The sequence below is a fragment of the Embleya sp. NPDC055664 genome (assembly GCF_053618075.1).
In genome coordinates this window covers 1-56,166 of the sequence record NZ_JBSHGZ010000047.1, presented here as the reverse complement: position 1 = coordinate 56,166, position 56,166 = coordinate 1, and the positions used below count along the sequence as shown (strand labels likewise).

Genomic DNA, 56,166 nt, shown 5'->3' with positions numbered 1-56,166 from the left:
GTGCACGGCGAGTCCGCGTGCCTCGAAGTGTCGGATCAGGATGTCGAAGGGCGCCCGTGCGTGCTCCGGCATCTCGCCGGTGGCCGGGTCCAAGAGTTGGATGAACGGCCCGGCCAGGAACAGCGAACTCACGTCGAGGCCGCACAGTCGGTCGGTCGAGGGGGCGATGGTCATGCGGCTGCCTCCGGAATGAGATCGTGGGAACGGAACGGCGTGGTCAGGTCTTGCGGAAACACTGGATGTACGCCTGACCGCTGGTGCCGTACGTGTACTCGGTGCCCTCGTACGCCTGGTACGGATGCGACTCGACCCGGATGCTGCGGAAGTGCGGCAGGTATTGCCACCGCAGTTCCGGCCGGGTACTGAAGAAGGGGATGAACACCCCGCCGGGGCGCAGCGCTCGAACGACCTCGGGCATGGTCCTCGCCCACAGCGCCTCGTCCTTCCACACCTCCATGTCCAGGGCGGGGTCGAAGAACATGCCGTCGATGCTCTCCGACGGCAGTTCGAAGACACGTTGAAAGAAGTCGCCGCGCTCGATGGCGAGGTTGTCGGGCAGCGTCGGGTGCTTGCTTCGGAACAACTCCTCGACCTCGTCGAAGAGTTCAAGCACGGTGTGGCTGCGGGTGGCCGGATTGCCGGCGATCCGCAGCGCGGACAGCCCCAGACCGAGGCCGACTTCGTAGAAGTCCCGGCCGTATTCGCACAACATGTCGGCACTGGCCCACATCAGGTCGCGCTCCCAGGCCTGCATGGCCTGTTCGCCGCCGATGCTCAGGGTCAGCTCGCCGTTCTGCTCGACGAGTTCGATCTCGGGCTTGTCTCGGGTTTCCATGGCATCCGTCCTTTGTGATGACGTGGGAATGGGGGTTCGGGGCGGATCCTCAGGTCCGGCGCGGCACGATCCCGAAATGGCGGCGTGCCGTCGAGACGGCGAGGTCCTGCACGGCGAAGACCGTGAAGTAGTAGGCCTGCGGCGCGGTTTCGGCGGCGAACCGGACCCGGAAGGCGACGTCCTGGGGGCGGTCGTCCACGGCCCGGATCCGGACGGTGGCCGGTACCACGGTCGTGTCCTCACGCAGGTACGTGGGCACGAACAGGCCCAGTCGCACCGGTCCCGGCCGGGCGGCCGTGAGCACCGCACGCACCTCCAACTCCCCACCCTGCGCCACCTCGTCGGCCGCGTACGCCAGCAGGGACGGCGCCTCGGGCACCCGGAAGGTGACGTCGCCGCACCGCATGCAGACCGCGCAGATCGTGTCCGAGACGTGCGGGAGCAATCCGCGCCGGGTGAACTCCTGGGCGGGGCGCCCGCAGTGGCAGGTCACCTCGCGCACCTGCGGATCGAGCGAGCTGCGGTCGCCGAAGTGCGCCGGGTAGCTCATGATCTCGTTCTCGGGGTTCGCCACGACCTGTTCGGTGATCACGTGGTCGAGCGACTGGAGGTCGGCCGTGAGCGAGGAGCGGATCTCCTCGGGCGACTGGTCGGCGAGATGCGTCGGCCGGGCGAGCCACAGGTCCACCTTGCGCGCGAGCTTGACCAGCCTCGGGCGCAACGCGTGGTTGTGCGGGAGCAGTTCCGAGGTGAGCAGGGTGGTCAGGCGCCGTCCGGCGGTGAGCACGAGCGGGTCGGGGCGGTGCTCGGAAGGGGTCGGCGCGGGCATGTCCCGGGGGGTACGGGGCAGCCCGAAACGCATGAACGCCGGGTAGGGGTGTGAGCCGGCGAGGCCGGCGTTCAGGGTGTCCACGGAGTCCGCGCCGGCCAGGGCCGCGCGCATCCACGCGACGTTCTCCGGCCGATCGGAGTCGTGCACGGAGACGGCGGAGACGATCGTGCGGGCCGGTCCGTCGAGGGCGTTGAGCAGCAGCTGATACCGGGGGTCGTACAGCGCGAGGTCGGCCAGCGGGCCGCTGTTGCAGGCGCTGAGCACCACCTCGGCCGCCTCCACGCGGTTGAGCGGGACCAGCTTGTCCTCGGGCTTGTAGCAGGGCAGCCCGTACGCGCAGCGCGGCCCGAGCAGGCCGGCCCGGGGCGGGACGGCCGCGTTCAGGCCGCAGATCGTGAACTCGCCGAGGTTGACGCTGTCGTCCTTGCCGTGTCCCTGGAACGCCACCCGATGCCAGCGCGTGCCCAGGATCTCGGCCTGAATGTCGACGCGTTCGAAGTCGCGGTCGTCGAACACCCGGACCCCGGAGGGGTGCGGCGGGCGGTCGGTGTCGGTGAACAGGCCGATCGCGTCGACCCCGGCGGCCGGTGTCGAGGTGTACTGCTTGGCCACGTTCCAGGCCACCGAGGCCGCGTCGCGTCCGCTCAGCAGGGTGAGGCCGGGCTCGCGGCCGCGATAGGTGGTCAGCAGCAGGCCGCGGATCGGGTCCAGGTTGAGCCGGTCGTAGCAGCCGACGAGCAGCAGCGTTCCGGGGTGTCGACGCCGGAACGCCGCGGCCGTGCCGCAGAGTTCGTGCTCGGTCACCCAGGTGCGGGCGAGCGGGCGGGCGAGCGCGGGCAGACCGTCGGGCAGGTCCTCCGCCCCGAGCAGGATGCCCACGTCGAGGGGTTCGGGGAGGGCGATCCCGGCGTACAGGCGCGAGGCCAGTTCGACGGCGTGCGCCAGGTCCGGGCGTTCGGCGCACGCCACGGGTACGGGGGTTTGCGCGGGCGCGGCCAGGAACTCGACCACCGCCTGCGGCAGTCGGTCGAAGTCGACCACGGTGAACAGCGCGCCGGCGGGCGTCGGATCCGGGCGGTCGGGTGCTGCGGCGACAACGGGAGCGTTCATGACGGGTGACCTCGTGTGTGATGTGGATTGGCCCGGTCGGGCACGGGGCGAACCGGGTGGGGCGGACGGGACTTCGCCGGCGGTCGGCGGCCATCGCGGGGCCGGAGCGGTCGAAGGAGGCGGTCAAGTCGCGCACTGCGCCGGGGGCGCGGCCTCGGGGACGAGCACCCTGCGTCCCGCGAAAGCCAGTCCCGCGCCCACCAGGGCCACGCCGAACGCGACCGTGAACACACCGCGTGGGCCGATCGGGTCCATCAGCAGACCACCGACCTGTTGACCCATCGCGTCCCCCAGGACCGTTGCCAGCGACGCCCACGTGAACGCCTGTGCCAGCAGCCGCGGGTCCGCGAGGGCGCCGACGAGGGTCATCTCGCCGGCCGACACCAGGGCCATCGGCATGCTCCCGACGACCAGGGCGATGCCCAGGGTCACCGGGGAGGTGGTGGGCACGGTCAGCCCGGTACCGATCGCGTACGCGAGCACCAGCCGGGGGAAGCGCACATGCATCGCGACCCGCGACGGGGCGCGCCCCAGCCACAGCGCGCCCAGTGCGCTGCCGACCCCCCAGCAGGCGTACACGACTCCCGTGCCGTCGCTCGATCCGTGCGCGGACACCGAGGCCGGAATGGCCAGCGTCATCAGGCCGATCGGGACGGCACTCGCCGCCATCACGCCCATCAGCACGAGCATCGGCGGATCGCGCAGGGGGTGGCGCGGCGCGGCGCGGGCGTCGGCCCCCTCCGAGCCGGGATCGGCCACCGCTTCCGGGTTGGTGGGCACGCGCACGCAGGCCAGGCCGAGGGCGCCCGCGCCGCCGACGACGGCGACCACGGTCAGCGCCGCTCCGGCGGAGCCGCACACCATCAGGGCCGCGAGCATCAACGGTGCACCGATGACCAGGATCTCGGTGAGCAGGGCCTCCCACAGGTAGGCGGTCTCCCGTTGCGCGTCGTCGAGCGGCATGCGCGCCCACAGCGCCCGCATGCACGCGTTCGTCGGCGGCAGCGCGATGCCCGAGGCGACGGCCAGGACGGGCTGCGCCCAGGAGCCGGGTCGGGTGGCCCACACCAGCGCGGCGAGCGTGGCCGGATAGGCGAGGCCGGTCACGATCAGCACGCCTCGGCGGCCGTCGCGGTCGAGCAGGCGGGCGATCAGCGGACTGCCGAGGGCCATGCCGACCGTGTACAGCGCGGCGATCAGCCCGGCCTGCGGGTAACTCCCGCCCTGCTCGCGGATCGTCAGTACCATGGCCAGCGACATCAGGTAGACGGGCAGCCGGGCGACGACACTCCACCAGGCCACGCCGGCGACGCCGGGGCGGGTGAGCAGGGCACGGAAGCGGGTGAACAGCCCGCCGCCGGGCTCGGAGGCCGCCGCCGGCGCCGAGTTCGCGGCGGCCGGGCCCGGGTCGACCACGGATCCGGCGTCGGTCCCGGTCTCGGTGTCGGTGTCCTCCCGACGCGGAGCGGCGGTCATCCGGACACCGGATCAGGTTCGCGGACCGGGGCAACCTCGATCGTGAAGGCGTCCAGGACCGCCCGCATACGCCGTTCGACCTGCCCGATCGACTCGCCCACGACGTGGACGTGTCCCGAGGCGTTGTGCGACGCGCGGCGGGCCGTCACCGTGTCGCCGACCCCGGCCCGCACGACCGCGTCGACCACGCCGGGCAGGCGCAGGAGTTCGTCCGCCGAGGTGACCCGGCGTACCGTTCCCGATCCGGGCAGCGGCAGCAGCAGATCGCCGGCGCACCGGCGTTCGCGGTAGTCCAGGCGGGGGCGGCGGCCAAGGTACACGTCCAGCGTGGCCGCGAAGACGTCGAATCCGTAGGCGTGTCCGTGGTTGGCGGGGATCTCGCAGCCGGCCAACCGGATCCCGATCTCGCCGGCGTAGACCTGCCCGTCGACCACGAAGAACTCCATGTGGGCGTATCCGTGGTCGATGCCCATGCCGGTGACGATGCGCTGGAGCAGGGCGGGCAGGTCCACGGCCGGGCCCTCGTCCGTACCGACGCTGATGTTGGCGTTCATCGCGCCGTCGACGATGGCCAGCGGGCGGTAGGGCATCGCGCTGGGCCAGGCGCTCAGTACCTCGCCCTCGTGGATGAGCGCGCACACCTCCCATTCGGTGCCGCCGAGGTACTGCTCGACCATGAAGTCGCGGGCGGTGAGGTCGATGTCGCGCACCGCGTCCCGGTCGCGCAGCAGGTGGGTGTCGACGCACGCGAACGAGTCCACCGGCTTGAGCACGAGCGGCCATCCGTGTTCCGCGGCGAACCGCTCCACGTCCGCCGCCGACCGCACGTGGCCGAAGGCGGCGGTGCGCAGGCCGAGTTCGCGGAACCGCCGCTTCATCGCGGCCTTGTCACGCACCCAGGCCACCTGGTGTTCGCCGAGGTGGGGCAGTCCGGCCAGGGCGGCGAAGCGCTGCGCGACGTGCTGGCGCGGCTCGGAGGGGTTGCAGAAGCGGGTGGGCGGTGTGGGCAGTTCGGCGGCCCACTCCCGGTAGCGCCGGGCCTCCTCCGCCAGGGGCACACCTTCGCGAACCCAGAACGCCGGCAGGTGCGCGGTCTCGCTCAGGTAGTCCTCGCGCAGATCGCCACGCAACTCGGCGAACCGCAGCAGGACCAGGCCTTCGGGCAACGCCCGTGCCGCGTAGCGGGTGAACGACGAGGCACGATCGTCCACCATCAGCAACACGGGCGCCCGCCCCGCGCTCACACCGCCTCCAGGACGCGCCGGATCGCCTTGACCGCGGCGACCTGTTCCGCCTCCGGCAATTCCGGCGCCAGCGGTACGCACAGCGTGCGGTCCAATCGATCGCGGGTACGCGCGAATCCGTCGTGGCTGAGCATGAGCGAGCCCTCGGGGGCGTGGTTCCACGGGAAGCCGTCGGCGTAGAGCGAGCGGCGGCCGGTGAGTACCGGGTGCTCCGGCAACAGGTACTTGTTCAGCGTCCAGTTGGCGATGCCCTCGGCGGTCAGCGCGGCCACGGCGGCGTCGCGCAGCGCGCGGTCGCGGCAGCGAAAGCGCAGGCTGACCTTCGCGTCGCCCGCCGCGCGCGGCCGTACCTCCAGGTCCGCCCGGTCCGGCAGGTCCCCCATCGCGATGGCGTACATGCGCTCCAGCCCCTCGAGGAGTTCGTCGAGATGACGGAACTGCTGGCACTGGACCGCGGCGACCTGCTCGCCGGTGACGAAGTTCTCCCCGTAGTAGGCGTCTTCGTTCCAGGTGGGATAACGCCCGGGCACCCGCGCCGAGCCGTGGTCGTGGTAGCAGCGCATCGCCGCCCACGCCTGCTCGTCGTTGCTGATCACCAACCCGCCCTCGCCCGAGGTGAGCACCTTGTTGTGGTGGAAGCTGAAGGTCCCCGCGTAGCCCGCGGTCCCCACCGAACGGCCGTCCGGGAAGCGGGCGCCGAGGGACTGGGCACAGTCCTCGATCAGATACGGCACCCCCTCGGGCAGCGTGGCCACCGCGCCCTCCATGTGGGCCACGATCACCCGTTCGGCGTCGGACGGCAGCAGCGTGGGGTCCAGCGACAACGAGTCGTCGGCGTCGACCAGTACCGGGATCAGCCCGCAGGACAACACGGCGCCGGCCACCGCCACGAACGTGACGGCCGGCATGTACACCCGGTCGCCGATGCGCGGGCGGGTGGCGATCAGCGCGAGTCGCAGCGCCTCGGTGCAGTTGTGTACGGCCAACGTGTGAGCCACGCCCAGGCGTTCGCAGGTGACCCGCTCCAACCGCGAGGCCATGCTCTCGGTTTCGGTCTGGTAACGGAACAACACCTGGTGGTCGATCACCTCCCGCAGTTCCGTCATGTCGGACCAGTCGAGCCAGTTCGCGCCGTAGGGCAGGAAACGTTGTCCCAGTCGCTTGTCCAGGGTCATCGCGTGTCCGCCTCCGTGATCGGGTACACCGCGTTGTCGACGAGCATTTCCTCGCCCTTGTGGTTGCGCAGGCGCAGGCCGTCGGGGGTGACGGTGAAGTAGGGCCGCGCGATGGGGATCTTGCCGAGGCGGGTGGTCAGCACGTACTGCGGCACCCCGAAGCCGGTGATGTGGCCCTGGAGGCCCTCCATGATCTCCCAGCCCTTGGCCACGGAGGTCATGAAGTGCGAGACGCCGGTGACGTTGTCGCAGTGGTACAGGTAGTACGGGCGGACCCGGATACGCAGCAGTTCCGTCATCAGCGTGCGCATGGTCGCGACGTCGTCGTTGATCCCGCGCAGCAGCACGGTCTGGTTCCCCACCGGGATGCCGTGGCGCAACATGCGGTCCACCGCCGCGCTCGCCTCCGGGGTGATCTCCTTGGGGTGGTTGAAGTGGGTGTTGACCCATACCGGGTGATACCGGGCCAGCATCTCGCACAGTTCGTCGGTGATGCGCTGCGGCAACAACACGGGGAATCGACTGCCGATCCGGATGATCTCCACGCTCGGGATCGCCCGCAGTCCCGCGATGATCTCCTCGAGTTTGCCGTCCCGATAGGACAGCGGATCCCCGCCGGTCAGCAACACGTCCCGGATCTGCGGGTGTTCGGCGATGTAGCGCAGATCCTCGTCGAAGGACTCGCCCTCGTCGTCGCGGAAGTAGGTGCCGTTGACGTCGGTGGTGTGGAACTTGCGCGTGCAGTGCCGGCAGTACACCGGGCATGCCTCGGTGACCAGCAGGATGACCCGGTCCGGATACTTGTGCACGACACGATTGGTCTTGCGGTAGAACGTGTCGCCGACGGGGTCGACCTCCGCGCCGGAGAACTCGACCAGTTCGCCGCCGGCGGGCACGGCCTGTTGCCGTACGGGACAGAGCGGGTCGTCGGGATCCATCAGCGAGGCGTAGTAGGGCGTGATGCTCCAGCGATATCGCCCCGCCACCCCGGCGATCGCCTGCTCCTCCTCGGGAGTGAGGTTGATCCACTGCCGGGCCTTGTCGACGTTGGTGATGCGTCGACGCATGTGCCAGTGCCAGTCGTTCCAGTCCGAGTCGGGGACATCGGGGCGCACGATCGTGGCGGCGGCCTGGGTGTCGGTGTCGAGGGGGATGGCGGACATGGCGGCTCCAGGGTTGACGGACCTTCGGCGACGCGAGGCGTGCGGTCGGGTGCGCGGGGCGGGGCCCGGCCGGTGGTGGTGACCCGGGCGCTCAGCGGGGGCGGTGCGGCCGGGTGGAGACCCGGCGGAAAACCCGGTCGGGTACCGGGCTGCTCACAATGGTGCGAGCGCGAGTTGGCGGAGTGTGCGGGCGACGCGTTGCGCGCCGCGCAGATCGTCCGGTTCGGGGTCGAGTAGGTCCCAAGGCACGGCGCCGTCGGACGATTCCCATACGGAGTCGTGCTCGGGATCCTCGACGAGCGGAATGGGGAGCAACCGCCGCATCCGCGTGGCCAGATCGCGCTGGGCCTCGCCCAGGGCGGGTAGGAACGCGAGCGGCGCACGCCGGGCCCGGGCCAGGGCGACGGCGCCCAACGTCGGTGCGGCCAGGAAGACTTCGGCCTCGGCGTGCAACGCGTCCACGTCCACGTCGACCGCGCGGCTCACCCGCACCCGCCGGTCGTCGCCGAGACCGGCCAGCGCAGCGCGGATCGGCTTCAGCCGCGTATCGCAGACCACGTCGCATCGACCGGTCCGGCGCAGCGCCGCCCGAACCAGCGCGGGCACCGTCTCGGCGGCGAAGGTGTCCGCCTCGGCGGCCGGCACCTCCCACGCCGACAACAGCAGCAGGGTTCCGCCGCGTTGCCGCCCGCGCGCCGACCGGGCGGGCGCGAGCAGGCCGGTGGGTCGGGCCTCGCCGGCGCCGGGCGCGGGGTCGGGCAACCATCCGGGCCGATGGACCCGATGCAGCACTCCGTCGACGCGCGCGGGTGGGTCGCCCGGGGGCCGGTGACCCGACGTCAGGTGTACGACCGGCACGCCGGACGCGCGGAGTCGGCCCGTGGCGTCCTCGTCGTCGCAGACCAACACCACGTCCGGCCGCGGCTCGTCGGGGGCCTCCCGTACCGGCCGCAGGTCCCCGAGATGGGCGGCGATCCGGCGCCGGGCGAGCAGCGAGTCCAGGTGCTCGTCGCGGGAGACCAGCAGGATCCGCCGCGCGGACTCGGCGGACGGTGCCGCGGAGCCCGGCCCCTCGCCGGCCGTTCGTCGCGCGTCGGCTCCTTCCCGGGGAGTCAGTACTGCCATGCCGTCACCGACCCCAGCCGGGCGACGTCGTCGCTGTAGCCGGCCGCCGTGGTGGAACATCCGTTGCACACCAGGGGCCCGCGTTCGCGGTAGAAGTCGGCGTGCGCACGGAACGCCGGGGTGTCCAGGTCGATCACACCCGCTTCGCGCAGCGGCGCGCCGCCCGGGCCGTCGTCCCCTTCGCGGTGCGGGATGCAGCTGCACGCGTACATCCGCCCGTACTTGCCGTCGATGTAGATGACGTCGTCGGCGACGTGGCACTGCGGCAGCGACGCGCGCGGGGTGACGGATTCGGCGAAGTAGCGTTCCTGTTCCGCAGGTTCGTCACCGTAGAAACGTTTGCCCATCGGCACGAGCAGCACGTTCGGGTCCGCGTCGTAGACGCGGTCGCAGACGCGGCGCACGTCGTCGGGGTCGGGATAGGTGATGCTGCGGTCCAGTTTCAGCGCGGACAACTCCCACTGTCGCACTCCGGCTCGCGTCAACACCTCCTGGAGCAGCGGCATTTCGTGGTAGTTGTGTGGTCCGACCACGGTGTTGACCCGGGGCAGGACGCCGAGGTCGGCGGCGGCGCGCAGTCCGCGCAGCCCGCTGTCGAACATGCCTGGCGATCGGCGGTAGACGTCGTGCGTCGCGGCGGACGCCCCGTCGAGGCTGACGATCACCTGGGCCAGGCCCGCCTCGGCCAGCCGCTCGGCCATCCTGGGCAACATCGAGCCGTTGGTGATCAGGGACATCTTCATACCGGCCGCCGCGCCGGAGCGCACCAGGTCCACCACGTCCGGGTGCATGAGGGGTTCGCCGCCGGTGAAGCGCACATAAGCCACGCCGGCCGCGCGGGCTTTCGGCAACAGGTCGGCGAAGTCCTCGCGCGAAAAGCGGAATGTGTCGCGCGACAACGCGAAGTCGCACATGAAACAGTCGGCGTTGCAGGCTTCCAGAATCCGGATGAACAGATAACGATGACGCTCACGCACAGGGGACCCCTTCGGGCCGGTCGGAGGCGGGGCGGGCATGGGTGTGGCGGGGCGGGACGACATGAGGGTGTGCGGCGGTCAGGCGGCGCGGGGTACGCCCGGCAGGAGCGCGAGCAGGGCGTCGGCCACGTCCGCGGCCCCGTCGACACCGACGGTCGCAGTCAGCGCGCCCCAGTCGTCGGCCCCGGCGGCGGCGCCGCGCAGCGCGGTCAGGATGGCGTCGCGCAACACGACGGTCGTGCTCCGGACCGCCGTGTCCGCGGCCGCCGCGGCGATTCCGGCATAGATTCGCTCCAGGGCGTGGTCCTCGCCGCGAGTACGCAGCGACAGCGCCTCCTCTTCGGCGAACACCGCCTTGGGCCAGGTGATTCGGGTCTTCGTACCGATCGCGCGGCTGTGGAAACGGCCGTTGAAGATCTGGCTGAGGTTCTGTGGCGGCAGGCACAGCGTGGGGACGCGCAGCCGGCCGGCTTCGAGGAGGGTGGTCAGGCCCGGGGAGGTCAGCAGCACGTCGCAGCCGGCGAGCCGATCCAGGAACTCGCCGTGTGCGAGCGCGCCCGTGCTCACGTGTGGCGGGGTGATCGACGCGTCCACGAGGCGTCCGGCGAGGTCGGCCGGCAGGTTGCCGGCGAGGTGTACCTCGTGCACCCCGTGGGCGGCGAGCGCTTCCAGGACGGCGGGAACGACGATGCGCGGATAGGCGGTCCAGTCGGCGAGCCGAGGTGCGCGCAGGCCGCCGAGACTGACCAGGGCGGTGCGGTGGGGACCGGCGGCGGAGGCCGCCCGCTCGGCGCGGGGCGGGGTGCCGACGACGGCGCCCACCCAGCGCAGCGCTCGCACGGATGCCAGCACGTCCCGGCATTCGGCGGGCAGTTCGACGCACCTCTGCGCGCAGTAGACCGTCGCCTCCAGGGGCAGCGCCACCCGGTCCCCCTCGCCCCACATGAACGGCAGGCTGTCCACGAACACGGTCGGTACGCCGGCCGCCTCCGTCGCCTTGGCGACGGCACCGTCCAGGACGACGACCGCGGCCACCGCCGCTTCCGCGCCGGTGACGGCGGTGACGGCTTCGGGTACGTCCTCGGCGTCGTCCGGCAGGTCGTACCAGCGCTCGATGGCGTGTTCGGACAACACGGGCCGGCCGAGCCCGGAGGCCAGGCCGACGAATCGCAGCGGCACCGCCGTGCGTTCGCGCAAGGCCGCGAGGATCGCGCCGAGTTTCCCCGAGCTGCCCCAGCCGAATTCTGCTCCGGAGACGATTACGGTTCGTGTACTGGAATCAGTGCGCAATTGAATCCGTCTCGACTTCCCGGTCGGCGGGTTGGCGACATCAATGTAGGTCGCCGCCCCGGAGCCATGCAACCAGTTAGTCGAGATTCGCCCGTATGCAGGAATGATATTTCCATCGGGAATTCAACATTCCGAGAATACGGATCGCTTATATGAGAATCGGCATCGTTCGATTCGACAACGGCTCGCCCACGGGCCGACTCCTGCGAACCCCGCCGGTTCGCCCGTCACGCCCCGGCCGCCTGTCACCTGCCGCCCGGCCTTGTTGGCAAGGTGGTCAACAGCTTATTATCCATCTTGCCAATAGGAGGGTCATGACCGGACGACGCAGGCGCACGCCCGAGCAGGCGCGGGAGGAGATCCTGGAAGCCGCCACCGAACTCATCGCGCAACACGGCCCGGACGGTGTGGGGTTGCGCCGGATCGCGGAGGCGGTCGGCGTGACGCACGGACTGGTGACGCACTACTTCGGCACCTACCGGGCGCTGGTACGAGCCGTCCTGCAACGCGAGAACGAGCGCAAACGCGAACTGGTCCGCGAACGTATGCGCGCCGACGGGGGCGTGCCCTTCGCGGGCGGCATGACGCGGGTCCTGTTCGACATCGTCGCGGACGAGCGCTACGTACGGCTGTGGGCCTGGTCCCAACTGCACGACTGGGACGTCGAGACGCCCGGGGCGAACCTCTCCAAACTGGTCGACGCCGTGGAGGAGGGGGTACGCAGCGTGCTCCCCCCGCCCCGGGGACCGGATCGGGCCCGGGTCGAGATGGTCGTCTTCCTGGCCCTGTCCGGCTCCTACGGCTATGCGATGGGCCGACGGTATTGGCTCACCGACCTCGGCCGTGATCCCGACGACCCGGGCCACGACGAGGCCTTCCGCGCCGCCCTGTCCGCAGTCCTCGCCACCCACCTCGAAGGATGACGCCATGACCGCCGACCCCGGACACCCCGACCCCCAACGGCACCTTGCGACCGACCCGAAGCAGGTGGTCCTCGCCGACGACGTCGATCGATACCGGGCCGAGGAACGCCTGCGCAGCGCCGTCGAGAACGGCCGGCTCGCCGTGGACCGACTGGGGCCCCGGCTCGACGAGGTACACGCGGCGCGCACCCGCGCCGAACTGGAGGCCGCCTGCCGCGGCCTCCCCGAACCGGGCCCCCGGGACACACTCGTGGTGGACCGCGCGCCGACCTCCGGCCGCTTCGTATCCGGGATTTTCAGCGGCTTCGAACGCAAGGGCGAGTGGGTCGTCCCGTCGCGCCTGACCGTCTGGTCGATGTGGGGCGGCGGTCGACTGGATCTGTCCGAGGCCCGCTTCGGCAGCCGGGACACCGAGATCCGGGCCGTCTCGCTCTGGGGCGGCACCAGGATCCTGGTGCCGGACGACATCGAGGTCGAGGTCAGGGGGTTCGGCCTGTTCGGCGTCGTGGACAAACGAGTTGCCCGCAAGCTCGACAAGCCCGGCACACCACGCGTCGTGATCAGGGGCTTCGCCCTCTTCGGCGCCGTCGTGACCCGGAACAAGCAGACCCCCGGATCGTCCCCGAAGAGCTGATCCGGCGAACCCTTCGTCCCCCTGCGCTCGGACCCAACCACCGTTCCCCGAGCGGGAGTTCACCATCGCGTGGCTGCATCGAAAGGCGAATGGCGGGGGTGGCTAGGCGACCCGGGTGGATGTGTGGTCGTCGTCGGGCAGGTGGATGTCGTCGACGGCCACGTTCACCTCGACCACTTCCAGGCCGGTCATGCGCTCGACCGTGGCGATGACGTTCCCGCGCACCGCCTGACCCAGTTCGGCGATCGGGACGCCGTACTCCACCACCAGGTTCAGGTCGAGGGCGCATTGGCGCTCGCCGACCTCCACGCTCACCCCGTGCGCCACGTTCGGCCGACCGCCCGGCACCCGCCGGCGTACCGCGTCCAGCGCTCGCGCCACCGAGCCGCCCAGGGCGTGCACACCCTCGATCTCCCGGGCGGCCACACCGGTGATCTTCGCGATCACGCCGTCGGCGATCGCGGTGCGACCGCGCGTGCCCGCGGCCGTCGGCTCCACCGTTTGCGGCAAGCGGTCCGGCCCGCCCGGCACGAGTCGCGCGCCGTCGGCGACCTCGGGCGCCACCGCCACCGTATCCGTCACGTTCTTCGACTCAGGCATCACACGCGACCCTTCTTCGGCTACGGCCAGGGCTACGGCTGCGGTTTCGGGCCTCGGTTCGTGCCCACTGCCCACAACCTCCGTGACCGGCCGTCTGCCCGCGCCGGGCACACTCATTCCTGCCGGCGCGCCCGGCCTACATGGCGACCCACGGAACGCTGCCCGTGTTCCCCGTACGGCCGTTCTCGGTGCAGTGTGCGGGCGGCGTGGCGCCGTACACGTACTGGATGAAGTCGCGCAGGTCGTTGCGCCAGTAGTCCCAGCCGTGTTCACCGGGACCGGTGCAGTAGCGCGGCGTGAACGACGTACCGATGACCGCGCGCAGTTGGTCGTTCCACGTCTTGATGTCCGACTCCCCCTGCCCGCTGGGCAACCCCTGGCCGTTCGCGCCACCGGAGTACATCGCGAACTTGCCCGAACTGCCCGCGTAGTCCGCGTACTTGCCCGCCGCGGCCAGGCCCACCGGGGTGATCGCCGACCAGTTCGCCTGGGGCCCGTAGACGGCCTCGGCGCGCTCCAACGGGGTGCCGAACACACGGTAGTTCGCATCGATCAGCCCGTTCCAGGAGGTCGCCGCGCCATATCCGAGCATCGAGTCGGCCACCCGGTTCAACGCCCGGTCGTCGGCGAGCGTGGTGCCGCCCGAGAAGGCCCCTACCGCCGAGAACCGGTCCCGCAGATCGGCGGCATAGCGCAGCGCGCCGAGTCCGCCCATCGACACACCCGCGATCGCGCGTCCCGAACGGTTGTCGATCGTGTTGAAGTTCGCGTCGATCCAGGGCACCAACTGCCGCATGTGGAACGTCTCCCACATCGGCGCGAAGTTGCCCTGGGTGTGTCCGGCCCAGTCGGTGTACCAACCGGCCTTGCCGCCCTCGGGCATGACCACGATGCCCTTGAAGGTTCGCCGGTCGATCGTGTTCAGCACGTCGCCCGCGTCCGACTCGGACCACTGCTCGAAGTCGCCGAACCCGCCGTGCAGCAGGTACAACACCGGATACCTGTTGGCGGGATCGGTCGCGTAGTCGTCCGGCAGCCAGATCCGCACCTTGACCGGCACGGTGACCGGGTCGATCGACGGCGTACCGCCGCGCGCCTGCATGATCGCCGAGGTGGTCATCGTGGCGTCGTACATTTTGCGGTCGCTGAGCAGGTTCGAGTTCGTCCACTGGGTGAGCGTGATGCCGTGCGAGTTCGCCGCCGGCAGCGGCGGTGCGGGCGGCGGCGGGAACGCCTGCGCCTGGGTGGGCACGCCCACCACGGCCGCGATCAACGCCGCCGCGACCGCGCACACCATCGCCGCGCGGCGCACGCGACGGCGAGTGCGCCCCGGTGCGTGCGTTCCGTTCGTTCCGTCCTTGTCGTTTGTGCCGTCCACGAACACCCCCGATGGCTCTTCGCCATATCGATGTGCCCCCACGCGGGCCCGACCTGGCGCAACCCTGGCCGACCCGGGACCGCCTGTCCTCCCGCACACGGTGGACATCGCGGGTAAACCTGCGCGGTAGCGCTCGACCCGACCTGCACCGACCGCGGTATGACCTCGCCACCCACGCCGCCCGACCCGGATGAAAGAATCCGGTACATGACGCACCAGGATCGGACGGATTCCATACCCAATCTCGACCCGAACGGTCCGCTGATCGTCGTCGCGGCGGCCATCGTGCACGCGGGGCATCTCATGGTGGTCAGCAAGAAGGCGGCGCCGGACCTGTTCTATCTGCCCGGCGGCAAGCCCGACCCGGGCGAGAACCCGCTACAGACGCTGCGCCGCGAACTGGACGAGGAACTGGGCGCGCGGCTCGTGGCACCGCGCTTCCTCGCCGACTTCGACTCCGTCGCCGCCCTGGAGGGTGTGCCCATGCGACTCACCGTCTTCGAGACCCGCCTGGACCGCGACCCCGTGCCCGCCGCCGAACTCGCCGACCTGCGCTGGACGTCCGGCCGAGACGACCACCTGCGCCTCGCCCCCGCGGTCACCGATCACATCCTCCCGCTGCTGCGCCGCACCGGCGCCCTCGCCGCCTGAGGCAATCGCCCGCCGTCGCGGTGCTCGTCCCCAAATTCGGTCGCGTCGCCCCCGTACCGCGTGCCACGGTGGCGAATCGACACGAGGGAGGTCCGATGGCATCGGTCATCATCTGCGGCGCCGGCGTGGTGGGTCTGACCACGGCCCTGTTACTCGCCCGTGACGGGCACGAGGTGACCGTGTACGAGGGCGACCCATCCCTCCCGCCCGAGGACCCCGCGCAGGCGTGGACCGCGTGGCAGCGTCCGGGCGTGGCGCAGTTTCGCCAGCCGCACAACCTGCTGCCCCGGTTTCGGGGCGTACTCGCCGAGGAACTGCCCGATGTGATCGAGCGGCTCGTGGCGGCCGGCTGTTTCGAGGGCAGCGCGCTGCATCCGCTGCCGCCGAGCATCACCGATTACGTGCCCCGGCCCGAGGACGACCGTTTCCGCTTCCTCACCGGCCGACGCCCCGTCGTCGAGGCGGTGTTCGCGGCGGCGGCGGTCGCGGCCGGCATCCGCGTGCATCGCGGCGTCGGGATCGCCGGCCTGCTCACCGGCGCACCGGTGCTCGCGGACACCACCCATGTGACCGGCGTCCGCACCGCCGACGGCGCCGAGGCCCACGCCGACCTGGTGATCGACGCCACGGGCCGCCGTACACGCTCGGCGCGTTGGCTCGCCGACATCGGCGCACCGGAGCCGGCCGTCGATGCCGAGGATGGCGGATTCGCCTACTACACGCGCTACTTCACCGGCCCGCGGCAGCCGGCGCGACGCGGCGCGCCCTACACCGAGTACGACACGTTCGCCCTGCTGACCATTCCGGGCGACAACGACACCTGGTCCGTCACCGTCGTCACCACGTCGGGCGACGCGCCGCTCAAGGCGCTCCGCGATCCCGAGATCTTCACCCGGGTGGTCGCGGCCTGCCCGGCCCAGGCCCACTGGCTCGCCGGTACGCCCCTGACCGACATCGTGGCGATGGCCGGAATCCTCGACTGCCGCCGCCGGTTCGTGGTGGACGGGCGCCCGGTCGTCACCGGCTTCGCGGCCGTCGGCGACGCGTGGGCGTGCACCAACCCCACCGCCGCACGCGGCCTCAGCGTCGGCCTGGTCCAGGCCCAACTGCTGCGCGACGTACTCCGCGAACACGCCGACGCCCCGGCCGAGTTCCCCCTGGCATGGGACGAGGCCACCGAACGCGTCGTCACCCCGTACCACCAGGACCAACTCGTCGCCGACCGCGCCCGCGCCGCCGCGATGAACCCGGACCGCAGCACCGAACCACCCCCCACCCCAAGCCCGTTCGGCGCGGCCGCGTTCCACGACGCCGACCTCTTCCGCGCCCTCCTGGAAACGGCCACGTGCCTGGCCCTTCCCGCGGACGTCCTCACCCGCCCAACCATCCAAGCCAAACTCCGAACCCCCCAGCCCCGAGCCACCCCACCCAACCCCGGTCCCGGTCCCGGCCCTCAGGGCCCCACCCGCACCCACCTGCTTCAACTGCTCGCCGACTGACGCCGCCGGCCCCGCGTGTCGCCGACGGGCCGGTTCTCACCTGCTGCCGGAGGGCGACGCCACCGTGTCGCGGGCGGTTTCCACGTTGCCGTGGAGGTCGTGTGCGGCGTCGGCGACGCCGAGTGAGGTGATGGTGACGCAGCCGGCCAGCAGTATCGCCGCCGCCCGGGCCGTGGGGTTGCGCCGTTGCGGGGTGGGTGCCAGGAGCGCGGCGACGCGTCGGGGCATGGGTCCGCTGACCACGGACAGGGCGAGGCGCGAGCGTCGCGGGCCCGTATGTGCGGCGAGTGCCGCACGGGCCAGGGCGCGGGCCGCCAGCCGGCGGTCCGCGACAGCCGCGGCGGCGGTTTCGTCCGCCCATCGCTCCAAGCCGTAGGCGACCACCGTGCGAAACGGGCGCAGGGCTGGGTTGACGGCCACCGCGAGTTCGACCGCCGCGAGAAAGAAGTGGTGTCCGCCGGCGAGGTGGGCGCGCTCATGGGCGAACAGGACCTCGCGCTCGTCCACGTCCAGCGCGCGCAGCATCGCCGTACTGACCACGACACGGGAGGGCCGGCCCGGCAGGGCGTAGGCGATCGCCGACTCGTCCACCACCACGGCCAGTTCGGTACCCCCCGGCGAGACCGGGCCGAGTCGGCGGGCGTCGACCAGGTCGCGCCACAGCACCCACCCCGTGCGTGCCAGGGACAACAGGGCCGCGGTCAACACCACCGCCGCCAGGACGCCGATCATCGGCCGGTCGGCGAGGGCTCCCTCGCGCACCGCGGCGGGCGTGTAGTCGCCCAGGACCGCCACCACCGGGAGTTGCACCAGCCCGCCGCCGACAAGCAGCGCCAATGCGGCGACCGTCGTACCGCCCAGGACGACGGCCGTCACCGTGAACAGCCAGACCGCCCGGTGTGGGGACATCCCGTCGGCGAGGACCTCCCACCGCGCCATACTCGCCACCGCCGGGAGCAGGAGCGGCAGAAGCAGGGGGATCCATACGGCGTACGTCACGTCGACCCCCCTTCCGTGCGGTGTCGGGATGCGCCCGGTTCGGATTCGACGGGGGGATCGGCCGCGGCGAGATCCAGAAGTTCGCGCAGTTGGCGTTCCTCGGCGCGGTCCAGGCGCGAGACGAAGCGGGCCAGGACCGTTCGTCGGTCGGGTTCGCGGTCGAGTTCGGCGTGCATGCGGTCGGCGGCCATGCTCGGCAGGTCCGCCACCGGCGCGTACGCAAACGCCCGACCCGCAGGCGTCCGCGTCACCACGCCCTTGTCGAGCAGTCGGGTCAGGATCGTCACCACGGTCGTGCGCGCCAGTGTGTCCCCCAGCGCGGCGCGGACCTCGCCGGGAGTCAACGGCCCCTCGGCCGCGCCGAGCACGCCGAGTATCGAACTCTCCAATTCGCCCGCCGCCCGGCGGCCACTACCGGTGGTCACGACACCACCCTCTCGCATCGTCTACAGTTCCTGACGTCTACAGCCTGTAGACATCGAGGCGAAGTCTACGCGACCAGGCCCCGGCGCGCCCGCGCGCATCGGCGCGCACCGTCGACCGGAACACGTGGACGAACCCCGATCGGTTCCCCACGCCCGGCGGTGGATCCATACCGGCACCCACCCTTCGAAGACCCGACATGCCCGGAAGGGGCCCTCATCCCGTGACCACACCCATGTACGACCAAGCCATGGACGGGGCTCGGATCGACGGCGGCTGGTACACCGCAGTCACCGACTTCGCCCATGACACCCCCTGGCTCAACGCGCCCGCCCTCGCCTGGACAACCTATGGCGCGGCCCTGTTCGTGCTACTCCTCTGCGTCGGCTGGTGGCGGGCCAGACGCGCCGACGCCGCGACCATGACCGCCGCCCTGGCCGCCATCGCCGCCACGGCAATCGCCTACCTCGTCAACTCCGGCATCAAGGAGGCCCTCGTCGAACCGCGCCCGTGCCGGGCACTTCCCCACGCCTTCCTCGTGGAGGCATGCCCCGCGGCCAACGACTACGCCTTCCCGAGCAACCACGCCACCGTCGCCTTCGCCGCGGCCGTCGGCCTCCTCCTGGTCGATCGCAGACTCGGCGTCCTCGCCCTGATCGCCGCCGTCCTCATGGGCGCCTCACGCGTGTACGTCGGGGCGCACTATCCCCACGACATCGCCGCCGCGGCCCTGGTCGGCGGCAGCGTCGCCCTGATCACCGTGCTCCCGGCCCGCAGGCTCGCCACCTCGACCGTGGCACGCCTGCGCACCGGCCCACTGCGCCCGATCCTGCTCCACACCCAAGCCCTGCCCGGTTGAAGAAATATGTAGACCGGTCTAGTCTCACACTCCATGGGACGGAAGGGCGCCGACACGCGCGACCGACTGCTGGACGCGACCCGTGATCTGGTCGAGGCCGGCGGCTACTTCGGCGCGGGCCTCAATCAGGTGATCGCGGCCAGTGGCGCGCCGCGCGGGTCGCTCTACTTCCACTTCCCCGGCGGCAAGGACCAGATGGTCGGCGAGTCCGTCCGCCGAGCCGGTCGGTCGATCGGCGACGCGATGGGAGGATTGGCCGAATCCGACGCGTCCGCCGCCGAGTTCGTCGAGACCGTGCTGCGCCTGCTGGGCGACCGCCTGGAGGCGTCGGACTGGCTCAAGGGATGCCCCGTGGCCACCGTCGCACTGGAGACGGCCGCCACCAACGACGCGCTGCAGCAAGCCTGTTCGGAGGTCTACACCTCCTGGGAGGCGATCCTGCGCGCCCGACTGGCCGGCCATCCGGACGCCGACGACCTCGCCGTCACGATCCTGGCCCTCGTCGAGGGCGCCCTCCTCCTGGCCAGGGCGCACCGCAGCCGCGACCCGCTCGACCGAGTCGCCCGCCGCATCACGACCCTCCTGAGCTGAACGCACGCCGGATCCACTCCGGTCCACGCCTGTCCGCAAAATATGTAGATCGGTCTACTGATCACACATCACCCAAGGAGCCCCATGGACGCCATCGTCTTCGGTGCGACCGGCTTCATCGGCCGTGCCCTCGTCGCCGAGTTGCTGGGTCGAGGCCAACGCGTGGCCGCCGCCGTCCGCAGCGACACCCTCACCCCCTGGCTCGCCGCCCGAGGCGTCGACACCGGCGGCCTGAGCATCGTCCGGGCCGACATCACCCGTCCGCTCACCGCGCTGCCCGAGGTGTCCGACGTCTACAACACGGCCGGGCGCTACGCTTTCGGCCTGAGCGCGGCCGAGGCGCGCGCCGTCAACGTCACCGGTGCGCTCAACGTGCTCGAATGGGCCGCCTCCCTACCCGGGCTGCGCCGCCTGGTCCACGTCAGCGGATACCGGGTCAGCGCCCCCGACGGCACACCCGACTACGCCGGATCGGGCGCGTACGAGGCGTCGAAGCTGGAGGCGGATCTCGCGATACGCGCCCGCGCCCACGAATCGGGCATCCCGCTGAGCATCGCCAATCCCGGCGTCGTCATCGGACCGGGCCAGTACATCGGCCTCGCGACCCTGGTCCACGACCTGTGGCACGGCCGACTGCCCGCGTTGCCCGGCGGGCCCGACACCTTCGTGCCGATCGTCACCCTCGACCACCTCGTCCGCTTCCTGGCCGAGGTCTCGGCAGCGCCGGCGGGCGAACACCACTGGATCCTCGACGACACCACACCCCCGCTGCCCGAACTCGTCCGCACCATCGCCGACCATGCGGGCGTACCGGCCCCACGGCGCAACATCCCCGTCGGCCTCCTGCGCCGACTGCCGCGCCGGCTCACCAACGCCGACCCCGAGACGTTGTCCTTCCTGTCCACCGACCGCTACCCCACCACCTCCGCCCACACGTTCGCGGCCCGCGTCGACCTGGCGATGCCCCCGGTCGGCGGTGCCCTGCGCACGTGGACCGACGACCTGGTGGCCACCCGCTTCGGCACCGCGACGCCCTGGGCGAGCCCATACGGCTTCCGCACCGTCGCCGGCAGCCCCACGTGGGTGATCGGCGAACGACACCGCCCCGCCCACGTCCTCCTGCACGGCCTGCCGCTCAATGCCGACCTGTGGGCACCCGTCGCCGCCCACCTCACCGAGCCGTTCCTGGCCGCCGACCTCCCCGGCCTGGGCCGCTCGGCCGACACACACTCGGTGGACGCCTGGCTGGCCGACCTGCTGCGCCCGGTCCGGACCCGCCCCGTCCTGGTCGCGCACTCGTCGGCCTGCGACCCGGCGCTGCGCTTCGCCGCCGCGCATCCGGAGCGCGTCGGCGCACTCGTCCTCGTCTCCCCGGCGTTCCTGCAACCTCCCGCCGCCCGCCTCACCCGCTCCGGCGTGGCCGTCCCGAGGCTGCGCCGGATGTCTCCCGCCCGCCTTGCCGAAGCACTCGGCGTCCCGGAGGGCCCGGAGGTGACCGGTGCGGCGGCCGACCTGCGCCGCCCCGGCGCGGCGGGGCGCGTGGTCCGCGCCCTGCGCACCACCGTCGCCGAACGCGAGCACTCCCGGACCCTGTTGACCCGCCTCCGGGTCCCGGTCCGGATCCTCGTCGGCTCGGCGGATCCACTCGTCGTCCCGGTCGACCACCCCGTGACCGAGATCGCCGGCGCCGGCCACTATCCGCAACTCGTCGCCCCGGCCGAGGTCGCCCACCACCTCGCCGGCACGGCCGTGGAAGCGTGAAGCGGTTCCCGCCCGCCCTTCCCACTCGCAGACGCCGCGGGCGGGTTCAGCCCAGGGGCGGACGCCGGCGCCCGTAGCGGGTCGCGGCCTCGAAGGCGGCGCCGATCCGCAGGGCCGCCAGGTCCGAGCGCGGCGCGGTGGCGATCTGGAGGCCCACGGGCAGGCCGTCGGGCGTGAACCCGGCCGGCACGGACAGGGCCGGCGCGCCGAGCAGGGTGACGAAGTACGCCGAGCGCATCCAGTCGAGGTAGGTGTGCTGGGCGACGCCCGCGACCGAGCGCGGGTATTCCAGCTCGGCGTCGAACGGCACGACCTGGCTGACCGGGGCCGGCAGGACGTCGTAGCGATCGAAGAAGGCGAGGGAACGCGATCGGCAGTCCGTGCAGCGGGCCGACGGCCTCGTCCCGGGCGAGCGCCGCGTCGGCCGCGTCGGCGGCGGCGAGGGCGCCTTCCGGGTCGAGGGTGACGATGGCGTTGATCGCGGGATCGACCGCCGCGATGCGGTCCAGGTGCGCCTGCACGACCTCGCGACTGGACACCTCGCGCCGCCGGATGCGGCCGGCGAGGTCGGGGATGTCGTCGGTCATGGGTGTCCTCACGCGGGTGCGAAGCGACGGTGGCCAACGAGGACGGTATCCGCGAACCGGGTGGGAGCACCGCGACGCGGCCGACCCGGCCTGCGACCCGGCCTACCGGCCCGGGCCCGGCAGCGAGCGGGGGCGGGTTGCCGGGGCCGCTTCGAGGGTGAGTGCCTGTTCGCGCAGGTCGTGGCCGAAGCCGCCCGGTGCTCGGCAGTCCAGGCGGGCCGAGGTGAGCACGCGGAGGGCGGACGTGCGCAGCACTCGGCGACCGGCCGCCTCCAACGCGTCCACCAATGCGCGATCCTCGCCGACCACCAGTGGCGGGAACCCGCCGACCTCCAGGTACGCGTCGGCGGAGCAGCCGAGGTTGGCGCCGTGCACGTGCGGCGAGCGGCCGGTCCAGGAGTCGTACCGGGCGGTGAACGCCGCCGCGCTGCCCGGCGGGTGTGCGCTCCAGTCGGCCACCCGCACGGTCCCGGCCACCGCGTCCCAGCCCCGGGCCGCCCAGGACAACTGCCGGGTGAGCCAGTCCGTGGGCACCCGGCTGTCCGCGTCGGTGGTCACCAACCACACGTCCGCCGGGTCGAGTCGGCTTCGACCCAGTGCCTCGGCGAAGCCCGCCGCGCGGGCCGCGCCGGCGGCACCCGCGTCGCACTCGACCACGTCGGCCCCCAGCGCCCGGGCGATCGTGGCGGTGCGGTCCAGGCATCGGTCGGCGGTCACCACGATGTTCGTCGCCACGCCGCGCATCGCCAGGCGACCGCATGCGGCGTGCAACGCGGCCAGGCAGCCGGGTAGTTCGCCCTCCTCGTCCCGGGCCGGCACCACCACGATCACGCCGCGCATCCGCCGGCCCGTACCCCCGGCGCTCACCGCAGCCCCTCGCGGGCCGCCGGGGACAGCGTGTCGGCGGGGGCGTCGGCACGGATCAGCACATCCAACAGGAAGTCGGGCTCACGGTGCTCCACCACCCGGACCAGGCCGGGCAACGCACGCACGGCGGCATGTACCTGCTCGGCGGAGAGCACGTGCTCCTCGGCCGCCGGCCGCCAGTGCACCGCGACCAGGGTGCCGCCGGGGGCCAGGTCGGCGCGGGCCCGGGCCAACACGTCGGCCAGGCGCGCCGGTTCGAAGTAGTAGAGGAACTCGGAGAGCACCACGAGATCGAAGGGGACCGCGCCCGGCGCGTCGGCCGGCGTCGGCCACTGCTCGGGCAGGCGCCGACACTCGACGGTGACGCCGGGCAGTTCGCGGGTGCGCGCCCGTGCCTCGCGCACCGCGATCGACGCCAGGTCGCAAGCCAGCAGCCGATCACAGCGTCGGGCCAGCGCGGCCGTCAACACCCCGACCGAGCACGCCGGTTCGAACGCGCTGCGGTAACGCTCCCGGGGCAGCGCGGCCAGGGTGAGTGCGTACTTGCGCCGGTCGTAGGCACGTTCGCCCAACTGCCAGGGGTCCGCGGAGTCCGTGTACATCTCCTCGAACCGGCGCGACGTGGGAGGAATCCGGCTCACCGGAACAGCACCTCGAAGTCCCTTTCGAAGTGCGCGAGTTCATCCGGAGGCAGAATCACCCGGTCGTCCGTGCCCGGCGCCGGCGGCGCGATCTGGCTCACGAAACAGGCGATCGCACGCCGCTTGCGCCGCGCGCCGTCGTCGGTGAGGTCCATCCGCACGGCCTGCGCCCACGGTACACGGGGATCCTCGGGACCGGCCCAGTGCCACATCCAGACCGGATACTCGACCAGCGGCGTCCGGGCCGCCGCGCACGCCGCGGCGGCGATCCGACCGGCCGCCTCGTGGTCGGCGTGCAGATCACCGGACCACGGTGCGGCGCACAGCGCGTACCCGGCCAGCAGATCGACCAGCGCCGCACGGGCCGCGACCTCGTGTGCGGCGACGCCGGTGTCGGGCAGACCCAGGCGCACGATCTCGACGGCCGGCCCACCCGCCGAGAGCACCGCGAGCGCACGCGTACTCTCCCCGACCCGACGCGCCGCCAACTCGGCCGGGGGGATCGGGCCGTCCGGATGCGATGCCTCGCCGTCGGTGAGCACGACCACCCGAACCCGCTCGCCGGCCGCCGATGTGCTCGCCACCAGGCCGCCCACGCCCAGGACCTCGTCGTCGGGATGTGCCGCGACCACCACGAGTCCGCCGGCCGCGGGCGGCGCGATCCGGGGCAGCCGGTCCAGCCCGCGCCACCGGATCCAGTCCCGCTCGGGGGTGCCGGGCGCCTGGATCGCGTTCACGGGTTCGCGCGTCGCGTCGACGAGGCGTCCGGGCCGCGCACCGACGCCGCGGGCGACTGCCGGCTCCGAGCTCATCGGACGGTCGCCTTCGCTCGCTCGCCCCCGGTGCGCCCGCTCTGCCCGGCCCGCCCACCCGCCGCCGACGCCTCGGCCACGAGCGTGCCGAGCCGCGCCAAGTCCCGTTCCGCGTGGTGTTGGCGAATGTAGACGGTGAGATCGGCGACCGCCCGGGCATGCTCACCGTCGTGGCACAGCGGGCCGGCGCCCAGTGCCCGCCCCACCCGCTCCAACACCTCCGTACAGGTGCGTTCGACCAGGGCACGCAGCCGCAACGCACGCACCTCGGCGGTGCCGGACCGGTCGGCCGGATCCGCGTCGATCTCCGCCGCGGCGGCGTACAGCGCTCGCTCCGCCGTATGCAGGGCAAGGTCGACCGCGCCCAGCTGCGCCAGGCCGTGTGCGTCCAGCCGCCCGGCCCGTGCGGCGGCCGTCAACGGGCGGGCCACCGCACGGGCACCACCGAACCAGCAGGCCGCGACGCCGGCGCCGCCGTGGTGGAATCCGGGCCGATCCAGATAGGCGCCCACTGCGCCGACCGGCCGGGCGGGCAGCCCCGCCATCTCGACGTCCAGCGTCTGGCTGGCCGCCATGCCCACCGCCGGCCACGAGCCCGGCCGCGGCCGAAAGCCGACGTGGTCGAGGTCGATCCGAAACAGCCTCGACCCCTCCCCCGTGTCCGCGGTGACCAGGGCGTGTGTACACATCAGCGCGCCCGAGCAGTAGCGCCGGACACCGTCCAGCACCCACCCCCCGTCCCGAGCCGTCGCGACCAGCCTGCTCCCCGGCGGCTCCGCGGCCCACACGCCCCAGCGTGTCCCGTCCGGCACGGGCCCGGCGTCCGGCGCCACCTCGGCGATGATCGCGAGAGCGTCGGCGTGCCCCTCCGCCAGTCGCCCCAGCGCCAGGTCCCGCTCGGCCGTCGCGACCAACACCCGCCATCGCGCGTCGGTCGCGCCCGCCCCGGGCAGGGCGAGATCCGTCCCCGGACCCGCCGCGAACTCGGCGAACCATCGACCCACCCGATCCGTGTGCCCACCCGGCGACCCGTCACTCACGCCCATGTCGCCGCCACCCCGCGCGCCTCGCACGCCCCTTGGATTCGCATTCACCCCGGCTACCCCCGGGGTCGATCCCTCATGCCACCGGTCCCCGGCCCCGTCGACACGGCGACCCCACCCCACCCCGGCCGGGATACCGCACGGTAACCAACTCGCCGACACGGACCGCCCGTTGGGTGGAGTGCGGGGTGTGGCTCGTGAGGTGCCCGATGCCGGGTGTGCGGTCGGGGCGACCGGGCAGAGGTGGGTGGAGCCATCGGATCCGAGGACGTCGGACGCAGGTCGGCAAACGTGCCGCGACGTCGTCGCCGCACGTCCGACCCGGAGGTGCGCGACGGGTGTGCACATCCGGTGCGGCTGTTGGTTCGGGCCCGCACCCCCGCGACAGATGTACGCCCGCCGGCAACGACATCGGTCTTCCACCACCAGGGCGACCTGGTCGATCCGCACGTGCTGCGCGCCCGCGCGGACCTGCTCGGCACGACCAGCCCCAACGTCCTGATCTACGCCGCGCTCGACGGATGGCGCGCGCACATGGTCGCCAAGGGCCACGAACTCCTGGACGCGGCGCTGGGTCGGGCGCACGACGTGCGCGCGACCATCGAGGACATCGACGGCCTGCATGTGAACGGCGCCGAATTCCTCGGCCCCGACCGCGCCCACGACCTCGATCCGCTGCAGATCATCATCGACATCTCCGCGCTGGGCCCGACCGGCTACGCCGCCGCCGACTGGCTGCGCGAGCAGCACCGGATCAACCTCCACGTATCCGACCACCGCCGGATCAGTGCCCAGCTGACCTACGCCGACGACGACCGCACCACCGCGACGCTCACCCACGCCCTGCGCGCCCTGGCCGCGACACCGCCGATGTCGGCCTCCGAACGGGCCCCGATCCACGTCCCCGATCCGCGTGAACTACGCCTGGAACAGGAGCAGTTGCCCAGGGACGCGTTCTTCGCCGAGACCGAGCAGGTGTCCGCCCGCGCGGCGATCGGTCGGGTCTGCGCCGAAATGCTCACCCCCTACCCGCCGGGCATCCCCGCCGTCCTGCCGGGCGAACGCCTCAGCCGCCCCGTCGTCGACTACCTGACCTCGGGAGTATCCGCCGGCATGGTCGTCCCGGACGCCGTGGACCCCGGACTGGACACCATCCGTGTCGTGGCCGACCGTACGAACATCCGGCGCGCGTAGCGGCTCGCTCAGCCCTTCGCCCCGACGGCACACGCCGCCGCCGAGCCCGCGCCCGTCGGCCCGAGCATGCCCGCCCGCAGGGTGGTGAAGGCGCGGCTGAGCAGGCGCGAGACGTGCATCTGGGACAGGCCCAGCCGGTCGCCGATCTCGGCCTGGGTGAGGTCGTCCCAAAAGCGCAGCTTGAGGATGCGGCGGTCGCGTTCGCCGAGTTCGGCGATCAGCGGGCGCAACGATTCGCGGTCGACGACCAGATCCAGCGCGGGGTCGGGGGCGCCGTGCCGGTCGTACCCGGTGCCGCCGCCGTCGCCGCGCTCGGTCTCGGGGGCGGGGGTGTCAAGGGATTCGGTGCGCAGCGCCGCGCCCAGTTCCAGCCCCATGCGCACGGTGTCCCGGTCCAGGCCGAGGTGGCGGGCCAGTTCGGCGTGGTCGCAGTCGCGGCCCAGGCGGGCGCCGAGTTCGTCCCGGGCGCGGACCAGCTTCAGGTACAACTCCTGCTCACCGCGGCACGCGTGCACGGCCCAGGTGTGGTCGCGGAAGTAGCGTTTGAGTTCGCCCGCGATGGTCGGGACGGCGTAGCCGAGGAAGCCGGAGCCGCGACCGGGGCGGTAGCCGTCGACCGCCTTGATCAGGCCGATCGCGGCGACCTGGCGCAGGTCCTCGCGCAGGTCGGTGCGGCGGGTGTAGCGGGCGCAGGCGTAGGCGACCAGGTTGAGGTTGTCCTCGACGATGTCGTTGCGCAGCCTGGCGTACGCGTGGGTGCCGGGTTCCAGGGTCGCGAGACGGGTGAGGTTGCGGTCGGTCTCGGCACGCAGGTGCGCGCGGGCTTCGGCATTGTTGCGGCGATCGGTCATCGCGAAACGGGCCTCCGAACGAGGATGCGACGGACGCCGGGGGCCCTGGAGCGGGTGAACGTCGAGCACGGCCCGGGGCGGGGCCACCCGTGGATCCCTTCCACCTCACGGCCCGCCCACACCCCGTGAAGGGAGCGGGCGGGCGACGCCCGGCGGCACGGAACCGGCGGGAACGAGGCCCAGTACACGGGGCGCCATCCGGGGCGTCGCCGTATCACGCTGTCCGCCGGCCCGATGACACAGGGACATTTCCAGGGGAACACACAGCCGCCCGAACTTCGCGCCGACCCGCCGCACGGGAATCCGCCGGGGAACGTCGGCGAACATCGAGGCCCGCCGAAAATCGTCGGTAAAACCTTGCCGCCCTCAGGAATGGGTCCCGAAGACCGGGGCACGCACGGAGCGGAGGTACAAACCATGATTCCCCTTCTCCTCGTCCTGCTTCTGGCCCTGATCCTCTTCGGCGCCGGATTCGCGCTCAAGGTGCTGTGGTGGGTCGCCGTAGCCGTCCTGGTCATCTGGCTGCTGGGCTTCCTGTTCCGCTCGACCGGCACCGGTGGGAGCCGAGGCCGCTGGTATCGCTGGTAATCCGAAATACGCGCCCCGACGGCGCGGCCTCCGGAAGGCGGGGCGACGGTGCATTCGGATTCCGAACATCCGCACCGGCGCACCCGCCTTTCCCGGCTCTCCCGCGCACATCGGTATTCCCACGAGCCTCATGCGATTCCGGCGAGGCACGTGGGAATACCACATGCCTGGCGGAATTCCGGCGCGCCCCGTGGGATTCCCGGGAGCCCGGTGGGCCACGGTGCGGATTCGCGCGGCGGGCATTCTCGTACCGGGGCGAATTCCCGTCGATCCGGGTCCGCCGTCCGCACCGTGGCGCAGGCCACGAAAAAATCACCGCCGCACCCGGTGCCGACCCGAAGTCGGGGTAGCCGTGCGGCATGACAAACGTGACGCCCTTTGCTGCGGTAGGCATCGCCGCCGTGCTCCTGCTCGCCGTCCTGCTCATCATCCCGGTGGTGGCCGGTGTCCGACGCAGGCGCCGCCCGCCGCCCCCGCCACCGCACGGCGGGATTGCCGGCGGCCCGGCGACACGCGACGACATCGGCAGGCGGGAACCCTCCGAGGTTCCTCGGGACGGCCACCGGCGCGGCCCGCACGAGCAGCCCGGCTTCGGCAATCTCGGCTCCCGCCCCGCCGACCCGCACCGGGACGGCCTGGGCTGATGGTCGGGTACCGGCCGGGACCCGGTTTGACGGGACCCGTCTCGGGCCAGACTTCGGGGGTGAACGAGCGTGGGGTGGCGATCGAGGTCCTGCTGGTCGAGGACGACCCCGGGGACGTGCTGCTGACGCGGGAGGCATTCGCTGACGGCGTCCCCAGTTCCCTGCGCGTGGTGGGCGACGGTGTCGCGGCCCTGGACTTCCTGTACCGACGCGCGGGCTACGAGAACGCGCCCCGGCCGGACCTGATCCTGCTTGATCTCCAGTTGCCCCGGATGGGTGGCCGCGAGGTGCTCGAACACCTGAAGGCCGATGCCGACCTGCGGCGGATACCCGTGGTGGTACTCGCCTCCTCGTCCGCCGAGGAGGACATCCTGCGCAGCTACGACCTGCACGCCAACGCGTACGTGACCAAGCCCGTGAACCTGGACGACTTCGTGGCGATCGTCCGCGGGGTCGACGACTTCTTCCGCTCGATCGTGCGCCTGCCCGACCAGATGTGAACACGGGGCAGCGCACCACACGGCCGCGGCCGACGAATCGGCGACGTGACCGTGAACCGTGAACCGTGAATCGAAAGGCCCGGCACCATGACCGAAAACGACCTGTCCGACCGGCGCGTCCTGGCGATCGTCACCAACTACGGGGTCGAGCAGGACGAACTGGTCGTCCCCGTCCGGGAACTGCGCGAATCCGGCGCGGAGGTGGCCATCGCGGCGCCCTCGACGGAGCCGATCCGCACGCTCGTGAGCGACAAGGACCCGGGCGTGGCCGTGGAACCCACACTCGTCCTCACCGACGTGGACCCCTCCGGCTACGACCTGCTGCTCGTGCCCGGCGGCACGCTCAACGCCGACTCGCTGCGGCTGAACGACACCGCGCTCGCGATCGTGCGCTCCTTCACCACATCCGGCCGCCCCGTGGCCGCGATCTGCCACGGCCCGTGGTTGCTGGTCGAGGCCGACGTCGTCCGCGACCGCACGCTGACCTCGTATCCCTCGGTCGCGACGGACATCCGCAATGCGGGCGGGCGCTGGCTCGACGAGTCGGTGGTCCGCGACGACACGGGCGACTTCGTCATGATCACCTCGCGCAACCCGGGCGACATCAAGGACTTCCTCGGCCAGATCGAAACGATCCTCGGCCGGTGACCGGTAGCCGACCGTCGCAACGCGAAACCGCCCCCGCCGACACTGGTTGATCGGGGGCGGTTTCGCGTTTGCGCGAACACGCGGCCGGGCGGCGCTCAGTTGCCGAGCGCCTGCTGGAGCTGCTTCTTGTTCATCGAGGAACGGCCTTTGATATTGCGGCGTTTGGCGTCCGCGTAGAGCTGGTCGTAGGTGGGCCCGGTGGACCCGGAGTGCGAATGTTTGCCGCCTCGACGACTGGCGGGCATGTCTTTCAACGACGTGCGGCTCGCGGTCTTGGACTCACCCGCCTGGGCACGTTCCTTGTTCACCGTGCGGGCCGCGATCTCCTCGGCGCGCTTGGTGGATTCACCACGCTTCTTCGCACTGTCCTTGATGTGCTCGTACTGCCGTTCCCGCTTGGGACTCGATCCCCTGGGCATGGCGCCCCTCCTGTCTCACCGAGTGAAAATCGGACAACACGGCCCGTACCCGGCCCGTCCACGAGCATGCGGCCCGGCGCCGCGGCCGCGGGTCACCCGGTGCAGCGGCGCACGATCACCGCCGCGGCCAGGGCGAGGGCCGCCGCGCCGCACAGTGGGGCCGCGTGGTGGGCCGACCACTGCTCCTGGCGGCGGTCGCCGTGCTCGCCCTGCCCGGGGTACATCCGCGCCTGCACGCGGGCGCCCCCGGAGCCGTGCTCGGCGCCCCGCTGGTGACGTTGGCCCTGGCGGTGGAGACGGGGCCCGGTCGGGCCGCGCTGAAGCTGCTGCTGATCGGCGTCGCAGCGGCCGTCGGCGGCACGGTCACCACCATGGCGCTGGGACGCGCCGCCGCCCGGGACGAGAGCGGCGTCGACGCGGAGGAGACGTATGGGTGCCGCCGCCGCGGCGTTGGCGGCGAGCGTGGTGGCCTACGCGCTGACCGGCTATCGGGTCGAGGAGTCGCGGGCGGTGCACGGCGCGCTGAATTTCGGCCTGCTCAACTCACTGGGCGCGTACTGCACACTCCTCGGCATCGGTCTGCTGTACGCGCGCACCGACCGGCTGGGCTTCGCCCGGATCGGCGCCGAACCGGCCGGGCATCGGCCGGATCCGCTGGTCGTCGCGGCGTTCGTGCTGGTGTCGACCGGGCTGCTGGTCAAGGCGGCGGCGGTGCCGTTCCACTTCTGGTTTCCCGACGCACACGCGGTCGCGCCCGCGCCGGTATCCATGGTCTTCTCCGGCGTGATGGTCGAACTCGGGCTGTACGGCCTGGCCCGGGTGTACTGGATCGTCTTCTCCGGCACCGTGCCGGCCGCGACGATACACCGGGCGCTGTTTACGCTCGGGGCGCTGACCGCGCTGGTCGGCGCGCTGATGTGTTGGCGACAGCGGCACCTGAAGCGGCTGTTGGCGTTCTCGACCGTCGCGCACATGGGCCTGTTCCTGATCGCGATCGGCGCCGCGAGCGGGCCGGGGGTTGCCGGTGCGGCGGTGTACGTGGCGGCGCACGGACGGCCGGCGGATAGCCGAGTTCGCGCCGGTGGCGGCCACGCGTCGTCTCAGCCTCGGGAGGAGCGCCGGGCGATGCGCTCGACGAGCCCGAGGGCGGCCTCGGGGTGCTCGCCCAGCCACCTGCCGAGCCGGTCCCGAACGGCGTCGCGGACACAGGCGCGCACCGGGGAATTGCCCAACACCTGACGGGTGGAGCCCTCGAACTCGGGGCCGTCCAGCTTCACCGACACGACCGCGGTCAGGCCCACGCCGATCCGGTCCATGTCGAGATCGGGGTCCGTCGCCGTCAGCAGCCCTTGCTCGCGCGCGTACGCGGTGAGCGCGGCCGTCAGCCCATCGCGGAAGCCCACCAGGTGCGTGCCGCCGATGGTGGGCCGGCTGTTGGCGAAACCGCGAACACGCTCCTCGGTGAAGCCGCCCCAGCGCAGGGCCACCTCCAGCGTCCCCGCCATCCGCGCGTCCTCGCACTCGACATGGACGATATCCGTGGAGGTGGCCGCCGTCGGCGAATCGTCGAGAAACGTGACGAAGTCCCGTGCCCCGCCCGGGAACCGATACCGCGTCGGCTCGGGCTCGCCGGGGCCCCGCCGATCGGTCAGCGAGATGTGCAACTCCCGGTACAGGAAGGCCAGTTCTCGGCAGCGCGCACCCAGGTCGTCGAACGAAGGCTCCGTGGTGGTGAAGATCTCGGCATCAGGCTGGAAGGTAAGGGTGGTCCCGCTCCCGGTCGCCGCCCCCGATTCGGTGAGCGAGGTGACGGCCTCGCCACGCGCGTACTCCTGGACCCAACGGACCCCGTCCCGCCGCACCTCGGCCGTCAGCCGGCTCGACAGGGCGTTGACGATGGACAGTTCCACACCGTGCAGGAACGACACGTCGCGACGGCCGATGGGCCGCGGCCCGACCGACAGCCGGGTCAACAGGCTTTCCGGCTCGGGCACTCCGGGCCCGTCGTCTGCGACGCACACGGCACCGTCGGGCAGGAGCGTGATGTCGACGGAGCCGCCTGCGGCACCGGCCAGGGTCTCGTTCACGGCCCGATCGACAACCTCGCACACCATGTGATTCAGGCCATGCTCACCGGTCGAGCCGATGTACATCCCGGGCCGCGCCCGAATGGCCTCCGCCCCGTGGAGCAGCCGGATATGGCTCGCGTCGTACGTGCCGGCGTCATTGCTCACGATGTCCCCTTCGACAACTTGCGACAGGACCCCCAGCCTAGGCAAATCTCGGGAAAACACCAGGTCAGAGCCGGTATGGCGATCCCGCGAGCGGCCGGCTGAACGCCTCCCCGGAGGGGGCCGCCCCGACCCTCGCGAACCCCCGCCCGAGCACGCGTGCGGGTCGGCCCAGCCCCCGTGCGGGGCCATTCCCGACGCCCTTCGGGTCACCGATTCTTTTTTCCGCCGGGCCCGTTCCGCGCCGGCGATCGGTGGCCCCGCGAACTGCCCGGACGACCGGGCCCGTTGGTCGTCCGGGCGACACGGGCGCTATGAGTGCTCGACTGCTCGCCGCGCCGGAGGGAAGCCGGTACGGCGGGCGAGGGCGGTGGTCAGGACGGCTGCGGCGAGGAGCGCGGAGGCCGTCCACGGCAGGGCCTCGCTGCCGGCGCCGGAGAGCACGGCGCCGCCGAGGAGGGATCCACCGGCCATACCGATGTTCCAACCGGTGACCCACAACGAATTGGCGGTGTCGGGGTCCTGCGGTGCCGCCCGGACGCCTGCGGTCTGCATCAGCGTCGGGATGCCGCCGTGCGTCGCGCCCCACAGGAACGCGCCGAGCAGCACGGCCGCGGTGATGTCCGCGAACAGCCCGAAAGCCGCCAGGCACAGCGTGGCCAGGGTCAGCAGGGTAAGGGTCGCGGCGCGCAGCCGGCGGTCGGCGGTGAGGCCGGCGAACCAGACGCCGACCATCGAGCCGAGGCCGAAGACGAAGAGCACGGTGCCGGTGCCGACACCCGGATCCGCCCGCTCCAGGAAGGGTGCGATGTAGGTGTAGAGCACGTAGAAGCCGAGGACCATCGCCATCGAGGCGGTGTTGATCGCGGCGATCCCGGGTGTCCTGATCGTGGCCGTCAGTCCGCCGCCGCGCCGCGCCCGCTCACCCGGCAGTTGCGGCAACCAGCGCAGGGCCGCGCCGAGCAGGGCCAGGGCCGCCAGGGTGAGCAGGGCGAAGGTCCAGCGCCAGCCGATCAGGCCGCCGAGCGCGGTGCCGGCCGGGATACCGAGCGAGAGCCCCACAGTCATGCCCGCCAGCGCGGTGGCGATCGCCTTGCCGCTGCGCTCCGGGGCCAGTCGTGCGGCGTACGCGGGCACCATGGCCCACAGCAGTCCGGCGAACACTCCCGAGACCACGCGGGCGCCGAGCGTCAGGGCGAACTCGCCGGACACCGCCGTCACCGCGTTGGTGCCGGCGAAGCCCAGGAGCAGCGCCACCAGCAGGGTGCGCCGCGGCACGATCAACGTCCGGGCCGTCATCGGTATCGCGGTCAGGGCGGCGGCCAACGCGTAGACGGTGACCAGCAGCCCGGCGCGGGCCTCGCTCACGTGCAGATCGGCGCTCATGGCCGGCAGTACACCGGCCGGCAGGGCCTCGGTGAGGATGGTCACGAAGGCGGCGCCGGACAGTACGAGCAGCCCGCCGAGCGGCCATCGCGGCGTGCCCGGCACGGTGTCCGCCGCCGGGAGGGAATCCGTTGTCGAAGTCATGCCCGGACGGTAAAACCCTCACGTTTGCGTGAGGGTCAAGCGCGCACGGCGTCCGTGTGCTCCCGGTCCGCGCGAGCCGCCGTGCGAGCGGCGCTCAGGTAGGCGTCGATGGCGTTGCGGTTGCGGGTGAGGCACCGGATACGGCGGTCGAGCTGTTCCCGCTCCGCCGCGACCTGATCGAGCATCCGCGCACACGGGATCTGCGGCAGCAGGTCGGCGGGGCCGTCGAGGTAGGGCAGGATGTCGCGGATGATCCGGGTGGGCAGCCCACAGTCGATCAGCCCGCGAATCTGCCGAACCACCTCGTCCGCTCCGGCGCAGTATTCGCGGTAGCCGTTGCCGCCGCGTGCGGGCCGGATCAGCCCCTCTTCCTCGTAGTAGCGCAACGCCCGCACACTGACCCCGGTCAGCCGGGACAACTCCCCGATCTTCATTCGATCCACCCCACAACGACTCCGTCGACCCTCACATCGACGTAAGGGTTCCACCCTCACGCTACCGCCGGCACGTGGGGCGGCGGCGTCAGCGTGCCGCGATGAGGTCGATCACGAAGACGAGGGTGGCGTTCGGGCGCATCGTGCCGGGTGGGGTCGCGCCGTACGCCTTGTCGGGTGGGATCACCAACTGCACCCGGCTGCCGACACGTTGGCCGACCAGGCCCTCGTCCCAGCCCGGAATCAGCTGTCCCGTGCCGATGCCGAAGACGGCGTGCTCGCCGCGGGCCCACGAGGAGTCGAACACCGTGCGGTCGCTCTGGTACACGCCCACGTAGTCGACCGTGAGCTCTTGCCCGGCTCGGACCTCCGGGCCCGAACCGGGTTCGAGTACGCGGGTCACCAGCCCGCCGGCGCCCTTGCTGACGTCGAGGGCGCGGATGTCGGGTTCGGTGCGCGGTGGGGTGGTCGTGCCGGACGAGGACGTGGACGACGGCTGCCCCCCGCCGGGCGGGACGGAGGTGGGCGGGACGGACGCGGGTGGGCGAGTGGACGGCCCCGTCGTGGCGGTGCGCGTCGCGCCCGCCGTCGACGTGGGGGTACCCGCGGACCGGTTGCCGGCGTCGTCGTCGCGCGTGGCCAGGACGACCGCGACGGTGATCGCCGACACCGCGACCACCGAGCCGGCGGCCAGGAACGCCCGACGCCGCGCCCGGGCCGGCTTCGCCGGCGGCGGTGGCAGGAACCCCGGAAACCCATCCGGACGAGGCGGCCGAGCAGGCACGGGAGGCACGGGGTACGCACGAGGCGGCGGCGGCACCGGCGGCACCCCACCCTCCTCGCCCGCACCCGCCGGCACGGGCACGGTAACGACCGACGCCTGCGGCACACCGTCGTCCATGGGCACGGTAACGGCCGACGCGCCCGGCGCGCCCTCTTCCACGGGCTCGGTGGCAGCCAAGGCCCCCGGCGCGCCTTCTTCCACGGGCTCGGTGACAGCCAACGCCCCCGCGGCACCCTCCTCCACGGGCACCGTGACGGCCGGCGCCGCCTCCTCCCGGCCCCCGCCCGTGATCGCCTCGGCCACCGCCGGCGGCAACCACCATCCCGCGCCCGCTCCGGCCACGCCCGCGTCGATCGCCAGCTCGGCCAGCACCTCGGCGGCCGTAGGGCGCGCCGTCGGCGACTTGTCCAGGCACGCCGACACCAGCGGCGACAACACGGCGGGCACGCCGTCGAGATCGGGGGCGTCGTGCACGACGCGATAGAGCAGCGCCGGCACCGACCCGTGCCCGAACGGCCCGCTCCCACGCGCCGAGAACGCCAGTACCGCGCCGAGCGAGAACACGTCCGAAGGCTCGCCCACCTCACGGTCGGCGCACTGCTCGGGCGACATGAACCCCGGTGAGCCGACCGTGCTGCCCGTGTGGGTGAGCACGCTCGCCTCGACCGCCCGCGAGATGCCGAAGTCGATCACCTTGGGCCCGTCGGCGGCCAGCATGACGTTGGACGGCTTCAGGTCGCGGTGGATCACGCCCACCGCGTGGATCGCCGCCAGCGCCTCGGCCAGCCCGGCCCCCAGCGCTCGCAACGGCCCCTCCGGCCACGGCCCGTACCTCGCCACCGCGTCGGACAGCGCCATGCCGTCGACGTACACCGTGGCCAGCCACGGGCTCGGCGCGTCCGGCGCCGCGTCGACCACCGCTGCCGTGAACGCCCCGCTCACCGCGCGGGCCGCCGCCACCTCGCGGGCGAACCGCCGCCGGAAGTCCGCGTGCTCGGCCAGGTCCGGCCGCACCACCTTGACCGCCACGGCCCGCCCCGACGCCGACCGCCCGAGATACACCCGGCCCATGCCGCCCTGGCCGAGCCGCCGCTCGATCCGGTACGGCCCGATCCACGCCGGATCGTCGCCCGTCGGCCCGCTCACGCCGTCCCCCACTCGCGTCCCCTCGCCACGTGCCGCCCCGGCGCCACCCGCCGCCCGCGCCGCGCCTCACCCGACCGGCCCCCGGCCCGGGTGTCCGCGATCATCCCACTCGTGGCCTCACCCGTGCGCCGTGTTCCCGTCAACCCCCTCACCCCGAGGAAGCAACCCCGTCTCGATCGCGGTGACCACCGCATGGGTGCGGTCGCCGACGTCGAGTTTGGCGAAGATGCGGAGCAGGTGGGTCTTGACCGTGGCCTCCGCGATCACCAGTCGGGCGCCGATGTCCGCGTTGGACAGCCCGTCCGCCACCGCGTTCAGGACCTGGATCTCGCGGGTGGTGAGCACCACCGGGGCGGGTCGGCGCATCCGGGCAACCAGGCGCTCCGCGACCCTGGGCGCCAGTACGGTCTGGCCCCGGGCCGCCGAGCGGATGGCGTCGACCAGTTGTTCGCGGGTGGCGTCCTTGAGCAGGTAGCCGATGGCGCCGGCCTCGACCGCGCTCTCGATCTCGGCGTCGGTGTCGTAGGTGGTCAGGATCAACACCCGGGTCCGCTTGCGCAGTCCCACGATGCGGGTGGTGGCGGCCACCCCGCCCAGGACCGGCATGCGCAGGTCGAGCAGCGCCACATCCGGTTCGAGCCGCTCGACCAACTCGACCGCGGCCAACCCGTCGCCCGCCTCCCCGACGATCTCGATCGTGGGATCCGCGGCCAGCAGCGCGACCACCCCCGCCCGCATCACCGAGTGGTCGTCGACCACGACGACGCGCAGCGTGTCCCCGCTCGTGTCGCTGCTCATGTCGTGCTCTCCCGCCGGTAGTCGTGCACATCCGCCACATCCGCCACATCCGCCCCGGCCGCGCCGTCGACGGGAATCATCGCCAGGATCCGGGTACCGTCCCCGACCGAACTGGTGACCGTCAACTCGCCGCCCAGCTCGGCCAGTCGCCGGCGCATCCCGTCCAGGCCGAAGCCTCGGGCCTCGTCCACCACGAACCCCCGCCCGTCGTCGGTGATCTCCAGCTCCACACCATCCGCGACCCGGGTGAGCACCACACCCACCGTGCCGGCGTCCGCGTGTTTGCGGATGTTGGCCAACGACTCCTGCGTACAGCGCAGCAGCGCGATCCGGGTGCGCTGGTCACACTCGACGTCGGGCAGTTCGGCGTCGACCGTGATCCCGGTGTCCTGGGCGAAACGGTCCAGGGTCCGGCGCAGCACCCGGGCCGGCGACCCGGTGACCAGGCCGCTCTGCGGGGCCGCGCCGACCAGTACGCGCGCCTCGGCCAGGTTCTCCCGGGCGGTGCGCTCGATCGACGCCAACTGCCGCGCGCTCGTGTCCGGATCGTTCGCCAGGCCCGAGCGCGCGGCCTCCGCGAGGACCACGATGGACGCGAACCCCTGGGCGAGGGTGTCGTGGATCTCCCGGGCCAGCCGCTCCCGCTCCTCCGCGGCGCCCCGGCGCAGATCGGCGTCGGCCAACCGCTCCCGGGCGCCGGCGAGTTCGCTGTCCAAGGCCCGCACGCGAGCCCCGTTCTGCTCGATGTAGCGATGTACCGACAAGCCGACCGGCACGCTCACCGCGTAGGCGATCAGGGTCGCCGTGGTGTTCCCGGTGAGCAGGTCCGGGCTCCAGCCCTGCGAGGCGACGCCGCCGAGCACGGTCCCGGCGGCGGCGACGCCGCTGCGCATGATGGCGGGATAGGGGGCGCGGGCGGCGAACCAGAAGTGCGGAAGGCTCGCCACGTACAACGACGCACCGCCGTCGCGCACGTAGGCCAGCGCGACCAGGCCGACGATCAATACCGCCGGGAAGGCGCTCGGCCGCAGCACCCGGTTGCCCGGGAACACCCGTACGACCAGATAGCACAGGCCGAGCAGAACCGGCAGCCCGACCGCCCACAGCCGCCTCGCACCGGAATCGCCCGTCCCGGCCAGGGCCATCGGGCCGAGCCCGAGCAGCACCCAGAACAGGATGTACCAGCGGTGCAGCGTCCACATCGGGAAACGCTCGGTGGACCGCGGCCGTTCGGACATGACGCTCAGCCTACGTTTTGGATCGGTCGAACCTCGGCGGCGGGGGTGTGCCCCCGGCTCCGGCGCAGCCCGATCGCCGGCCACCAGCTGCGTTCGCCCAGCAGCAGCATGGCGGCGGGCAGGATCATGATCCGGATCACGAACGCGTCCAGGAGCACGGCCACCGCGAGGCTGAAGCCGAACTCCTTCATCTCGATCAGGTGCAGGCCGATGAAACTGGCGAACACGGTGACCATCACGAACGCGGCGCTGGTGACCACGCCCGCCGAGTTGCCGATCCCGTCGAGTACGGCCTGCCGGGTCGACACGCCGCGCTGCACGGCCTCGCGGATCCGACTGATCACGAACACCTGGTAGTCCATGGACAGTCCGAACAGGATCACGAACAGGAACAGCGGCACCCGGGAGCCGATCGAGCCGGTCGAGTCGAAGTCGAGCAGCGCCTCGGCCCAGCTCCCCTGGAAGACCAGGACGAGCAGCCCGAGCGCGGCGCCGGCGGACAGCAGGTTGAGCAGCATGCCGAGCAGGCCCAGGACCACCGATCCGAACGCGATCACGGTGATCACGAAGGTCACCAGGAGCAGTGTCGTGACGATCATCGGCAGCTTGGTCTTCTGGTGTTCGGGATAGTCCGCGTAGCGGGCCACGTCGCCGGTGACCGCCACGTCGACCCCGCGCAGTCGGCCGATCGTGGCCGGTACGTAGTCGTCGCGGACCCGGTCGAGGGAGTCCTGCGCCGTGTCGGTGCTGACGAAGTGCGGTACGCGCAGTTCCAGCATGGTGATCCGGTGGTCGGGCGAGGTGCGCAGTTCGGCGATGCCGGCAAGCGCCGGGTCGGTCTTGGCCCGTACCTCCAGCTCGCGCAGCGCGCCGGCCACCTCGTCGGCCCGGGCGGCGTCGGCGCGGACCACGACCTGGTGCATCGACTTCAGCTCCGGGAACGCCTCGTTCTGCCGGTGCCAGGTGTCCATGGCGGGCAGGTCCCGGGAGTAGGTTTCGCGGCCGATGTCGGTCAGTTTCAGGTTCGCGAGCGGGGCGGCCAGGGCCAGCATGGCGAACACGGCGACGGCGAGCGTCGCGGCCGGGCGGGCGGCGGTGACCCGCAGGATGGTCGAGGTGATCCGGCCGGCACCACTGCGCGCGGGCTTCGCGGCGACCGGCTTGCCCCGGCGGGCCGCGCGCTCGGCCTTGGCCTCGGCGCGGCGTTCGGCCCGGGCGCCGAGCTTGACGAGCAGCGCGGGCAGCGCGGTCAGCGAGCCGATCACCGCGACCAGGGTGACCACGATCGCGCCGATGGCGATGGAGGAGAAGATCACGTCGTCGGCCAGGAACAGCGTCGCGCTGGAGGCGGCGACCGCGAGCCCGGAGACCACGACGGCGTGTCCGGAGGTGGCGGCGGCCAGTTCGACCAGGGCTCGGGAGTCGAGTCGCCCGCCCGAGCGGGCCCGTTCCTCGCGTTCGCGCTTGAGGTAGAAGAGCGCGTAGTCGACGCCGACGGCCAGGCCGATCAGCAGGATGACGTTGGTGCCGACCCCAGCGTCCGGGAAGACGTGCGACGCGATCATCGACAGGCCGACGGCCGCCACGATCGCGGACAGCGCGAGCACCAGCGGCACGGCGGCCATCGCCGCCGAGCGGAACACGATGAACAGCGTGATCAGGGTGATCGGCAGTGCGATCATCTCGGTCTTGGCGAGGTCGTCGCCGCGTTGGCCCTGGACGTCCTTGCTGATCGAGGGGCCGCCGCTCTCCTCGATCCGCAACCTCGGATGTTGCGCCCGCACCTTCGCGGTCTGCGCCAGGAGCGGGTCGACGTGCTTCTTCCCGTCCTGCTCCTCGCCCTTCATGGTGACGTCGACGCGGACGGCCCTGCCATCGGCCGCGCGCACCGGCGCGCCGACCGACGCCACCTCGGGCAATTGCCGCATACGGTCCGCGATCTCGCCGGCCGCGGCGTCCGCCTCCGGGCCCACCCGTTCCGCGCCGGCCTTCGCGGTGATCAGCACCCGCTCCATCGGGCGCTGCTCCAGGCCGCCCTGGGCGGCCAGCGCTTCCCCGCGACCGGCCTCGCCCACCCGATAGTCCTCGCTGGTGGCCGTATTCGTACCGGCGGCGATGCCGGCCCCGAGGCACAACGCGACAAACAGCACCCAGCCGGCGATCGCCCACCAGGGACGCCGAGCACTCCACCCGGCCACTCGAACAGGAAGTTTCGTCATGTCCGAATCCTGTTCGTCGGGCCGGTTGGCTCGACAGCCTCGACCGACGGAACCCGTTGTCCACCGATCGGTGGACAACGGGCCCGGAGAGTGGGGTTCAGTCCAGGATCGCGATGGCCTCGACCTCGACCAGATGGGCGGGAATGTCCAGGGCGGCGACGCCCAGGAGGGTGGCCGGAGCCGCGGGTGTGACCCCCAGCGCGGCGGCGGCGCGGGCGATGCCGTCGAGGAGTCGCGACATCTTGTCGGGCGTCCAGTCGACGACGTGCACGGTCAACTTCGCGACGTCGTCGAAGGTCGCCCCGACACCGGCCAGGGCGGTGGCGACGTTGCGGTAGCACTGTTCGACCTGGGCGGCGAGATCACCCTCGCCGACCGTGACCCCGTCGGCGTCCCAGGCGACCTGCCCGGCCAGGAAGACCAGCTTCGACCCGGTGCCGACCGACACCTGGCGATACACGTCGATCTCCGGCAGACCGGCGGGGTCGGTGAGAGTGATGGCCATGGTGCTGCCTCCGTAGTGGTCTCCGATGGTTACTCGGGAACCATAGGAGAGCGATCCCCGACCTGGAAGAACGCACTTTTCGGTGCCCGAGGAACCCAAAGGTGACCACGGGAGGGCCGGAATCGCCATCGTCGCCCGAGCCCGGTCCGTCGGGCCCGGCGAGGCGTGTCCGACGAGGTGCCGGCGAGGCGTCGGCGGAGGTGCCCGCGCCCCGACGGGAGGGGTTGGCGGACATTGCCCGAGCGAGTGGTCGGCCGCCCCGAAACGGGTCCGGCCAGGGGCGGAGCGTCGCGGCTCGCAAAAATGGTCTAGTCCATTTTTGGTCCAGACCATTGACTTCGATACCGCGTGAGCTATCTCATACCGATGCCGCCGAGAGCCACGCGAAGCGACGGCGGTCCGTCCCCTCTCACAGTCTGGACGCACGCACATGCGACTCCTCCGTACGTTACGAGCGGCCGTCGCCGCCACCGTCACCGCCGCCGCGGCGGTGAGCCTCACCGCCTTCGGAGCCGGCCCCGCCCAGGCCGCGACTCCCCTGCCCGCACACGTCTTTGCCCCCTACTTCGAGGCGTGGACCGGGGACAGTCCGGCCGCGCTGTCCGCCCAATCGGGCGCGAAGCACCTGACCATGGCGTTCCTGCAGACCGCCACCTCGGGCTCGTGCACGGCGTACTGGAACGGCGACAGCGGCATGCCGATCGCCCAGTCCACGTTCGGCGCCGACATCAAGACGATCCAGGGCCGGGGCGGGGACGTGATCCCCTCCTTCGGCGGCTACACCGCGGACACCACGAACACCGAGATCGCGGACAGCTGCACCGACGTCAACCAGATCGCCGAGGTGTACAAGAAGGTCATCACGACCTACGACATCTCCCGCCTCGACATGGACATCGAGGTCGACGCGCTCGACAAGACGGCCGGCATCGACCGCCGCAACAAGGCGATCAAGCTGGTCCAGGACTGGGCCGCGGCCAACGGGCGCAAGGTCGAGATCTCCTACACGCTGCCCACCACCACCCACGGCCTCGCCGAGAACAGCGTGGCGCTGCTGCGCAACGCGGTGAGCAACGGCACGCGGGTCGACGTGGTCAACCTGATGACGTTCGACTACTACGACAACGCCACGCACAACATGGCCAACGACACCGAGACGGCCGCGCAGGGCCTGTACAACACCCTCGCGCAGCTCTACCCGGGCAAGACCCCCACGCAGCTCTGGGGCATGATCGGCGTCACCGAGATGCCCGGCATCGACGACTTCGGCGCGGCCGAGACATTCACCCTGGCCAACGCCAACCAGGTGTACAACTGGGCGGTGTCGAAGGGCATCAACACGCTCTCCTTCTGGGCGCTCCAACGGGACCGCGGCAACTGCGGGGCCTCCTCCGACAGTTGCTCCGGAATCCCGGGCAACCAGTGGGACTTCAGCCACGTCTTCGCACCGTTCACCAGCGGCACGACGACCCCGACCAACGACTTCGCGGTACAGACGACGCCCGCCTCCGGAACGGTCGCCGCGGGCAACTCGACCACCAGCACGGTGAACACCTCGGTGACGACGGGTTCGGCGCAGACGGTGAACCTCACCGTCAGCGGCGCCCCCGCCGGCGTCTCGACCTCGCTCAGCCCGACATCGGTGACGGCGGGCGACAGTTCGACGCTGGCCATCACCACGACGTCGGCGGCCGTCTCGGGTACGTACACCCTGACGGTGACCGGCGTCGGCACGTCCGTCAGCCACTCGGCGACCTACACGCTGACCATCACCGGTGGCAACGGCCACCAGTGCACGGCCCCGCCGTGGGCCTCCGGCACCGTCTACACCGGCGGGCAGCAGGTCTCGTACCAGGGCCACACCTGGAAGGCCAAGTGGTGGACAACCGGCGAGACGCCCGGCACCACCGGCCAGTGGGGCGTCTGGCAGGACCTCGGCGCCTGCTGAGTCCGGCCCGAAACGCCTGAACGCACGGTGTCGCCCGGCGGATTTCCCGCCGGGCGACACCCGCGTGCCCCCATCGAGAAGGTTTCCGCGTGTTCGGCCGAATTCGGGCGCATACTCGACTCCACGGCGGGTGTTCTCGGGGGAGGAACGCGATGCGGGTGCGGCGGGTCGGGACACGGGCGGGACTGGTCACGGTGTGCACGGTGATGGCGTTGTTCGGCGCCACCTCGTGCGGCTACCTGGGATTCGACGAGGACGGCGAACGGAAGACGGGTCTCGACGATCCGGTACTCGGCTACGCCATCGGGCCGATCAAGTTCTCCATCTCGACGCGCGGGAAGATCTCCGTATCGCTCGGGGCGCGCTGGGTCACCCCGGCGGGCACATTCAGCGTCGACGGCGGCGTCGACTACTCGAGGAAGGCGGCGACCGCCGGGAACGAACTCATCGTGGTGATCCGGCATCGCGAGGACGGTCGGGTCAAGGAGGACGTCTTCCGCGTCACCGCCGCGAAGGGGCTCCGGGTGACGCTGGAGGGCAGGGTGGTCCAGGAATTCTCGCCGGGGCGCGTGCTGCTAGAGGCCGACCCGGACACCACGATCACGATCGATTCCCCGGACGGCGGCGCGAGCCCGGGCCCGAAACCGGACGCCGACGCGAGCGCGAGCGCGCGTGCGAGCGCCGGGTCGACCACGAGGCCGCCCAACGGTCCGCTGCCCACCGGCTCCGGGCCGAGCACGAGCAGGAGCACGAGCCCGCGCCCGACCGCGCAGCCGACCACCCGCCAACTGCCGACCGATTTCGCCGCGAGTTGGCATGGCAGCGCCGTCAGTACCGCCACCTTCATCGTCGGCCTGCGACTCCACGTGGGCAAGGCCGGAACCGTCGTGGGCGAGTCGGACTACCCCGGCAACTGCTCCGGAACCCTGACCCTGGAGACCGAGGACCGCGCCGCCATCCGCGCCGACCGGGTCGTCCTGCGCGAGGACATCGTCCGCAACCCGAAGCAGGGCTGCGCGCGCGGCGGCTGGGTCGTACTGAGCAAGGTCCCGGGGAACAAGCTCAAGTACGACTACTACACAACTTTCCCGACCGGCAACGTACCGGCCCAGGCCGCCGGCCTCCTGCTCCGCAACACCGGCTGACCCCGCCCGAAACCGCCCCGCAGCCCGCCCGAACGGCCCCGCTCCCCCGGACAACCGGCCCGGCCCCGGCCCGCCCCCCGCAGTCCCATCCCGGCCGCCCGCCCCACACCACCCCCGCCTGCCCCGGCTCGGGCGGCGCCACCCCGCGCCCCCGGACGACCGGCCCCGACCCGCACGGCCCCCGCTTGCCGCGGCTGGGGCGGAGGGGAAGCATGGAAGCAAGATCGCTCCGCACTCGTACGGATGCGTCGTTGTCGCACGGACATGGAGCCGGACGATGTCTGGTCCTTTTCAACAGTTTCCGCTCGAAGGGGGCTCGACGGCGGATCTCTACCTGCTCCGCTACGACCGCGACGGCGGGCTGCGCAGCCCGGTCGCCGAGCAGGAGATCAAGGGCCGGCTCGCCGGGGTGAGCGACGTCTTCCTGTTCTCGCACGGCTGGAACAACGTGTTCGCGCAGGCCCTCGACCGCTATCGCAGCTTCGTCAACGGGTTCATCGAGCAGCGCCGGCAGTTCGCCCTCCCGCTCCCGCCGGACTACAAACCGCTGCTGATCGGCGTCATCTGGCCCTCCACGAGCTTCGTCATGCCCTGGGAGGCGGGCCCCGACATCGCCGCCGAACCGGATCCCGACGGTGCGGAGGCGCGGCAGGTCGAGGAGATGTTCGGCCTGGTCTCCGGCGCCCTGAAGGCCGAATCCGACCCGGAGTTCGTCGAGTTGACGGACGGCCGCACCACGATCGACGTCGACGACGCGCGACGGGCCGCCGAGATCGTGCTCGGCTCGCTGCGCGCCGGGCGCGATCCGGACGACGGCTCACCGCCACCCACCGCCGAGGAATTCCTCGACGTCTGGGCGGCGTTGGACGGCGGCGGAGCCGCGGCCCCGCCCGCCGCCCCGGAGGATTTCGGCGTCGCGCACCCCGCCGCGTCGGGCCTGCAGGTCGCGGGCGGCGGCTTCGATCCGCGCAGCCTGTTGCGTGCCGCGACGGTGTGGACGATGAAGGCCCGTGCGGGTGACGTGGGCGCCAAGGGGGTGGGGCCGCTCGTCGCGCACATCCTGCGCGAGAGCGGCGTGCGACTACATCTGGTCGGCCACTCGTTCGGCGCGAAGGTGGTGTTGTCGGCGCTGGTGGCCGCCGCGCCGACCCGTCCCGCCCGGTCGATGTTGCTGCTCCAGGCGGCCGTCAACCGCTGGTGCCTCGCGGCCGACGTCGCCGGCACCGGCCGCTCCGGCGGCTACCACGCGGCCCTCGACCTGGTGGACCGGCCGCTGCTCACCACGTTCTCCGCGTTCGACGATCCGCTGACCAAATTCTTTCACCTCGCGATGCGCGGCAGTCAACTGGGCGAACCGGGCGTCGCGGCGATCGGCGATCCCGAACTGTACGGCGCACTGGGCGGGTTCGGCCCCGCCGGCGTCGACGCCATCTCCACCCGGCGATCCGCCGCCGTACCCGGCCAGGACCACTACGCCCTCGGCGGCGGCCTACGGGTGATCGCCGTCGACGGCGGGGTCCAGATCGACGGGAAGCCCGCCATCACCGGCCACGGCGACGTCAGCAATCCGGCGACGTGGTGGGCCATGCACGCCCTGGCCGGACCGGACTGAGGAACCGGATCCGCCGACCCGCCCCGGCCCGAACCGCCGGGAAGGCACGGTTCGCCGCCCGCATCGAAGGAGTCGTGATGTCCGAGGTCTCCGTCGAGAAGTGGCACCTGGCGATGCTTCGGGTGCGGCTCGATCTCGGGCGCGCGTCGCCGACCGCGACGGTCGAACTGCTCGGCTTCCCCCCGGGCACGACGCCGGCGGGCACGAAGACATACTGGCGGGGCGACTTCGACTACGGCGGGTTCGGGCTCTCGGAAGGTGTCGAACCCCCGCGCGCCCCGACCGTGCCGGACGATCTGGTCGGGGGCGTCGTACGCTGCCTGGGCGCCGAGTTCCCGGCGGATACCGCGCTCTGGTTGCGACTGGTCCCGCCCTACGGCCACCTGGGCGGGGTGCCGTGGGAGGGCGCCTTCGTCGCGGCCACCGGCAGGCCGCTGGTCCGGGTGCCCGATCGCCTGCCACCCGGATCCGATCCGGGGCGGGTATGGACCGTGGCCGTCGCGCTGTCCACCGCGCCGGACGCACCGTGGGTGGCCGGATACCTCTCGGCGTTCGTCTCCTCGCTGCGTGCCTGCGTCGCCGGCCGGGTGGACGTACACGTGTTCACCGAGCGGGGCGGCGAACAGGCGTTGCGGGCGCTGTTGTCGACCGGCCGCAACGGCAACCTGATCCACGTCCACGACCCCGACGGCGCACAGCGCTACGCTCGGTCCGGTCCGCCGCGGCCCGAGGGCCCGGGTCCGGCCACCGGCCCGCCGCTGTGGGGCAATTGGATCGCCGGCGGCCTCGACGGCAAGGCGGTCCGGGCCCTGCACATCGTCACCGACGGCACGTTCGACGGCATCCGACCGGTGCTTTCGGTCAACCCCGATCCCGCGACGGGCACCGACCGGTCCACCCGCGCGTTCGTCACCGCCGACCGGGTAAGGCGCCTCGCCGACCGCGTCGGGGCGACCGTACTGTCCCTCGGCTCACCGCCGGACAATCCGTGCGACTCGGCGATCCGGATGATGGCCGACCACATCGGCCTGCGCCGGGCCGGGCCGACGATCTACAGCTCGCTGGCGCACGATCCCGCCGGATACGCGTTGGCCCAGGCACACGCGTTCGTCGCCGGCGACCCGGGCGCGGTCCCGATTCCGCGTGATCCGTCGCTGTTCGTATACCTCCAGCCCGAGTTCGTCGGCGCCGCGCTCCGGGACGCGTGGCCCGATCCGGAGTCGCCCGGGATGTCCTGGCTCAGCGGGCGGGCGCCGATCGCGAATTCGACGAGCAGCACCGAGATCCTGCCCGATGCCCTCGGCATGGCCGGCGGCGACGAGATCACCGCGCGCTACGCGAACGCCGACTCCGTGCCGATGTGGGTCGCCTCGTCCACGCGCTACATCGAGAACCAGGTGGCCTCCCTGGTCCGCACCGCCGGCGTCCCCGGCGAGACCCCGGCCGCCAAACAGGCATACGACCTGGGAGTCGGCCAGGCCATCGCCGAGTTGCGCGCGCTTGTCGACGAACGTATCCGGGAGACGTGATGCGCACCGTGCTCGGCTTCGAACCGCTGGGGGACGAGCGCACCGTGCTCAAACTGCGCGAGGCGCCCGCCAACATCCCCGGCCTCGGCGCCAACCGGGTCACCGACGTCTCCGATCCCGGCGGCACCGTCTCCAGCCGGGGCGAGGCGCTGCTGAAACGGCTGTGCCGGCATCCCGCGGTCGGTCAGGGCCTGAGCGCCGCCCTCGCCCAACCGCCCGCCGCCGGACCGACGCCGCTGTACCTGCACATGGTCTCGAACCTGGCCGACCAGCTGCCGTGGGAGCAACTACGCTCCGCCGCCCAGGGGTTCATCGCGCTCGACGCGCGCTGGCCGATCGTGCGCATCGCCGCCATCCGCAGCCCCGTCGATCGCCGCACGTTCACTCCGCCGCTGCGCATCGTCGCCGTCCTGTCCGCGGCGGGGCGCACCGGCGCATCCCAACTGGAGGCACTGCTCGCGGCCTGCGCACTGCCCGACGCGCGGGCGCTGGACACCCGGCTGCACGTGATCAGCGCCGAGCGGGCCGTGCTCGACCGCGTCGCGGCGGCCGGGCGCCCCGACGTCACCGCCGACGTACTCCCCGGCACCGCCCCGGAGTTGGCCAAGCGGATCACCGCGGCCAAGCCGCACCTCGTGCACCTGCTCTGTCACGGCGGCGCGGCCGGTGGTGTACGAACGCTGGCCTTCGCCCACACCGCCGACTTCGACGCGGGGGAGCCCGTCGGCTCGGTGCAGTTGAAACTGCCGGACCTGGTGGTCGCGTTGATCCCGTGCGCGCCGTGGCTGGTGGTCCTGGGCGCGTGTCAGACGGCGCAGACCTCCGACACCCTCTCGCTCGCCCACGACCTCGTCTCGCAGGGGCTGCCGGCGGTCGCGGGCATGCGCCGGCTGATCGACCTGAACGACACGGACCGGTTCTGCGCGGCGCTGTACCCGGAGGTGCTCGCCACCGTGCGCGGCACGCTGAAGGATCCGGGCGAGCACGAGATCGACTGGGCGGCCACCTTCACCGCCCCGCGCCAGGCGCTGGCCCGGGACGATCCGGCCCAGACCGACGCGTGGTCGGACCCGGTGCTCTACCTCCAGGACGACCCACTGCGGATCGCGGCGAGTTCGGCCGCGGACTCGTCCGAGCTGGCGAACCTCCAGGGGCGGCTGGACACGCACGAACGTTTCCGGGCGACCCTGGATCCGGTCACCACCGATCCGGCGCTGTTGGCGCAGGTGGACGCGCTGATCGCGGACCTGCGGGCACGTTTGGCGGAGGCGGGCCGATGACGCTGCCGGCGGACATCCAGCTCGACGCCTGGACCGGGGATGAGGTCGCCCAGGCCACGATCGACGACGGCGCGGCGTCGTGGGGCGCCGGGAAGGGCGGCATGCCGCGCTCCCAGGCGGTGCTCCCGTTCGCGGCCCCGGCCGATCCGCGGGATTGGCGTTCGGCCGACGTCGGCTATGGAATCCTGCTGCCGGACAGTACCGATCCGCAGGTGTCCGACGCGGCGAAGGCGGCCGGCGAGGACGCGGCCGAACCGGTCCGCGAGTTGTTGGCGGCGCGGCCGGGCACCGTGGTGCTGCGCTGGAGTCCGGATCTGCCCGACCATCTGCTGCGCCGGTACTTCGCCGCCGACCCGCCCCAGGAACCGGCCATCGGGCTCTCGGAGTTCGGGACCGGGCGGGGTCGGCTCCCGAAGTACGTGGCGATCATCGGCGGCCCGGACGTGATCCCGTGGTCCGTGCAGTACACGCTGGGCACCAGGCATCTGGTCGGGCGCATCCCCCTGGCCGGGGATGCGCTCGCCCACTACGTCCGGGCGCTGCTCACGGATTGGGCCGGCGCCGAGGCGCGGACCGACCGGGCGGTGACCTGGACGGTGGACCACGGCCCGCTGGACATCACGGCGTTGATGCGCGCGGTGATCGCCGCCCCGCTGGCGGCCCGGCTCACCCCGCCCCCGCTGGCCGGGTTCCGCGACGTGACCGCGGCCGAAGCGACCGGCGACGCGCTGATGGGCGCCCTCGCCGAGCTGCGCCCGGGGCTGCTGGCCACCTCCAGCCACGGCCGCACCGGTCCGCTCGGCGATCCCGCCGGGATGCGTGCGATGCTCGGGTTGCCGGTGGACGGCACGCACACCACCGTGCCGCTGCGCACGTTGTGCGACGGCATTCCGGGCGGGTGTGTGTGGTACGCCCAGGCGTGCTGCTCGGCCGGCGCGGCCGGTGAGAGCTTCTACGCCGGGCTGCTTCCGGTCGGCAGCTCCGCGCTCGGTACGGTCGAGGCGGTCGCGGGGTTGGGCACAATGGTGGCGCCGGCGCCGCTGGAACTGCTGGGCCGCGAACAGCCGGTGCGGGCCGTACTCGGGCACGTCGAGCCGACGTTCAGCTGGACCCTGCGCGTCGACGACACCGGCCAGGGCCTCGGCGGTCGCCTGGTCTCCGCGCTGTCCAGCCGGCTGTACGCGGGCGAGCCACTGGGCCTGACCCTGGCCGAATACCGCGCCGACGTCGGCGAGTTGCACACCCGCTGGGCCCGCCTGCGCGACACCTTGGCCAACGGCAACACCTCGGTCCGCGAAACCCTCACCCGACTCCGCGTAGCAGCCCTCGACCGCCAAAGCCTGGTCCTCCTCGGCGACCCCACGATCGCCCTACCACCCCTGACCACCACCGGGTGACACCCGGTTCAGGAAGGCGTGGTCGTCGTCCAGTCCCGCAGGCGGCGGGCTATGTGGCGGATGCCGATCGTATTGTGGGTGGCTTCGTTCACCAGGACGACAGCTTCCTTCGGCGGGTAGTCGAGCTGATGGCCGCACAGGAAGAGAAAGGCTTCGGTGGCGTGCCACGCGAATGCTTCGTTGGAGTGTTCGAGGCAAGGCAGTCGAACCAGGGTCTGCAGGAGCGCGGCAGCCTTCAGGTGGTCGGACCCATAGACGTCGCGGTCCATCGCATGGGCCTGGACGCGGCCGATTGCGGCATACAGTGGGCCGAGGTCATCAACCTGGGGGTCACCGGGCAGGAGTTCGGCGACGTGCAGCAGGAACGCGACATCCATGTGCGGTCGTTGCGGGTCACTCACGCGGCGTGGCCCCGCTTGGGCGCGGCGGACTCGGACTCCAACTCGGCTGCGGCCTGACGTTCCGCGGCTCGGTATTCCGGCGTGGGGTCGGCATCGCCGGCCGCAGCGGCAAACGCTTCACCGCTGCGGGCCATCGACGCGCGGAAAGCGTCAATGAAGCGGTTTTCGAGGGCAGTTGCCCGCGCATAGGCGGCACCCAGGATGTACTCCTGCATGCTGACCCCCTCGGCCTTGGCGGCTGCGGCGATCGCGGCTCGCTGTGCCGGGTCCGGAAAGCGGAGGTTTATGGCTTTCGGATCGCTCATGCCCCCGATGGTACCACTGGGGCCACCACCACGGCAGGTCGCCGCGCGAAGTCGCCGAGCCCCGGGCGACCGGCCCGACGACGCTCCGTACCTCAGCTTGCGGAGCCGCCCTCCCGAAGGGTCGTCATGGACACCGGTTCACCCCCGCCCACCGACCTACGACCCCCGACCCGCCCCCGGCCCCGGCCCCGGTGGGAAGCGGCCGAACTGTAGCGGGGCCACGCCTCCCCTGTTCGAACAGACGTTCGGATCGATGGGGTATCGTGGTGGAATGTCCGGCTCACTCCAGGGTTCGCTCTTCGACCAGGGCGACGTCGTCCACGTCGGCCCGCCATGCGGGCTGCGCCGCACCGTGTTGGGCCGCGGCGCGTGGATCGACGAGTTGCCCGGGTGGGTGGCGGGCGCCGACACGCTGTTCACCGCGCTCGCCGAGACGGTTCCCTGGCGGGCCGAACGGCGGCTGATGTACGAACGGGTCGTCGACGTCCCCCGGCTGCTCGCCCACTACCGCGCCGCCGACCCGCTGCCGCACCCCGCCCTCGCCGAGGCGCGCGACCGGCTCTCCGAGCACTACGCGGCGGAGCTGGGCGAGCCGTTCCTCAGCGTCGGCCTGTGCCTGTACCGCGACGGCCGGGACAGCGTCGCCTGGCACGGCGACCGCGACGGCCGCGGCGCGCACGCCGACACGATGGTCGCGATCGCGTCCGTCGGCGCGCCGCGCGATCTGCTGCTTCGGCCGCGCGGCGGCGGCGAGCCGGTGCTGCGCCGCCCGCTCGGACACGGTGACCTGATCGTGATGGGCGGCTCCTGCCAACGCGCCTGGGAGCACGCGATCCCCAAGACGACCAGGGCGACGGGACCGCGCATCAGCATCCAGTTCCGCCCACGCGGCGTCGGCTGATCGGGTCGCGGCACAGTGCCCCGCCGACCTCGGGTCGACGGGGCACTCGGTTCTCGGCTACTTGACGCAGGTGCCGTCGGTCCTCGGCAGTCGGCCCGTGGCCAGGTAGTCGTTGACCCGGTCGTCCACGCAGGAGTTGCCGTAGAGCCCGTAGACCGCGTGCCGGTTGGCTCCCTGGAGGGTGAGCAGCCGGGAACTCGGCAACAACGTGTGCAGCGCCACACTGCCGGTGTACGGGGTCCGCGGGTCACCGTCGGCGGCCACGATCAGCATCGGCACGTCGCGCCGTACCCGCACCGGGTCCTCGCGCGGCGCGTCCCAGAAGGCGCACGGCACGATGTTGTTGGTGAACGGGCCGTACAGCGGGTGCGCGGCGCGGGACGCCTCGACGTCGCGCCAGTACACCTCGGGATCGCGCGGCGCGGCCACGTCCCCGCACAGGATGGCGGTCTGGGCGCCCGTGGGTCCGTTGCCGCCGGTCAGGAACATCCGCAGCTTCCCCGCGAAGTCCGGCGACACCGGCGCCGGTTGCCCCGCCGCGGCCCTGGCCAGGGTGGCCACCTCGGCGGCGAACACCGTCCGCGCCGCGTCGGTGTCGTCCGCGTTTTCCATCAGCAACACGAGCCCGACCCGGCTGTCGTCCAGCCGGAAGACTTCCGGGGCGGTACCGACGACGAGCGGGTCGCGCGCCGACGCCTCCTGGACGCGGGTCACCGTGGCCAGCACCTCGGCGCGGGTGCGGCCGAGGTGGTAGGTGTCGTCCCGAAGCGCGGTCCAGGCCGCCCAGTCGGACAGCGCCCGATCGTTCTCGCCCTCGCTGCCGCGCAACGCCCGGGGGCCGTAGTGGCGCGGGTCGAGCGCGCCGTCCAGGACGACGCGGTCGACGCGGCCGGGGAACATCTGGGTGTAGGTCGTGCCGAGGTAGGTGCCGTACGAATAGCCGAAGTAGGACACGCGCCGCTCGCCGAGCGCGGCCCGCACGACGTCCATGTCGCGGGCGGTGTTGCGGGTGCTGATGTACGGCAGTACCGCCGCGTTGGTCGCCCGGCACCGGTCGGCCAGATCCTTCTGCAGCGCGACCTGACGATCGAAGCTCGCCCGACTCAGGCCGGCCGAGAAGAGGTTGGTGCCGACCGGCCATCCGCAATCCAGCGGCGTACTGCGGCCGACGAACCGCGGATCCATGCCGATCAGGTCGTAGCGCGCGCCGACCTCCTTCATCGCGCTACGCAAATCCAGGGTCATGTCGAGGCCCGCGCCGCCGGGGCCGCCCGGGTTGGTCAGCATCGTGCCGATCCGGTGCCGGGTGTCGGTGGCCCGGATCCGCGAGATCGCGACGGTGATCGTCCGGCCCCGGGGGTTGGCGTAGTCGAGCGGGACGGTCACGTCGGCGCAGCGGGCGCCGCCGCGTTCGAGCCCTTGGCCCACGGCGTCGTCCGGGCCCAGGACACAACTGCGCCAGTCGAGCCGTTGGTGGTGGTAACGCTCCAGCGCGGCAACGGAGTTCGCCGCACCGTCGGTGTCGTCGACCTCGGCCGCCGACGCCGTCGCGGATATCGCGCCCAGACACGCGGCGAGGGCCAGGCCCACCGCCAGGACTCGGCGCGCGGGACGGGCGCGCCGATGGGGAGTTCTCGCCGTCGCCGTCGCGGTCGCCGCGTCGGGGTGGTGTTCACTCGTTCGGTGCGCCGACGTTATCGTCATGCTCGTCTCCGGAGTCAGATCCGCAGACGTACCCGAACACCCGCCCCCGCCACGGTTGTCGGCGCACTGTCGAGGCGACGCGTCGCCGCGTGTCGACCCGCGTCCCGGCGCGGAACGGATCGACGTGCGGCGGCACGGGCGGCGGCAGAGTCCGCAATCCGGCGGGGCGGGTGGGGGACGCGCGGATGCCTCGTATGAACGAGCACGACCCTACGAACGTGTCCAGGGTCGAACATTGGCCGACCGCACGACGAGCGGTCTCCCGCTTCGTGGGCCCGGCCAATCCTGCCTACGCGTGTCGCCCCCTACAATCGCCGGTCGCCGACCGGCGGTTCAGCCGCCCAGGGCGTTTTCCCGGTCCGGGTGCACACACTCGATGCGGTAGTCGCCGTTCTCCGGGTCGACGACGACGCCGTGGGTTTCGCTGTGGAAGCCGGGGAAGTGCCGGTCGAACGCCTCCAGGGCGCCGAGGTAGCGCAGGAGCGGGCCGTCGGCGGCGCCGATTGCGCGCCACGAACGCGCCATCACCGCTTCGAGGCTCACCCGAACGGTCATGCGAAAGCTCCCGAAAGCTCCCCAACCCCCCCTTTCGAGGGAAACACGGTCGGGCAGGCACGGCGGTGACGTAGACCCACCCGGGGGACGCGCGTCGTGTGGACGGGTCCGCGCGCTCCGCCATATCGTGTCGTGGCTGAGACCACGCCGATCTGACGACAGCGAGATAAGGAGACCCCAGAGTGGGCACGGGTGGCAGTGTCGAGACGTTGGAATTCCAGGCCGAGACCCGGCAGTTGCTCCAGTTGGTGATCCATTCGATCTATTCCAACAAGGACATCTTCCTGCGTGAGCTGATCTCCAACGCCTCCGACGCTCTGGACAAGCTGCGACTGGAGTCGCTGATCGACTCCGACCTCGAGGTCGATACGTCCGACCTGCACATCGCCTTGGCCGTCGACAAGGACGCCCGCACGCTGACCGTGCGCGACAACGGCATCGGCATGAGCCGGGACGACCTCGTGGAACTGATCGGCACGATCGCCAAGTCCGGCACCGCCGGTCTGCTGGAGAAGCTCAAGGAAGCCAAGGAGACCCAGGACGGCGCCGCGGCGCAGAACCTGATCGGACAGTTCGGCGTCGGCTTCTACTCGGCGTTCATGGTCGCCGACAAGGTCACCCTGCGCACCCGGCGTGCGGGCACCGACTCGGGCACCGCGTGGGAGTCCGACGGCGAGGGCACCTACGAGATCCGGGCCGTCGACGACCTGCCCGTGGGCACCTCGGTCACCCTGCACCTGAAGGCCGCCGACAACGAGGACGGGCTGGCCGACTACCTGTCCGAGTGGAAGATCCGGCAGATCGTCAAGCAGTACTCGGACTTCATCCGCTGGCCGATCCGGATGGCGACGGAGCGGACCGACGCCGACGGCGTCACCACGCACGGCGTCGACACGCTCAACTCGATGAAGGCGCTGTGGGCCCGGCCGCGCAGCGAGGTGACCGAGGCCGAATACGCCGAGTTCTACAAGCAGATCAGCCACGACGGGCTCGACCCGGCCGAGACGATCCACATGCGCGCCGAGGGCAACTTCGAGTACGAGGCGCTGCTGTTCATCCCGTCGCAGGCCCCGTTCGACCTGTTCTCGCGCGAGACGAAGCGCGGCGTACAGCTGTACGTCAAGCGGGTGTTCATCATGGACGACTGCGAAGCGCTGATGCCGAACTATCTGCGCTTCGTCAAGGGTGTCGTGGACGCGCACGACCTGTCGCTGAACATCTCCCGCGAGATCCTGCAGCACGACCGGCAGATCCGCGGGGTGCGCCGGCGCCTGGTGAAGAAGGTCCTCGGCGCGATCAAGGACATGCAGGCCAAGGACGGCGAGCGCTACACGAAGTTGTGGGCGCAGTTCGGCCGGGCGCTGAAGGAGGGCCTGCTCGAGGACACCGACAACACCGAGGCGCTGCTGGAGCTGGTGTCGGCCGCCTCCACGCACGACCCGGAGAAGACGACCACGCTGCGCGAGTACGTCGAGCGCATGAAGGACGGTCAGGACGCGATCTACTACCTGACCGGCGAGACCCGGGCGATGGTGGAGAACTCCCCGCACATGGAGGCGTTCGCCGCCAAGGGGTACGAGGTGCTGATCCTCACCGACCCGGTCGACGAGGTCTGGGTCGACCAGGTCCCGGCGTTCGCCGGCCACGCGCTGCAGTCCATCGCCAAGGGGCAGGTCGACCTCGACGAGCCCGCCGACGGCGACGGCGAGGCCGAGTCGGACAAGGCCAAGCGCGAGGAGGACTTCGCCGCCCTGCTCCCCTGGCTGACCACGACGCTGTCCGAGCAGGTGAAGCAGGTACGCCTGTCGTCCCGGCTGACCACGTCGGCGGCCTGCATCGTCGGCGACGCGCACGACATGACGCCGACCCTGGAGAAGATGTACCGGGCGATGGGCCAGGAGATGCCCCCGGTCAAGCGCATCCTGGAACTCAACCCGACGCACCCGTTGATCACCGCCCTGCGCGCGGCCCACGCGACGAACGCGGAGGATCCGGCACTCGCCGAAATCGTCGAACTCGTCTACGGCGGCGCCCTGCTCGCCGAAGGCGGCGACCTCCCCGACCCGGCCCGCTTCACCCGCCTCCTGACCAACCACCTGGCCAGGGGCCTGTAACCCACCCGGGGGGGTGCGACCGGCCGGGCCCACCCGGGTGGGTTACAGGCC

The 56,166-nt window shown here is 71.9% G+C and carries 54 protein-coding genes and 3 pseudogenes (1 of these 57 only partly in view); 22 read left to right on the top strand and 35 right to left on the bottom strand.

The annotated features are described in order from the left end of the window. The 10 genes from ACWGR4_RS43180 to ACWGR4_RS43135 all read right to left on the bottom strand — a co-directional run. Positions 1-174, bottom strand: the start of a protein-coding gene (locus ACWGR4_RS43180; RefSeq protein ID WP_380002293.1) for a nucleoside 2-deoxyribosyltransferase. 360 nt of this gene lie to the left of the window's left edge; the window shows 174 of its 534 coding nt (coding positions 1-174); its start codon is at positions 172-174; its stop codon lies off the left edge, out of view. Positions 175-217: 43 nt separating this feature from the next. Next, the gene (locus ACWGR4_RS43175; RefSeq protein ID WP_380002294.1) at positions 218-835 is read right to left on the bottom strand and encodes a class I SAM-dependent methyltransferase; all 618 of its coding nucleotides are present in this window, start codon (positions 833-835) and stop codon (positions 218-220) included. 49 nt (positions 836-884) lie between these two features. Further along, positions 885-2,777, bottom strand: a complete 1,893-nt coding sequence (locus tag ACWGR4_RS43170) for a hypothetical protein (RefSeq protein ID WP_452130037.1) — start codon at positions 2,775-2,777, stop codon at positions 885-887. 123 nt (positions 2,778-2,900) lie between these two features. Beyond that, positions 2,901-4,253 (bottom strand): MFS transporter, encoded by a 1,353-nt coding sequence (locus ACWGR4_RS43165; protein ID WP_452130036.1) that lies wholly within the window; start codon positions 4,251-4,253, stop codon positions 2,901-2,903. After that, entirely contained in the window at positions 4,250-5,497 is a 1,248-nt protein-coding gene (locus tag ACWGR4_RS43160; RefSeq protein ID WP_452130035.1) for an ATP-grasp domain-containing protein, read from the bottom strand. The genes ACWGR4_RS43165 and ACWGR4_RS43160 overlap by 4 nt, the downstream gene beginning before the upstream one ends. Next, positions 5,494-6,672, bottom strand: a complete 1,179-nt coding sequence (locus ACWGR4_RS43155; protein ID WP_452130034.1) for a DegT/DnrJ/EryC1/StrS family aminotransferase — start codon at positions 6,670-6,672, stop codon at positions 5,494-5,496. The genes ACWGR4_RS43160 and ACWGR4_RS43155 overlap by 4 nt, the downstream gene beginning before the upstream one ends. Beyond that, a complete protein-coding gene (gene blsG / locus ACWGR4_RS43150; protein ID WP_452130033.1) occupies positions 6,669-7,835 on the bottom strand; it encodes an arginine 2,3-aminomutase in 1,167 nt (388 codons plus the stop codon). The genes ACWGR4_RS43155 and blsG overlap by 4 nt, the downstream gene beginning before the upstream one ends. A gap of 153 nt (positions 7,836-7,988) precedes the next feature. Beyond that, entirely contained in the window at positions 7,989-8,960 is a 972-nt protein-coding gene (gene blsF, locus ACWGR4_RS43145; protein ID WP_452130032.1) for a CGA synthase-related protein, read from the bottom strand. Then, complete coding sequence (blsE, locus tag ACWGR4_RS43140) at positions 8,948-9,937, bottom strand: cytosylglucuronate decarboxylase (RefSeq protein WP_380002301.1); 990 nt, start codon at positions 9,935-9,937, stop codon at positions 8,948-8,950. Before blsE ends, blsF begins: the two co-directional genes overlap by 13 nt. Positions 9,938-10,015: 78 nt before the next feature. Continuing rightward, on the bottom strand, positions 10,016-11,227 hold the full coding sequence (locus ACWGR4_RS43135) for a hydroxymethylcytosylglucuronate/cytosylglucuronate synthase (protein ID WP_452130031.1): 1,212 nt from the start codon (positions 11,225-11,227) through the stop codon (positions 10,016-10,018). A 314-nt stretch (positions 11,228-11,541) separates the two neighbouring features. On the opposite strand from ACWGR4_RS43135, the gene ACWGR4_RS43130 reads away from it, so the two are divergent. Both ACWGR4_RS43130 and ACWGR4_RS43125 read left to right on the top strand, forming a co-directional pair. Then, on the top strand, positions 11,542-12,150 hold the full coding sequence (locus ACWGR4_RS43130; RefSeq protein WP_452130030.1) for a TetR/AcrR family transcriptional regulator: 609 nt from the start codon (positions 11,542-11,544) through the stop codon (positions 12,148-12,150). Positions 12,151-12,154: 4 nt separating this feature from the next. Then, positions 12,155-12,784: a DUF1707 SHOCT-like domain-containing protein gene (locus ACWGR4_RS43125; protein WP_452130029.1), complete on the top strand. Its 630-nt coding sequence runs from the start codon at positions 12,155-12,157 to the stop codon at positions 12,782-12,784. A gap of 102 nt (positions 12,785-12,886) precedes the next feature. Here the strand turns inward: ACWGR4_RS43125 and ACWGR4_RS43120 are convergent, their stop codons facing one another. Continuing rightward, on the bottom strand, positions 12,887-13,384 hold the full coding sequence (locus ACWGR4_RS43120; protein WP_452130028.1) for an Asp23/Gls24 family envelope stress response protein: 498 nt from the start codon (positions 13,382-13,384) through the stop codon (positions 12,887-12,889). 136 nt (positions 13,385-13,520) lie between these two features. Next, complete coding sequence (locus tag ACWGR4_RS43115) at positions 13,521-14,762, bottom strand: alpha/beta hydrolase (protein WP_452130027.1); 1,242 nt, start codon at positions 14,760-14,762, stop codon at positions 13,521-13,523. Between the two features lie 207 nt (positions 14,763-14,969). Here ACWGR4_RS43115 and ACWGR4_RS43110 point away from each other — a divergent pair, with 207 nt between their 5' ends. Continuing rightward, on the top strand, positions 14,970-15,413 hold the full coding sequence (locus tag ACWGR4_RS43110; RefSeq protein WP_452130026.1) for an NUDIX hydrolase: 444 nt from the start codon (positions 14,970-14,972) through the stop codon (positions 15,411-15,413). A 95-nt stretch (positions 15,414-15,508) separates the two neighbouring features. Then, complete coding sequence (locus tag ACWGR4_RS43105; protein ID WP_452130025.1) at positions 15,509-16,912, top strand: FAD-dependent oxidoreductase; 1,404 nt, start codon at positions 15,509-15,511, stop codon at positions 16,910-16,912. A gap of 36 nt (positions 16,913-16,948) precedes the next feature. Here the strand turns inward: ACWGR4_RS43105 and ACWGR4_RS43100 are convergent, their stop codons facing one another. Continuing rightward, on the bottom strand, positions 16,949-17,911 hold the full coding sequence (locus tag ACWGR4_RS43100) for a M48 family metalloprotease (RefSeq protein ID WP_452130024.1): 963 nt from the start codon (positions 17,909-17,911) through the stop codon (positions 16,949-16,951). Beyond that, a complete protein-coding gene (locus tag ACWGR4_RS43095; RefSeq protein WP_380002310.1) occupies positions 17,908-18,336 on the bottom strand; it encodes a BlaI/MecI/CopY family transcriptional regulator in 429 nt (142 codons plus the stop codon). Before ACWGR4_RS43095 ends, ACWGR4_RS43100 begins: the two co-directional genes overlap by 4 nt. 221 nt (positions 18,337-18,557) lie before the next feature. Here ACWGR4_RS43095 and ACWGR4_RS43090 point away from each other — a divergent pair, with 221 nt between their 5' ends. The 3 genes from ACWGR4_RS43090 to ACWGR4_RS43080 all read left to right on the top strand — a co-directional run bounded on the left by ACWGR4_RS43090 (position 18,558) and on the right by ACWGR4_RS43080 (position 21,545). Further along, positions 18,558-19,193: a phosphatase PAP2 family protein gene (locus ACWGR4_RS43090; protein WP_380002311.1), complete on the top strand. Its 636-nt coding sequence runs from the start codon at positions 18,558-18,560 to the stop codon at positions 19,191-19,193. Positions 19,194-19,226: 33 nt separating this feature from the next. After that, a complete protein-coding gene (locus tag ACWGR4_RS43085; RefSeq protein ID WP_452130023.1) occupies positions 19,227-19,784 on the top strand; it encodes a TetR/AcrR family transcriptional regulator in 558 nt (185 codons plus the stop codon). 84 nt (positions 19,785-19,868) lie between these two features. Continuing rightward, positions 19,869-21,545, top strand: a complete 1,677-nt coding sequence (locus tag ACWGR4_RS43080) for an alpha/beta fold hydrolase (protein ID WP_452130022.1) — start codon at positions 19,869-19,871, stop codon at positions 21,543-21,545. A 46-nt stretch (positions 21,546-21,591) separates the two neighbouring features. Here ACWGR4_RS43080 and ACWGR4_RS43075 read toward each other — a convergent pair whose 3' ends face one another. The 6 genes and pseudogenes from ACWGR4_RS43075 to ACWGR4_RS43050 form a co-directional block, all read right to left on the bottom strand. Then, positions 21,592-22,032, bottom strand: a complete 441-nt coding sequence (locus tag ACWGR4_RS43075; protein WP_452130048.1) for an amidase family protein — start codon at positions 22,030-22,032, stop codon at positions 21,592-21,594. Then, a pseudogene (locus ACWGR4_RS43070) lies at positions 21,982-22,132 on the bottom strand (amidase); the annotation flags it as partial. The pseudogene ACWGR4_RS43070 and the gene ACWGR4_RS43075, both read right to left, overlap by 51 nt. A gap of 102 nt (positions 22,133-22,234) precedes the next feature. Continuing rightward, positions 22,235-22,999, bottom strand: coding sequence for a glycosyltransferase (locus ACWGR4_RS43065; protein ID WP_452130021.1), 765 nt, complete (start codon positions 22,997-22,999; stop codon positions 22,235-22,237). Then, complete coding sequence (locus tag ACWGR4_RS43060; protein WP_452130020.1) at positions 22,996-23,640, bottom strand: methyltransferase; 645 nt, start codon at positions 23,638-23,640, stop codon at positions 22,996-22,998. The genes ACWGR4_RS43065 and ACWGR4_RS43060 overlap by 4 nt, the downstream gene beginning before the upstream one ends. After that, positions 23,637-24,452 (bottom strand): PIG-L deacetylase family protein, encoded by an 816-nt coding sequence (locus ACWGR4_RS43055; RefSeq protein ID WP_452130019.1) that lies wholly within the window; start codon positions 24,450-24,452, stop codon positions 23,637-23,639. Before ACWGR4_RS43055 ends, ACWGR4_RS43060 begins: the two co-directional genes overlap by 4 nt. Further along, positions 24,449-25,498 carry an acyl-CoA dehydrogenase gene (locus ACWGR4_RS43050; protein WP_452130018.1) on the bottom strand — a complete coding sequence of 350 codons (1,050 nt, stop codon included), beginning with the start codon at positions 25,496-25,498 and terminating at the stop codon, positions 24,449-24,451. The genes ACWGR4_RS43055 and ACWGR4_RS43050 overlap by 4 nt, the downstream gene beginning before the upstream one ends. Before the next feature lie 288 nt (positions 25,499-25,786). Between ACWGR4_RS43050 and ACWGR4_RS43045 the strand changes: the two genes are divergently transcribed. Then, the gene (locus tag ACWGR4_RS43045; protein ID WP_452130017.1) at positions 25,787-26,689 is read left to right on the top strand and encodes an Orn/Lys/Arg family decarboxylase; all 903 of its coding nucleotides are present in this window, start codon (positions 25,787-25,789) and stop codon (positions 26,687-26,689) included. An 8-nt stretch (positions 26,690-26,697) separates the two neighbouring features. Here ACWGR4_RS43045 and ACWGR4_RS43040 read toward each other — a convergent pair whose 3' ends face one another. Further along, positions 26,698-27,540: a sigma-70 family RNA polymerase sigma factor gene (locus tag ACWGR4_RS43040; protein ID WP_380002321.1), complete on the bottom strand. Its 843-nt coding sequence runs from the start codon at positions 27,538-27,540 to the stop codon at positions 26,698-26,700. Positions 27,541-27,957: 417 nt separating this feature from the next. On the opposite strand from ACWGR4_RS43040, the gene ACWGR4_RS43035 reads away from it, so the two are divergent. The 4 genes from ACWGR4_RS43035 to ACWGR4_RS43020 all read left to right on the top strand — a co-directional run bounded on the left by ACWGR4_RS43035 (position 27,958) and on the right by ACWGR4_RS43020 (position 29,920). Further along, complete coding sequence (locus ACWGR4_RS43035; RefSeq protein WP_380002322.1) at positions 27,958-28,128, top strand: hydrophobic protein; 171 nt, start codon at positions 27,958-27,960, stop codon at positions 28,126-28,128. A gap of 359 nt (positions 28,129-28,487) precedes the next feature. Further along, the gene (locus ACWGR4_RS43030; RefSeq protein ID WP_380002323.1) at positions 28,488-28,772 is read left to right on the top strand and encodes a DUF6479 family protein; all 285 of its coding nucleotides are present in this window, start codon (positions 28,488-28,490) and stop codon (positions 28,770-28,772) included. A 59-nt stretch (positions 28,773-28,831) separates the two neighbouring features. Further along, entirely contained in the window at positions 28,832-29,272 is a 441-nt protein-coding gene (locus tag ACWGR4_RS43025; RefSeq protein ID WP_452130016.1) for a response regulator, read from the top strand. Positions 29,273-29,359: 87 nt separating this feature from the next. After that, positions 29,360-29,920 carry a type 1 glutamine amidotransferase domain-containing protein gene (locus ACWGR4_RS43020; protein WP_380002325.1) on the top strand — a complete coding sequence of 187 codons (561 nt, stop codon included), beginning with the start codon at positions 29,360-29,362 and terminating at the stop codon, positions 29,918-29,920. Between the two features lie 95 nt (positions 29,921-30,015). Here the strand turns inward: ACWGR4_RS43020 and ACWGR4_RS43015 are convergent, their stop codons facing one another. Both ACWGR4_RS43015 and ACWGR4_RS43010 read right to left on the bottom strand, forming a co-directional pair. Further along, on the bottom strand, positions 30,016-30,339 hold the full coding sequence (locus ACWGR4_RS43015) for a plasmid stabilization protein (protein ID WP_380002326.1): 324 nt from the start codon (positions 30,337-30,339) through the stop codon (positions 30,016-30,018). A 92-nt stretch (positions 30,340-30,431) separates the two neighbouring features. Next, the gene (locus ACWGR4_RS43010; protein ID WP_452130015.1) at positions 30,432-30,575 is read right to left on the bottom strand and encodes a hypothetical protein; all 144 of its coding nucleotides are present in this window, start codon (positions 30,573-30,575) and stop codon (positions 30,432-30,434) included. Between ACWGR4_RS43010 and ACWGR4_RS43005 the strand changes: the two are divergent. Together ACWGR4_RS43005 and ACWGR4_RS43000 are read left to right on the top strand one after the other, a co-directional pair. After that, positions 30,507-30,671 (top strand): annotated as a pseudogene (locus ACWGR4_RS43005) (monovalent cation/H(+) antiporter subunit G); the annotation flags it as partial. The gene ACWGR4_RS43010 and the pseudogene ACWGR4_RS43005 overlap by 69 nt on opposite strands. A 130-nt stretch (positions 30,672-30,801) precedes the next feature. Continuing rightward, positions 30,802-31,389 (top strand): annotated as a pseudogene (locus tag ACWGR4_RS43000) (proton-conducting transporter transmembrane domain-containing protein); the annotation flags it as partial. A gap of 50 nt (positions 31,390-31,439) precedes the next feature. On the opposite strand, the gene ACWGR4_RS42995 reads toward ACWGR4_RS43000, so the two are convergent. The 8 genes from ACWGR4_RS42995 to ACWGR4_RS42960 form a co-directional block, all read right to left on the bottom strand. Continuing rightward, positions 31,440-32,573, bottom strand: a complete 1,134-nt coding sequence (locus ACWGR4_RS42995) for an ATP-binding protein (protein WP_452130014.1) — start codon at positions 32,571-32,573, stop codon at positions 31,440-31,442. A 309-nt stretch (positions 32,574-32,882) separates the two neighbouring features. Further along, on the bottom strand, positions 32,883-34,100 hold the full coding sequence (locus ACWGR4_RS42990) for an MFS transporter (protein WP_452130013.1): 1,218 nt from the start codon (positions 34,098-34,100) through the stop codon (positions 32,883-32,885). A gap of 35 nt (positions 34,101-34,135) precedes the next feature. Continuing rightward, positions 34,136-34,534 carry a MerR family transcriptional regulator gene (locus ACWGR4_RS42985; RefSeq protein ID WP_452130012.1) on the bottom strand — a complete coding sequence of 133 codons (399 nt, stop codon included), beginning with the start codon at positions 34,532-34,534 and terminating at the stop codon, positions 34,136-34,138. An 88-nt stretch (positions 34,535-34,622) separates the two neighbouring features. Continuing rightward, positions 34,623-36,464 carry a protein kinase domain-containing protein gene (locus ACWGR4_RS42980; protein WP_452134324.1) on the bottom strand — a complete coding sequence of 614 codons (1,842 nt, stop codon included), beginning with the start codon at positions 36,462-36,464 and terminating at the stop codon, positions 34,623-34,625. Positions 36,465-36,581: 117 nt separating this feature from the next. Next, positions 36,582-37,262: a response regulator gene (locus ACWGR4_RS42975; protein ID WP_452130010.1), complete on the bottom strand. Its 681-nt coding sequence runs from the start codon at positions 37,260-37,262 to the stop codon at positions 36,582-36,584. Further along, positions 37,259-38,500, bottom strand: a complete 1,242-nt coding sequence (locus ACWGR4_RS42970; RefSeq protein ID WP_452130009.1) for a sensor histidine kinase — start codon at positions 38,498-38,500, stop codon at positions 37,259-37,261. The genes ACWGR4_RS42975 and ACWGR4_RS42970 overlap by 4 nt, the downstream gene beginning before the upstream one ends. Positions 38,501-38,505: 5 nt before the next feature. Continuing rightward, positions 38,506-40,719, bottom strand: coding sequence for an MMPL family transporter (locus ACWGR4_RS42965; protein WP_452130008.1), 2,214 nt, complete (start codon positions 40,717-40,719; stop codon positions 38,506-38,508). A gap of 97 nt (positions 40,720-40,816) precedes the next feature. After that, positions 40,817-41,224, bottom strand: coding sequence for a RidA family protein (locus ACWGR4_RS42960; RefSeq protein WP_452130007.1), 408 nt, complete (start codon positions 41,222-41,224; stop codon positions 40,817-40,819). A 430-nt stretch (positions 41,225-41,654) separates the two neighbouring features. On the opposite strand from ACWGR4_RS42960, the gene ACWGR4_RS42955 reads away from it, so the two are divergent. From ACWGR4_RS42955 to ACWGR4_RS42930, 6 genes are all read left to right on the top strand, one after another. Then, positions 41,655-43,172 (top strand): glycosyl hydrolase family 18 protein, encoded by a 1,518-nt coding sequence (locus ACWGR4_RS42955; protein ID WP_452130006.1) that lies wholly within the window; start codon positions 41,655-41,657, stop codon positions 43,170-43,172. Between the two features lie 152 nt (positions 43,173-43,324). Beyond that, on the top strand, positions 43,325-44,317 hold the full coding sequence (locus ACWGR4_RS42950) for a hypothetical protein (protein ID WP_452133688.1): 993 nt from the start codon (positions 43,325-43,327) through the stop codon (positions 44,315-44,317). A 277-nt stretch (positions 44,318-44,594) separates the two neighbouring features. Further along, positions 44,595-45,929, top strand: a complete 1,335-nt coding sequence (locus tag ACWGR4_RS42945) for a hypothetical protein (RefSeq protein WP_452133689.1) — start codon at positions 44,595-44,597, stop codon at positions 45,927-45,929. Between the two features lie 77 nt (positions 45,930-46,006). Continuing rightward, positions 46,007-47,458 (top strand): hypothetical protein, encoded by a 1,452-nt coding sequence (locus tag ACWGR4_RS42940; RefSeq protein ID WP_452133690.1) that lies wholly within the window; start codon positions 46,007-46,009, stop codon positions 47,456-47,458. Beyond that, positions 47,458-48,738 carry a CHAT domain-containing protein gene (locus tag ACWGR4_RS42935; protein ID WP_452133691.1) on the top strand — a complete coding sequence of 427 codons (1,281 nt, stop codon included), beginning with the start codon at positions 47,458-47,460 and terminating at the stop codon, positions 48,736-48,738. Before ACWGR4_RS42940 ends, ACWGR4_RS42935 begins: the two co-directional genes overlap by 1 nt. Then, entirely contained in the window at positions 48,735-50,135 is a 1,401-nt protein-coding gene (locus ACWGR4_RS42930) for a hypothetical protein (protein WP_452133692.1), read from the top strand. Before ACWGR4_RS42935 ends, ACWGR4_RS42930 begins: the two co-directional genes overlap by 4 nt. A gap of 8 nt (positions 50,136-50,143) precedes the next feature. Here ACWGR4_RS42930 and ACWGR4_RS42925 read toward each other — a convergent pair whose 3' ends face one another. Next, positions 50,144-50,512 carry a fic family toxin-antitoxin system, toxin component gene (locus ACWGR4_RS42925; RefSeq protein ID WP_380002347.1) on the bottom strand — a complete coding sequence of 123 codons (369 nt, stop codon included), beginning with the start codon at positions 50,510-50,512 and terminating at the stop codon, positions 50,144-50,146. Positions 50,513-50,532: 20 nt separating this feature from the next. Continuing rightward, on the bottom strand, positions 50,533-50,841 hold the full coding sequence (locus ACWGR4_RS42920; RefSeq protein WP_380002348.1) for a hypothetical protein: 309 nt from the start codon (positions 50,839-50,841) through the stop codon (positions 50,533-50,535). Positions 50,842-51,112: 271 nt separating this feature from the next. Between ACWGR4_RS42920 and ACWGR4_RS42915 the strand changes: the two genes are divergently transcribed. After that, positions 51,113-51,742, top strand: a complete 630-nt coding sequence (locus ACWGR4_RS42915) for an alpha-ketoglutarate-dependent dioxygenase AlkB family protein (RefSeq protein ID WP_452133693.1) — start codon at positions 51,113-51,115, stop codon at positions 51,740-51,742. A 57-nt stretch (positions 51,743-51,799) separates the two neighbouring features. On the opposite strand, the gene ACWGR4_RS42910 is transcribed toward ACWGR4_RS42915, so the two are convergent. Together ACWGR4_RS42910 and ACWGR4_RS42905 are read right to left on the bottom strand one after the other, a co-directional pair. Beyond that, complete coding sequence (locus tag ACWGR4_RS42910) at positions 51,800-53,446, bottom strand: alpha/beta hydrolase (protein WP_452133694.1); 1,647 nt, start codon at positions 53,444-53,446, stop codon at positions 51,800-51,802. Between the two features lie 333 nt (positions 53,447-53,779). Beyond that, positions 53,780-54,001: an Orn/Lys/Arg family decarboxylase gene (locus tag ACWGR4_RS42905; RefSeq protein WP_452133695.1), complete on the bottom strand. Its 222-nt coding sequence runs from the start codon at positions 53,999-54,001 to the stop codon at positions 53,780-53,782. Positions 54,002-54,183: 182 nt separating this feature from the next. Between ACWGR4_RS42905 and htpG the strand changes: the two genes are divergently transcribed. Next, on the top strand, positions 54,184-56,115 hold the full coding sequence (gene htpG, locus ACWGR4_RS42900) for a molecular chaperone HtpG (protein ID WP_452133696.1): 1,932 nt from the start codon (positions 54,184-54,186) through the stop codon (positions 56,113-56,115). Positions 56,116-56,166 lie beyond the last annotated feature (51 nt).

Bases quoted from the DNA above. Each gene is read 5' to 3' on its own strand.
- ACWGR4_RS42915 (WP_452133693.1), top strand. From the start codon at position 51,113: ATGTCCGGCTCACTCCAGGGTTCGCTCTTCGACCAGGGCGACGTCGTC.
- ACWGR4_RS42960 (WP_452130007.1), bottom strand. From the start codon at position 41,224: ATGGCCATCACTCTCACCGACCCCGCCGGTCTGCCGGAGATCGACGTG.
- ACWGR4_RS42920 (WP_380002348.1), bottom strand. From the start codon at position 50,841: ATGAGCGATCCGAAAGCCATAAACCTCCGCTTTCCGGACCCGGCACAG.
- ACWGR4_RS42940 (WP_452133690.1), top strand. From the start codon at position 46,007: ATGTCCGAGGTCTCCGTCGAGAAGTGGCACCTGGCGATGCTTCGGGTG.
- ACWGR4_RS43125 (WP_452130029.1), top strand. From the start codon at position 12,155: ATGACCGCCGACCCCGGACACCCCGACCCCCAACGGCACCTTGCGACC.
- ACWGR4_RS42970 (WP_452130009.1), bottom strand. From the start codon at position 38,500: ATGTCCGAACGGCCGCGGTCCACCGAGCGTTTCCCGATGTGGACGCTG.
- ACWGR4_RS42955 (WP_452130006.1), top strand. From the start codon at position 41,655: ATGCGACTCCTCCGTACGTTACGAGCGGCCGTCGCCGCCACCGTCACC.
- ACWGR4_RS42965 (WP_452130008.1), bottom strand. From the start codon at position 40,719: ATGACGAAACTTCCTGTTCGAGTGGCCGGGTGGAGTGCTCGGCGTCCC.
- ACWGR4_RS42910 (WP_452133694.1), bottom strand. From the start codon at position 53,446: ATGACGATAACGTCGGCGCACCGAACGAGTGAACACCACCCCGACGCG.
- ACWGR4_RS43085 (WP_452130023.1), top strand. From the start codon at position 19,227: ATGGGACGGAAGGGCGCCGACACGCGCGACCGACTGCTGGACGCGACC.
- ACWGR4_RS43105 (WP_452130025.1), top strand. From the start codon at position 15,509: ATGGCATCGGTCATCATCTGCGGCGCCGGCGTGGTGGGTCTGACCACG.
- ACWGR4_RS43110 (WP_452130026.1), top strand. From the start codon at position 14,970: ATGACGCACCAGGATCGGACGGATTCCATACCCAATCTCGACCCGAAC.
- ACWGR4_RS42930 (WP_452133692.1), top strand. From the start codon at position 48,735: ATGACGCTGCCGGCGGACATCCAGCTCGACGCCTGGACCGGGGATGAG.
- ACWGR4_RS42985 (WP_452130012.1), bottom strand. From the start codon at position 34,534: ATGAAGATCGGGGAGTTGTCCCGGCTGACCGGGGTCAGTGTGCGGGCG.
- ACWGR4_RS43165 (WP_452130036.1), bottom strand. From the start codon at position 4,253: ATGACCGCCGCTCCGCGTCGGGAGGACACCGACACCGAGACCGGGACC.
- ACWGR4_RS43080 (WP_452130022.1), top strand. From the start codon at position 19,869: ATGGACGCCATCGTCTTCGGTGCGACCGGCTTCATCGGCCGTGCCCTC.
- ACWGR4_RS42935 (WP_452133691.1), top strand. From the start codon at position 47,458: ATGCGCACCGTGCTCGGCTTCGAACCGCTGGGGGACGAGCGCACCGTG.
- ACWGR4_RS42925 (WP_380002347.1), bottom strand. From the start codon at position 50,512: ATGGATGTCGCGTTCCTGCTGCACGTCGCCGAACTCCTGCCCGGTGAC.
- ACWGR4_RS43050 (WP_452130018.1), bottom strand. From the start codon at position 25,498: ATGGGCGTGAGTGACGGGTCGCCGGGTGGGCACACGGATCGGGTGGGT.
- ACWGR4_RS43175 (WP_380002294.1), bottom strand. From the start codon at position 835: ATGGAAACCCGAGACAAGCCCGAGATCGAACTCGTCGAGCAGAACGGC.
- ACWGR4_RS43170 (WP_452130037.1), bottom strand. From the start codon at position 2,777: ATGAACGCTCCCGTTGTCGCCGCAGCACCCGACCGCCCGGATCCGACG.
- blsF (WP_452130032.1), bottom strand. From the start codon at position 8,960: ATGGCAGTACTGACTCCCCGGGAAGGAGCCGACGCGCGACGAACGGCC.
- ACWGR4_RS42905 (WP_452133695.1), bottom strand. From the start codon at position 54,001: ATGACCGTTCGGGTGAGCCTCGAAGCGGTGATGGCGCGTTCGTGGCGC.
- ACWGR4_RS43130 (WP_452130030.1), top strand. From the start codon at position 11,542: ATGACCGGACGACGCAGGCGCACGCCCGAGCAGGCGCGGGAGGAGATC.
- blsG (WP_452130033.1), bottom strand. From the start codon at position 7,835: ATGTCCGCCATCCCCCTCGACACCGACACCCAGGCCGCCGCCACGATC.
- ACWGR4_RS43035 (WP_380002322.1), top strand. From the start codon at position 27,958: ATGATTCCCCTTCTCCTCGTCCTGCTTCTGGCCCTGATCCTCTTCGGC.
- ACWGR4_RS43030 (WP_380002323.1), top strand. From the start codon at position 28,488: ATGACAAACGTGACGCCCTTTGCTGCGGTAGGCATCGCCGCCGTGCTC.
- ACWGR4_RS43015 (WP_380002326.1), bottom strand. From the start codon at position 30,339: ATGCCCAGGGGATCGAGTCCCAAGCGGGAACGGCAGTACGAGCACATC.
- ACWGR4_RS42990 (WP_452130013.1), bottom strand. From the start codon at position 34,100: ATGACTTCGACAACGGATTCCCTCCCGGCGGCGGACACCGTGCCGGGC.
- ACWGR4_RS43055 (WP_452130019.1), bottom strand. From the start codon at position 24,452: ATGAGCTCGGAGCCGGCAGTCGCCCGCGGCGTCGGTGCGCGGCCCGGA.
- ACWGR4_RS43120 (WP_452130028.1), bottom strand. From the start codon at position 13,384: ATGCCTGAGTCGAAGAACGTGACGGATACGGTGGCGGTGGCGCCCGAG.
- ACWGR4_RS42950 (WP_452133688.1), top strand. From the start codon at position 43,325: ATGCGGGTGCGGCGGGTCGGGACACGGGCGGGACTGGTCACGGTGTGC.
- ACWGR4_RS43155 (WP_452130034.1), bottom strand. From the start codon at position 6,672: ATGACCCTGGACAAGCGACTGGGACAACGTTTCCTGCCCTACGGCGCG.
- ACWGR4_RS42975 (WP_452130010.1), bottom strand. From the start codon at position 37,262: ATGAGCAGCGACACGAGCGGGGACACGCTGCGCGTCGTCGTGGTCGAC.
- ACWGR4_RS43020 (WP_380002325.1), top strand. From the start codon at position 29,360: ATGACCGAAAACGACCTGTCCGACCGGCGCGTCCTGGCGATCGTCACC.
- ACWGR4_RS42945 (WP_452133689.1), top strand. From the start codon at position 44,595: ATGTCTGGTCCTTTTCAACAGTTTCCGCTCGAAGGGGGCTCGACGGCG.
- ACWGR4_RS43040 (WP_380002321.1), bottom strand. From the start codon at position 27,540: ATGACCGATCGCCGCAACAATGCCGAAGCCCGCGCGCACCTGCGTGCC.